Source organism: Streptomyces venezuelae (assembly GCF_008642315.1).
Classification (GTDB): Bacteria; Actinomycetota; Actinomycetes; order Streptomycetales; family Streptomycetaceae; genus Streptomyces; species Streptomyces venezuelae_D.
Genome location: NZ_CP029192.1, coordinates 6,483,102 through 6,539,432, shown reverse-complemented (window position 1 = coordinate 6,539,432; position 56,331 = coordinate 6,483,102). Strand labels below are relative to the sequence as shown.

Annotated in this window: 52 protein-coding genes and 1 riboswitch (2 of these 53 running past the window's edge); of the genes, 19 read left to right on the top strand and 33 right to left on the bottom strand. The window is 70.9% G+C overall.

The features are described 5' to 3' along the window. Positions 1-773: the 5' portion of a class II 3-deoxy-7-phosphoheptulonate synthase gene (locus DEJ48_RS28710; protein ID WP_150219108.1), read on the bottom strand. Its footprint begins 580 nt before the window's first position; 773 of the gene's 1,353 nt are visible here — the first part of the coding sequence; it begins with the start codon at positions 771-773; its stop codon lies beyond the left edge, outside the window. A gap of 272 nt (positions 774-1,045) precedes the next feature. On the opposite strand from DEJ48_RS28710, the gene DEJ48_RS28705 reads away from it, so the two are divergent. Continuing rightward, complete coding sequence (locus DEJ48_RS28705; protein WP_150219107.1) at positions 1,046-2,935, top strand: anthranilate synthase family protein; 1,890 nt, start codon at positions 1,046-1,048, stop codon at positions 2,933-2,935. Here DEJ48_RS28705 and DEJ48_RS28700 read toward each other — a convergent pair. The 5 genes from DEJ48_RS28700 to DEJ48_RS28680 all read right to left on the bottom strand — a co-directional run bounded on the left by DEJ48_RS28700 (position 2,878) and on the right by DEJ48_RS28680 (position 7,871). Further along, entirely contained in the window at positions 2,878-3,882 is a 1,005-nt protein-coding gene (locus tag DEJ48_RS28700; RefSeq protein WP_150219106.1) for a 2-hydroxyacid dehydrogenase, read from the bottom strand. The two genes, DEJ48_RS28705 and DEJ48_RS28700, sit on opposite strands and share 58 nt — an antisense overlap. 72 nt (positions 3,883-3,954) lie before the next feature. Then, positions 3,955-4,992 carry a 6-phosphofructokinase gene (locus tag DEJ48_RS28695; RefSeq protein WP_150219105.1) on the bottom strand — a complete coding sequence of 346 codons (1,038 nt, stop codon included), beginning with the start codon at positions 4,990-4,992 and terminating at the stop codon, positions 3,955-3,957. Between the two features lie 134 nt (positions 4,993-5,126). Continuing rightward, the gene (locus tag DEJ48_RS28690) at positions 5,127-5,771 is read right to left on the bottom strand and encodes a response regulator (protein WP_150221461.1); all 645 of its coding nucleotides are present in this window, start codon (positions 5,769-5,771) and stop codon (positions 5,127-5,129) included. An 83-nt stretch (positions 5,772-5,854) separates the two neighbouring features. Beyond that, complete coding sequence (gene macS, locus DEJ48_RS28685) at positions 5,855-7,096, bottom strand: MacS family sensor histidine kinase (RefSeq protein ID WP_150219104.1); 1,242 nt, start codon at positions 7,094-7,096, stop codon at positions 5,855-5,857. Positions 7,097-7,139: 43 nt separating this feature from the next. Next, positions 7,140-7,871, bottom strand: a complete 732-nt coding sequence (locus DEJ48_RS28680; protein WP_150221460.1) for a lysophospholipid acyltransferase family protein — start codon at positions 7,869-7,871, stop codon at positions 7,140-7,142. A 132-nt stretch (positions 7,872-8,003) separates the two neighbouring features. Here DEJ48_RS28680 and DEJ48_RS28675 point away from each other — a divergent pair, with 132 nt between their 5' ends. From DEJ48_RS28675 to DEJ48_RS28660, 4 genes are all read left to right on the top strand, one after another. Then, complete coding sequence (locus DEJ48_RS28675) at positions 8,004-8,783, top strand: alpha/beta hydrolase (RefSeq protein ID WP_150219103.1); 780 nt, start codon at positions 8,004-8,006, stop codon at positions 8,781-8,783. After that, positions 8,776-9,447, top strand: a complete 672-nt coding sequence (locus DEJ48_RS28670; RefSeq protein WP_150219102.1) for a hypothetical protein — start codon at positions 8,776-8,778, stop codon at positions 9,445-9,447. Before DEJ48_RS28675 ends, DEJ48_RS28670 begins: the two co-directional genes overlap by 8 nt. A gap of 191 nt (positions 9,448-9,638) precedes the next feature. Beyond that, on the top strand, positions 9,639-10,265 hold the full coding sequence (locus tag DEJ48_RS28665; protein ID WP_150219101.1) for an RNA polymerase sigma factor: 627 nt from the start codon (positions 9,639-9,641) through the stop codon (positions 10,263-10,265). Further along, a complete protein-coding gene (locus DEJ48_RS28660; protein WP_150219100.1) occupies positions 10,258-11,256 on the top strand; it encodes a CU044_5270 family protein in 999 nt (332 codons plus the stop codon). Before DEJ48_RS28665 ends, DEJ48_RS28660 begins: the two co-directional genes overlap by 8 nt. A 7-nt stretch (positions 11,257-11,263) precedes the next feature. Here the strand turns inward: DEJ48_RS28660 and DEJ48_RS28655 are convergent, their stop codons facing one another. The 6 genes from DEJ48_RS28655 to DEJ48_RS28630 form a co-directional block, all read right to left on the bottom strand. Continuing rightward, positions 11,264-12,031: an endonuclease/exonuclease/phosphatase family protein gene (locus tag DEJ48_RS28655; protein WP_150219099.1), complete on the bottom strand. Its 768-nt coding sequence runs from the start codon at positions 12,029-12,031 to the stop codon at positions 11,264-11,266. Between the two features lie 102 nt (positions 12,032-12,133). Further along, entirely contained in the window at positions 12,134-13,087 is a 954-nt protein-coding gene (locus DEJ48_RS28650; RefSeq protein ID WP_150219098.1) for an ROK family glucokinase, read from the bottom strand. A gap of 52 nt (positions 13,088-13,139) precedes the next feature. Next, positions 13,140-13,634: a DUF5304 domain-containing protein gene (locus DEJ48_RS28645; RefSeq protein WP_150219097.1), complete on the bottom strand. Its 495-nt coding sequence runs from the start codon at positions 13,632-13,634 to the stop codon at positions 13,140-13,142. Positions 13,635-13,668: 34 nt separating this feature from the next. Next, on the bottom strand, positions 13,669-14,853 hold the full coding sequence (locus tag DEJ48_RS28640) for an ArsA family ATPase (RefSeq protein ID WP_150219096.1): 1,185 nt from the start codon (positions 14,851-14,853) through the stop codon (positions 13,669-13,671). 199 nt (positions 14,854-15,052) lie between these two features. Next, positions 15,053-15,493 carry an SRPBCC family protein gene (locus DEJ48_RS28635; protein ID WP_150219095.1) on the bottom strand — a complete coding sequence of 147 codons (441 nt, stop codon included), beginning with the start codon at positions 15,491-15,493 and terminating at the stop codon, positions 15,053-15,055. 76 nt (positions 15,494-15,569) lie between these two features. Then, positions 15,570-16,346: a metallophosphoesterase gene (locus DEJ48_RS28630; protein ID WP_150219094.1), complete on the bottom strand. Its 777-nt coding sequence runs from the start codon at positions 16,344-16,346 to the stop codon at positions 15,570-15,572. A gap of 298 nt (positions 16,347-16,644) precedes the next feature. Here DEJ48_RS28630 and DEJ48_RS28625 point away from each other — a divergent pair, with 298 nt between their 5' ends. After that, on the top strand, positions 16,645-18,441 hold the full coding sequence (locus DEJ48_RS28625) for an AMP-dependent synthetase/ligase (RefSeq protein ID WP_150219093.1): 1,797 nt from the start codon (positions 16,645-16,647) through the stop codon (positions 18,439-18,441). Between the two features lie 420 nt (positions 18,442-18,861). Here DEJ48_RS28625 and DEJ48_RS28620 read toward each other — a convergent pair whose 3' ends face one another. Beyond that, positions 18,862-20,004: a glycosyltransferase family 4 protein gene (locus DEJ48_RS28620; protein WP_150219092.1), complete on the bottom strand. Its 1,143-nt coding sequence runs from the start codon at positions 20,002-20,004 to the stop codon at positions 18,862-18,864. A 132-nt stretch (positions 20,005-20,136) separates the two neighbouring features. On the opposite strand from DEJ48_RS28620, the gene DEJ48_RS28615 reads away from it, so the two are divergent. Then, positions 20,137-21,375, top strand: a complete 1,239-nt coding sequence (locus DEJ48_RS28615) for a glycosyltransferase 87 family protein (protein WP_223832239.1) — start codon at positions 20,137-20,139, stop codon at positions 21,373-21,375. Here DEJ48_RS28615 and DEJ48_RS28610 read toward each other — a convergent pair. The 5 genes from DEJ48_RS28610 to DEJ48_RS28590 form a co-directional block, all read right to left on the bottom strand. Then, positions 21,332-22,537, bottom strand: a complete 1,206-nt coding sequence (locus tag DEJ48_RS28610; RefSeq protein ID WP_190537650.1) for a hypothetical protein — start codon at positions 22,535-22,537, stop codon at positions 21,332-21,334. The two genes, DEJ48_RS28615 and DEJ48_RS28610, sit on opposite strands and share 44 nt — an antisense overlap. Positions 22,538-22,575: 38 nt before the next feature. Continuing rightward, positions 22,576-23,604, bottom strand: coding sequence for an NlpC/P60 family protein (locus tag DEJ48_RS28605; protein ID WP_150219090.1), 1,029 nt, complete (start codon positions 23,602-23,604; stop codon positions 22,576-22,578). A 247-nt stretch (positions 23,605-23,851) separates the two neighbouring features. Beyond that, a complete protein-coding gene (locus DEJ48_RS28600; protein ID WP_150219089.1) occupies positions 23,852-24,883 on the bottom strand; it encodes a C40 family peptidase in 1,032 nt (343 codons plus the stop codon). 289 nt (positions 24,884-25,172) lie between these two features. Then, a complete protein-coding gene (locus tag DEJ48_RS28595; RefSeq protein WP_150219088.1) occupies positions 25,173-26,522 on the bottom strand; it encodes an NYN domain-containing protein in 1,350 nt (449 codons plus the stop codon). 34 nt (positions 26,523-26,556) lie between these two features. Next, the gene (locus DEJ48_RS28590) at positions 26,557-26,796 is read right to left on the bottom strand and encodes a hypothetical protein (RefSeq protein ID WP_150166909.1); all 240 of its coding nucleotides are present in this window, start codon (positions 26,794-26,796) and stop codon (positions 26,557-26,559) included. Positions 26,797-26,929: 133 nt separating this feature from the next. Here DEJ48_RS28590 and DEJ48_RS28585 point away from each other — a divergent pair, with 133 nt between their 5' ends. The 7 genes from DEJ48_RS28585 (at position 26,930) to DEJ48_RS28555 (ending at position 33,181) form a co-directional block, all read left to right on the top strand. Next, positions 26,930-27,667, top strand: coding sequence for a rhomboid family intramembrane serine protease (locus DEJ48_RS28585; RefSeq protein ID WP_150219087.1), 738 nt, complete (start codon positions 26,930-26,932; stop codon positions 27,665-27,667). Further along, the gene (locus DEJ48_RS28580; protein ID WP_055566223.1) at positions 27,664-27,945 is read left to right on the top strand and encodes an Lrp/AsnC family transcriptional regulator; all 282 of its coding nucleotides are present in this window, start codon (positions 27,664-27,666) and stop codon (positions 27,943-27,945) included. Before DEJ48_RS28585 ends, DEJ48_RS28580 begins: the two co-directional genes overlap by 4 nt. Before the next feature lie 90 nt (positions 27,946-28,035). After that, entirely contained in the window at positions 28,036-28,350 is a 315-nt protein-coding gene (locus DEJ48_RS28575; RefSeq protein ID WP_190537648.1) for a small secreted hydrophilic protein, read from the top strand. Further along, entirely contained in the window at positions 28,259-29,791 is a 1,533-nt protein-coding gene (locus DEJ48_RS28570) for a sensor histidine kinase (protein ID WP_150219086.1), read from the top strand. The genes DEJ48_RS28575 and DEJ48_RS28570 overlap by 92 nt, the downstream gene beginning before the upstream one ends. Further along, complete coding sequence (locus DEJ48_RS28565) at positions 29,788-30,450, top strand: response regulator transcription factor (protein ID WP_150219085.1); 663 nt, start codon at positions 29,788-29,790, stop codon at positions 30,448-30,450. Before DEJ48_RS28570 ends, DEJ48_RS28565 begins: the two co-directional genes overlap by 4 nt. Before the next feature lie 74 nt (positions 30,451-30,524). Continuing rightward, positions 30,525-31,937 (top strand): SLC13 family permease, encoded by a 1,413-nt coding sequence (locus DEJ48_RS28560; protein WP_190537646.1) that lies wholly within the window; start codon positions 30,525-30,527, stop codon positions 31,935-31,937. Positions 31,938-31,981: 44 nt separating this feature from the next. Beyond that, positions 31,982-33,181, top strand: a complete 1,200-nt coding sequence (locus DEJ48_RS28555) for a glycerate kinase (RefSeq protein ID WP_150219084.1) — start codon at positions 31,982-31,984, stop codon at positions 33,179-33,181. Here the strand turns inward: DEJ48_RS28555 and DEJ48_RS28550 are convergent. From DEJ48_RS28550 to DEJ48_RS28525, 6 genes are all read right to left on the bottom strand, one after another. After that, a complete protein-coding gene (locus DEJ48_RS28550; RefSeq protein ID WP_150219083.1) occupies positions 33,130-34,542 on the bottom strand; it encodes an aminotransferase class V-fold PLP-dependent enzyme in 1,413 nt (470 codons plus the stop codon). The two genes, DEJ48_RS28555 and DEJ48_RS28550, sit on opposite strands and share 52 nt — an antisense overlap. A 179-nt stretch (positions 34,543-34,721) precedes the next feature. Beyond that, positions 34,722-34,839: riboswitch (SAM riboswitch) on the bottom strand. Between the two features lie 96 nt (positions 34,840-34,935). Next, complete coding sequence (gene trpD, locus DEJ48_RS28545) at positions 34,936-36,000, bottom strand: anthranilate phosphoribosyltransferase (protein WP_150219082.1); 1,065 nt, start codon at positions 35,998-36,000, stop codon at positions 34,936-34,938. Between the two features lie 166 nt (positions 36,001-36,166). Then, on the bottom strand, positions 36,167-37,807 hold the full coding sequence (locus DEJ48_RS28540) for a cytochrome b (RefSeq protein ID WP_150219081.1): 1,641 nt from the start codon (positions 37,805-37,807) through the stop codon (positions 36,167-36,169). Continuing rightward, positions 37,804-38,859 (bottom strand): ubiquinol-cytochrome c reductase iron-sulfur subunit, encoded by a 1,056-nt coding sequence (locus DEJ48_RS28535; RefSeq protein WP_150219080.1) that lies wholly within the window; start codon positions 38,857-38,859, stop codon positions 37,804-37,806. Before DEJ48_RS28535 ends, DEJ48_RS28540 begins: the two co-directional genes overlap by 4 nt. After that, positions 38,856-39,665 (bottom strand): c-type cytochrome, encoded by an 810-nt coding sequence (locus DEJ48_RS28530; RefSeq protein WP_055566233.1) that lies wholly within the window; start codon positions 39,663-39,665, stop codon positions 38,856-38,858. The genes DEJ48_RS28535 and DEJ48_RS28530 overlap by 4 nt, the downstream gene beginning before the upstream one ends. A gap of 76 nt (positions 39,666-39,741) precedes the next feature. Further along, positions 39,742-40,362, bottom strand: coding sequence for a heme-copper oxidase subunit III (locus tag DEJ48_RS28525; protein ID WP_055566234.1), 621 nt, complete (start codon positions 40,360-40,362; stop codon positions 39,742-39,744). A gap of 198 nt (positions 40,363-40,560) precedes the next feature. On the opposite strand from DEJ48_RS28525, the gene DEJ48_RS28520 reads away from it, so the two are divergent. Continuing rightward, positions 40,561-40,959: a response regulator transcription factor gene (locus DEJ48_RS28520; protein WP_150219079.1), complete on the top strand. Its 399-nt coding sequence runs from the start codon at positions 40,561-40,563 to the stop codon at positions 40,957-40,959. A 108-nt stretch (positions 40,960-41,067) separates the two neighbouring features. On the opposite strand, the gene DEJ48_RS28515 is transcribed toward DEJ48_RS28520, so the two are convergent. The 4 genes from DEJ48_RS28515 to coxB form a co-directional block, all read right to left on the bottom strand. Next, complete coding sequence (locus tag DEJ48_RS28515) at positions 41,068-42,312, bottom strand: Ig-like domain-containing protein (protein WP_150219078.1); 1,245 nt, start codon at positions 42,310-42,312, stop codon at positions 41,068-41,070. A 134-nt stretch (positions 42,313-42,446) separates the two neighbouring features. Then, on the bottom strand, positions 42,447-42,845 hold the full coding sequence (locus DEJ48_RS28510) for a cytochrome c oxidase subunit 4 (protein WP_055566237.1): 399 nt from the start codon (positions 42,843-42,845) through the stop codon (positions 42,447-42,449). Then, positions 42,842-44,578, bottom strand: a complete 1,737-nt coding sequence (ctaD, locus tag DEJ48_RS28505) for a cytochrome c oxidase subunit I (RefSeq protein ID WP_150219077.1) — start codon at positions 44,576-44,578, stop codon at positions 42,842-42,844. The genes DEJ48_RS28510 and ctaD overlap by 4 nt, the downstream gene beginning before the upstream one ends. After that, positions 44,575-45,537, bottom strand: a complete 963-nt coding sequence (gene coxB / locus DEJ48_RS28500) for a cytochrome c oxidase subunit II (RefSeq protein ID WP_150219076.1) — start codon at positions 45,535-45,537, stop codon at positions 44,575-44,577. Before coxB ends, ctaD begins: the two co-directional genes overlap by 4 nt. 359 nt (positions 45,538-45,896) lie before the next feature. Between coxB and DEJ48_RS28495 the strand changes: the two genes are divergently transcribed. Next, positions 45,897-47,273: a cysteine desulfurase/sulfurtransferase TusA family protein gene (locus tag DEJ48_RS28495; protein ID WP_150219075.1), complete on the top strand. Its 1,377-nt coding sequence runs from the start codon at positions 45,897-45,899 to the stop codon at positions 47,271-47,273. Positions 47,274-47,277: 4 nt separating this feature from the next. Here the strand turns inward: DEJ48_RS28495 and DEJ48_RS28490 are convergent, their stop codons facing one another. Then, positions 47,278-48,252 (bottom strand): carbohydrate kinase family protein, encoded by a 975-nt coding sequence (locus DEJ48_RS28490; protein ID WP_150219074.1) that lies wholly within the window; start codon positions 48,250-48,252, stop codon positions 47,278-47,280. 134 nt (positions 48,253-48,386) lie between these two features. On the opposite strand from DEJ48_RS28490, the gene DEJ48_RS28485 reads away from it, so the two are divergent. Together DEJ48_RS28485 and DEJ48_RS28480 are read left to right on the top strand one after the other, a co-directional pair. After that, positions 48,387-48,614: a hypothetical protein gene (locus DEJ48_RS28485; protein ID WP_223832238.1), complete on the top strand. Its 228-nt coding sequence runs from the start codon at positions 48,387-48,389 to the stop codon at positions 48,612-48,614. A gap of 165 nt (positions 48,615-48,779) precedes the next feature. Next, entirely contained in the window at positions 48,780-50,312 is a 1,533-nt protein-coding gene (locus tag DEJ48_RS28480) for a hypothetical protein (RefSeq protein WP_150219073.1), read from the top strand. An 86-nt stretch (positions 50,313-50,398) separates the two neighbouring features. On the opposite strand, the gene DEJ48_RS28475 is transcribed toward DEJ48_RS28480, so the two are convergent. Continuing rightward, a complete protein-coding gene (locus DEJ48_RS28475; RefSeq protein WP_030933606.1) occupies positions 50,399-50,755 on the bottom strand; it encodes a HesB/IscA family protein in 357 nt (118 codons plus the stop codon). 247 nt (positions 50,756-51,002) lie between these two features. Between DEJ48_RS28475 and nadA the strand changes: the two genes are divergently transcribed. Continuing rightward, the gene (gene nadA, locus DEJ48_RS28465) at positions 51,003-52,208 is read left to right on the top strand and encodes a quinolinate synthase NadA (RefSeq protein WP_411757492.1); all 1,206 of its coding nucleotides are present in this window, start codon (positions 51,003-51,005) and stop codon (positions 52,206-52,208) included. A gap of 74 nt (positions 52,209-52,282) precedes the next feature. Here nadA and DEJ48_RS28460 read toward each other — a convergent pair whose 3' ends face one another. From DEJ48_RS28460 to DEJ48_RS28450, 3 genes are all read right to left on the bottom strand, one after another. Continuing rightward, complete coding sequence (locus DEJ48_RS28460; protein WP_150219071.1) at positions 52,283-55,375, bottom strand: efflux RND transporter permease subunit; 3,093 nt, start codon at positions 55,373-55,375, stop codon at positions 52,283-52,285. A 241-nt stretch (positions 55,376-55,616) separates the two neighbouring features. Continuing rightward, a complete protein-coding gene (locus DEJ48_RS28455) occupies positions 55,617-56,297 on the bottom strand; it encodes a response regulator (protein WP_150219070.1) in 681 nt (226 codons plus the stop codon). Next, positions 56,294-56,331: the 3' end of a sensor histidine kinase gene (locus tag DEJ48_RS28450; protein ID WP_150219069.1), read on the bottom strand. The gene runs 1,186 nt beyond the window's last position; 38 of the gene's 1,224 nt are visible here — the last part of the coding sequence; the start codon falls outside the window, past its right edge — the gene reads right to left on this strand; its stop codon occupies positions 56,294-56,296. Before DEJ48_RS28450 ends, DEJ48_RS28455 begins: the two co-directional genes overlap by 4 nt.

The window sequence follows — 56,331 nt, the reverse complement described above, 5'->3', positions numbered from 1 at the left end:
AGCCGCCCGGTGCGCGAGTCGGTGCGGGTCAGCGCCGATTCGTAGTCGAGGAGCAGCGCCTCGTGGGAGGCGTAGAACTCGACGGTCTTGAACTCCTCCGGGTCGGTACCGCAGGCCTTCATGAAGTTGAGCGCGTTGTCGATCTCGCGGGCCAGCTGCTCGTACCGCTGGCCGGAGGGGGACGACTTCACGAAGTCCTGGTTCCAGGCGTGCACCTGGTGCAGGTCGGCGTACCCACCGGTGGTGAAGGCGCGCACCAGGTTGAGCGTGGAGGCGGACGCGTTGTACATCCGCTTCAGGCGCTCGGGGTCCGGGATCCGGGCCTCTTCGGTGAAGTCGAAGCCGTTGACGGAGTCGCCCCGGTAGGTCGGGAGCGTCACGCCGTCGCGGGTCTCGGTCGGCTTGGAGCGCGGCTTCGAGTACTGCCCCGCGATGCGGCCCACCTTCACGACGGGCACGGACGCCGCGTACGTGAGGACGGCGCCCATCTGGAGCAGCGTCTTCAGCTTGTTCCGGATGTGATCGGCGGACACGGCGTCGAAGGCCTCGGCGCAGTCGCCGCCCTGGAGGAGGAACGCCTCTCCCTTGGCGACAGACGCCAGTCGGGCGCGCAGCTGGTCGCACTCGCCCGCGAAGACGAGCGGCGGATACGACTCGAGGTCCGCGATCACATCGCGCAGAGCCTCGGCATCGGGGTACTCGGGCTGCTGCGCCGCGGGCAGGTTTCGCCAGGTGTTGCCACCGGTAGCGGTGGTCTTAGCGTTCACGGTCACCTCGTCAACACTACGTGGTGATGGACTCCGTCCATTCCCCCGCTCACAAAGTGAGACGGACGAGACACCACGGAGTGACCGATGCGCTAGGGTGCCGGTCATGCGTACGCAGACGACGACCCAGAACTGGTGGTGGCCCGCTCATCCGGCGGCCCACTGACTCTGCGCGCACACAGACTCGCGAAGGCCGCCCGAGGGGCGGCCTTCAGTGTTTTCCGGACTTCTCCCGGGCCCGGGCCGTTCCTCTCCGAGTGAGAAGGAACCAGAATCCGATGCGACTGGCAGAGCTCCTGTCCGACGACCGCCCCTTCGCCCTGCTGCGCCGCCGCACGCCGGGCCACGACCACGACACGGTCGAGGTCCTGACCGGCCCGACGGGCACGTACGAACGCCTCGCCGACATTCCCGAAGGTCTCGCCCTCGTGCCGTTCCGGCAGATCAGGGAGCGCGGCTTCGACGTACGCGACGACGGCACGCCGCTGACCGTCCTGACGCCCGAGGAGCGGTACGAGGTGCCGCTCGCCGACGCCCTCGCGGCGCTGCCCGCGCACGACGTGCGGGTCGAGGACGGGTCCTTCGACGTGGACGACGCGGCGTACGCGGACATCGTGGGGCGGGTGCTGCGCGAGGAGATCGGGCGGGGCGAGGGCGCCAACTTCGTCATCCGGCGGACGTACGAGGGTGAGATCCCGGGCTTCGGCCGTGCGGACGCCCTCGCGCTGTTCCGGCGGCTGCTCGTCGGCGAGCGGGGCGCGTACTGGACGTACGTCGTGCACACCGGGGAGCGGACGCTCGTCGGGGCCAGCCCCGAGGTGCACGTGCGGATGTCCGGCGGAACCGTCGTCATGAACCCGATCAGCGGCACCTACCGCTACCCCGCCGAGGGCCCCACCGCCGACGACCTGCTGGCCTTCCTCTCCGACGGCAAGGAGATCGAGGAGCTCTCGATGGTCGTCGACGAGGAGCTCAAGATGATGTGCACGGTCGGCGACATGGGCGGTGTGGTGGTCGGCCCGCGGCTGAAGGAGATGGCCCACCTCGCGCACACCGAGTACGAGCTGCGGGGCAAGTCGTCGCTGGACGTGCGGGAGGTCCTGAAGGAGACGATGTTCGCGGCGACCGTCACCGGGTCGCCGGTGCAGAACGCCTGCCGTGTCATCGAGCGCCACGAGGCCGGGGGCCGCGGCTACTACGCGGGCGCCCTCGCCCTGATCGGCCGGGACGCGGGCGGCGCGCAGACGCTGGACTCCCCCATCCTCATCCGCACCGCCGACATCTCGGCGGCCGGGCGGCTGCGGGTGCCGGTGGGCGCCACGCTGGTGCGCGGCTCGGACCCGATGGGCGAGGTCGCCGAGACGCACGCGAAGGCCGCGGGCGTGCTGGCCGCGCTCGGCGTACGCCCCGGGCGTCCCCGTGCGGAGGGCGCGCGGCCCGCCCTCGCCGACGATCCCCGGGTGCGGGCGGCGCTCGACGGGCGGCGCGCGGCGCTGGCGCCGTTCTGGCTGCGGATGCAGGAGCGCGCGGACGACCTGGCCGGGCACGCGCTCGTCGTGGACGGCGAGGACACGTTCACGGCGATGCTCGCGCACGTGCTGCGCTCGTGCGGGCTCGGGGTGTCGGTGCGGCGGTACGACGAGGAGGGGCTGCGGGAGGCCGTGCTCGCGCACGAGGGGCCCGTGGTGCTGGGTCCCGGGCCGGGCGACCCGTCCGACCTGACCGACCCGAAGATGCGGTTCCTGCGCTCCCTGGCGGCGGACGTACTCCGCTCCCACGGGCACGGCGTGCTCGGCGTCTGCCTCGGGCACGAGCTCATCACGGCCGAGCTCGGGCTGGAGATCGTACGGAAGGAGGTGCCGTACCAGGGCGCGCAGACGGACATCGACCTGTTCGGGCGCGGCGAGACCGTCGGGTTCTACAACAGCTTCGTGGCGCGCTGCGACGACGAGGCCGCGGTGGAGCTCGACGCGCACGGCATCGAGGTCAGCAGGGACGCGGCGACCGGTGAGGTGCACGCGGTGCGCGGGGAGTCGTTCGCGGGTGTGCAGTTCCACCCGGAGTCGGTGCTCACGCTGCGCGGGGCCGGGATCGTGCGGGAACTGCTCGGTCAGCTCCTGTCCGGGCCCGGGACCAGGACGTTGTCCGAGCGCCGGCCCGCCAGGTAGTCCAGGACGTTGCGCACCGTGGTGTCGATGATCTGGCCGACGGCGTCCACGGTGTAGTACGCCTGGTGGGACGTGACGACGACGTTGGGGAAGGTGACGAGGCGGGCCAGCGTGTCGTCGGCGACGACCTCCAGGGACTTGTCGAGGAAGAAGAGGCCCGCCTCCGCCTCGTACACGTCAAGGCCCACCCCCGTGAAGCGGCCCGCGCGCAACTCGCCGACCAGGGCCTCGGTGTCGATCAGGCCGCCGCGGCTGGAGTTCACCAGGATCGCGTCGTCCTTCATCGTCCGCAGCGCTTCGGCCCCGATGAGGTGCTGGGTGGACGGGAGCAGCGGCACGTGCAGGCTGACGAGGTCGGCCTCGGCGAGGAGCTCGGCCTTGTCCACGTACTTCATGCCGAGTTCGACGCAGGCGGGGTTCTCGGCGACGTCCCAGCCGAGCAGCCGCATGCCGAAGCCGTGCGCGATGCGGGTGAACGCCTCGCCGATCTTGCCGGTGCCGACCACGCCGACCGTGCGGCCCCGCAGGTCGCGGCCCATCAGGCCGTCGAGGCGGAAGTCGAAGTCGCGGGTGCGGTTGGAGGCGCGGACGATGCGGCGGTTGACGGCCATCGCGAGGGTCCAGGCGAATTCGGCCACCGAGTACGGCGAGTAGTACGAGACGCGGGCGACGGTCAGGCCGAGGCGCTCGGCGACCAGCAGGTCGATGTTGTTGAACCCGGTGGAGCGCTGGGCGATCATCTGGGTTCCGCCGGCGGCGAGGGTCTGCAGGACGCGGTTGTTCAGCGTGGCGTTGACGCTGGAGGAGACGATCTCGTAGCCCGCGGCGATGGGGGCGGTGTCCTCGTTGAGGAAGACGTCGAGACAGCGGACGTCGTGCTGCCCTTGGAAGGCCTTCTCGATCAGCGGCTTCTCGTCGGACTGCACGCCGAACGCGAGGATCTCCATGGCCGCCAGTCTAGGGAGCACCTCCCGGGACGGCACCCGGAGCGGGCGCCGTCCCGGGAGCGGCGTACGGACTCAGCCGAAGAACACCCCGACCTCTTCGTACAGCGCCGGGTCCACCGTCTTCAGGCGGGCCGTGGCCTCGGCGATCGGCACCCGCACCACGTCCGTGCCGCGCAGCGCGACCATTTTCCCGAAGTCGCCGTCGCGCACGGCCTCGATCGCGTGCAGCCCGAACCGCGTGGCGAGCCAGCGGTCGAAGGCGCTCGGGGTGCCGCCGCGCTGCACGTGCCCGAGGACGGTGGTGCGCGCCTCCTTGCCGGTGCGCCCCTCGATCTCCTTGGCCAGCCACTCGCCGACGCCGGAGAGCCGCACGTGCCCGAAGGAGTCCTGCGAGCCGTCCTTGAGGACCATCTCGCCGTCCTTGGGCATGGCGCCCTCGGCGACGACGACGATGGGGGCGTACGACGCCTTGAATCGCGAGGTCACCCAGGCGCAGACCTGGTCGACGTCGAAGCGCTGTTCCGGGATGAGGATGACGTTGGCGCCGCCCGCGAGGCCCGAGTGCAGGGCGATCCAGCCCGCGTGGCGGCCCATGACCTCGACGACCAGGACGCGCATGTGCGACTCGGCGGTGGTGTGCAGGCGGTCGATCGCCTCGGTGGCGATGCCGACGGCGGTGTCGAAGCCGAAGGTGTAGTCGGTGGCGGAGAGGTCGTTGTCGATGGTCTTCGGAACGCCGACGACCGGGACGCCGTACTCGTCGGTGAGCCGTGCGGCGACGCCGAGAGTGTCCTCGCCGCCGATCGCGATGAGGGAGTCCACCTCGTACTTGGCGAGGTTCTCCTTGATGCGGCGCACCCCGTTCTCCGCCTTGAACGGGTTGGTGCGCGACGAGCCGAGGATGGTGCCGCCGCGCGGCAGGATGCCGCGGACCGCGGGGATGTCGAGCGGGACGGTGTCGCCCTCCAGCGGACCGCGCCAGCCGTCCCTGAAGCCGACGAAGTCGTAGTCGTACTCCTGCACGCCCTTGCGGACGACACCGCGGATCACCGCGTTGAGCCCGGGGCAGTCGCCGCCTCCGGTCAGTACGCCGATTTTCTTGGCCCCCATAGGAGCAGTCCCTTCGCCTCAGTGACCTGATGCGAGTCACGCTAATGGTGATCCAGGTCACTGCGGCACGGTACGAACGGTCAATTCCCTTGCCACGCAGGGGAGTTGATCTTGCACGTTCACCCGTACGAGGGTCAGGCTCCGTCGATGCCTCGCTCTATCGCGTACCGCACGAGCTCCACCCTGTTGTGCAGCTGGAGCTTGCCCAGGGTGTTCTGGACGTGGTTCTGCACCGTGCGGTGCGAGATGACCAGGCGTTCGGCGATCTGCTTGTAGCTCAGGCCCTTGGCGACCAGGCGCAGGACCTCCGTCTCGCGGTCGGTGAGCTGAGGCGCCTTCGGGTCCTCCGGGGTGCCGGCCGCGGGCTCGGTGGCCAGGCGGCGGTACTCGCCGAGGACCAGGCCCGCGAGGCCGGGCGTGAAGACCGCGTCGCCGACAGCCGTACGGCGCACCGCGTCGATCAGCTCCTCGGTGGACGCCGACTTCAGCAGGTAGCCGGTCGCGCCGGACTTCACCGCCTCCAGGACGTCGGCGTGCTCACCGCTGGCCGACAGGACCAGGACGCGCAGCGCCGGGTTGGCGCCGACCAGCTCCTTGCAGACCTGCACGCCCGGCTTCAGCGGCAGGTTCAGGTCGAGGACCAGGACGTCGGGGGCCGCGGCCTGCGCGCGGCGCACCGCCTGCTCGCCGTCGCCCGCCGTGGCGACCACGTCGAGACCGGCCTCGGCCAGGTCACGGGCGACGGCGTCGCGCCACATCGGGTGGTCGTCGACGACCATGACCTTGATCGGGTCCGCCGCCCGTCCGTCCCCGTCCGGCGCCGTGGCCCCGGTGGCCGGTTCCTGTCGCTGCTGCTGCTCGCTCATCTCGCCTTTCCCGCCTTCCCCCGTGTGTCCCGCGCCCGTTCGCGCGGCACTTTCAGTTCCACTTCCGTGCCCTGGCCCGGCACCGAGATCAGCTCGGCCGTGCCCCCGATGTCCCGCAGCCGCCCCCGGATCGACAAGGCCACACCGAGGCGGCCCTCCCCCTCCGCCTCCACGAGCCGCCCCGCCGGGATGCCCGGACCGTCGTCCCTGACCGTCACGATCACCTCGTCGGGCTCGTCCTCGACCAGGATCCACGCGCGGGCCTCCGCGCCCGCGTGCCTGCGGACATTGTCCAGCGCGGCACCGACGGCGGCCGCCAGCTCCCGCGCGGTCCCCGGCGCGAGGAGCACCGGCGCCCCGGGCTCGGAGAGCGTGACCTTGGACCCTGCGTGCGCGGCGAGCAGCGGGCGCAGGTCGCGCGGTGCCGCGTCGTCCGGCTCCTCGTCGGGCACCTCGACGGCGCGGACGACGGCGCCCTGCGCGATGTCCTCGGACACCCGCGAGGCGGGCAGCATGCCCCCGGCGACCAGGGCACGCAGCGCCACCTCCTGCTCGCCCGCGAGCCGGCCGAGCTCCGCGGCCTCGCCGCCGATGGCGGTGCCGCGCCGCTGCACCATCGCGAGAACCTGGAGGACGCTGTCGTGGATGTCGCGGGCGAGGCGTTCGCGCTCGCGGGTCGCGGCCTCTATCTCCAGGGCGCGGGCCAGGGTGCGCTCGGAGGCGCGGGCCAGCTCCACGACGTAGCCGATGGCGATGGAGGCGATGCAGACCAGCAGGACGTTGTGCAGGGTGTCGCGGCTGAACGCGCCGCGCTGCACCACGTTGGCGACGCCGACGAGCAGGGACGCCGACGCCGCCCAGCGCCAGCCGCCCTTGATGGCGAACGCGAGCACGGAGCCCGCGGTCCATATGGAGGGCAACGTCGGCGAGCCGTCGGTGATGCGCTGCTGGGAGTCGGCGAGCGGCGTCAGCAGGATGCCGACGAGCGCGACGGTCAGGTCGGCGAAGAGGAACCGCCGGGTGCAGCTCGCCGCGTTCGCGACACGCGGCAGGGTGGCCAGGGTCCAGGGGGCGAGCACCGCGTAGTAGGCGACGGCGAGCCAGGGGCGGTCGAGCTTCTCGTGCGCCGCCACGAAGAGCCCGATCGCGTACAGCATCGTCAGGACGCGGTAGGCGGTGAGCGCGCGCCACAGGGGCTGCTCGACCGACATCCTCATGACTTTCTCGCGCTTGGCCATGTCCCCCACCGCCGCCCGTGTGCCCACCCCTGAACGGACGCGGCTAGGAGCCGGGCCGTTCCTTGTCGCTCTTCTCGGCCTTGGCCGCCTTGGCCGCCTCGGTGATCTGACGCTTCGCGGCCGTCGCGTACATGTCGACGTACTCCTGGCCGGAGAGCTTCATGATCTCGTACATGACCTCGTCGGTCAGCGCGCGCAGCACGAAGCGGTCCTGCTCCATGCCCTGGTAGCGCGTGAAGTCCAGCGGCTTGCCGATGCGGATGCCGGGACGCATCAGCTTGGGCATGACCTTGCCGGGCGGCTGGATCTTCTCGGTGTCGATCATCGCGACGGGAAGCACGGGCGCGCCGGTGGCGAGCGCCACGCGCGCCAGGCCGCCCGGCTTGCCCCGGTAGAGCCGCCCGTCGGGCGAGCGCGTGCCCTCGGGGTAGATGCCGAAGAGCTCGCCGCGCTCCAGGACCTCGATGCCGCTCTTGATGGCCGCCTCGCCGGCGCCGCGCCCGCCGGAGCGGTCCACGGGCAGCTGGCCCACGCCCTTGAAGAAGGCCGCGGTGAGCTTGCCCTTCACACCGGGCGAGGTGAAGTACTCCGCCTTGGCGATGAAGGTGACCTTGCGGTCGAGGACCGCGGGAAGGAAGAAGGAGTCCGAGAACGAGAGGTGGTTGCTCGCCAGAATCGCGGGGCCCTCGGCGGGGACGTTCTCAAGGCCCTCCACCCAGGGCCTGAAGCCGAGCTTCAGCGGCCCTCCGATGGCAACCTTCATTGCGCCGTAGATCAAACCGAGTGCCTCCTGTGTCTGTGGATCAGACCTTAACCCGGGGTACGGCCAATGGGCCCGACGACCCTGGTCGGTGTCAGTCCGGTCGCGTACGGTGAAGTACTCCCACCTCTCACGAAGGAGACCGAAGTGCCGGTCCTCCCCGGAGCCGAGCCGTACCGCCACGAAGGCGGCGAGGTCGGCGTCCTCCTCTGCCACGGCTTCACCGGATCCCCGCAGTCCCTGCGCCCCTGGGCGGAGTACCTGGCGGAGCGCGGCCTCACCGTCTCGCTGCCGCTCCTGCCCGGCCACGGCACACGCTGGGAGGACATGCAGGTCACGGGCTGGCAGGACTGGTACGCGGAGGTGGAGCGCGAGCTGCGCTCGCTCCTGGAGCGGTGCGAGCGGGTCTTCGTCTTCGGGCTCTCCATGGGCGGGGCGCTCGCGCTGCGCCTGGCGGCGAAGCACGGGGACGCGGTCGCCGGCCTCGTCCTCGTCAACCCGGGGAACAAGGTGCACGGCCTCGCGGCGCACGCGCTGCCCGTCGCCCGGCACCTCGTGCCCAGCACGAAGGGCATCGTCAGCGACATCGCGAAGCCCGGCTCCGAAGAGATCGGGTACCACCGGATCCCGCTGCACGCCGCGCACTCCCTGCGCCGCTTCTTCCGCGTGGTCGACGCCGAACTGCCCCAGGTGACCCAGCCGCTCGTGGTGCTGCACAGCCCGCGCGACCACGTGGTGCCGCCCGCCGACTCGGCCCGCATCCTCAGCCGTGTCTCCTCCACGGACGTCACGGAGATCCTGCTGGAACAGAGCTACCACGTCGCGACGTTGGACCACGATGCGGACCGGATCTTCGAGGAGAGTCACGCGTTCATCGGCCGGCTCGCCCCCAGCGTCGGTAAGGAAGGGACGGCCACCGGTGGCTGAGCACGAAGCGGACCGCGAGGACAGCCGCGAGCCCGAGAAGAGCAAGGTGCCCGCGGACGGGGCCCCTGCCGACGGGACTCCCGCGGACGGCGTGCCCCTGGACGAGGACGCCGCCTGGCGGGCGATCGTCGCGGGGTACGGCGAGGAGCCCGCGGACCCGCCGGGCGCCAAGCCCTTCAAGTCCATCGAGGACCTCGCGCTCCTGGAGACGGAGACGAACGGCCCGGCGGGCGGTCCTGACGGGACGACGGAAGGCAAGTCCGGCGTCGACAAGTCCGGTCCCGGCAGGACGGGACCGGACAAGCCGCTCGGCAGCTCCGTCTCCTTCGCGCCCGGCGTCGGCTCCGGCGTCGGCGGCCCGCGTGACTACACCACGCCGGAGCCCTCGGAGAAGGACTTCGACGCGGACGACGAGGGGCACTTCGTGCCGCCCGAGCCGCCGCCGCTGCCCGAGGCCGACGTGACGGCCAAGTTCGCCTGGCTCGCCGTGCTCGGCGGCCCGCTGCTCATCCTGCTGGCCGTGCTGTTCGGCTGGCAGATGACGTGGTGGCTGACCACGCTCGGCATCGGCGGCTTCCTGGGCGGTTTCGCGACGCTGGTGGTGCGGATGAACAGCGGGGACGACGAGGAGGACGACGACCCGGGACGCGGCGCCGTCGTCTGAGCCTTCGCGTCACCCACGCCTCTGGGGCCCGTCCGGAACCTCTCCGGGCGGGCCCTCACGCATGTCGCGCACCCCGATGGAACCGGCCGACGGAACCGGATGGAACCCGATCGGCCCGAGCGGCGAAGGAGAGGTGAAACACCGAACGAGCCCAAGCCTTCGAGGCGTTCACACGAACGAAAGGAGCCCCGATGACCGTCGATCCCGGCGTCCCCCTTCGCACGGGGCAGCGCACCTGCGAGAAGAGCGACGCCTGGTCCATCGAGCGGTCCCGGGACGAGCCCGAGCAGTTCGCCGCCCTCTTCGACCGGCATGCCGACGCCGTGTACCGGTACGCGGCCCGCCGGCTCGGCCCCGAGGCGGCCGAGGACCTGATGTCCGACACCTTCACCACCGCCTTCAAGGAGCGCCACCGCTACGACCTGGCGCGGGCCGACGCCCGCCCCTGGCTGTTCGGTATCGCGACCAACCTCGTCAGCCGGCACCGCAGGGCCGAGGCCCGCCGCTTCAAGGCGCTGGCCAAGGTGCCCGCGCCGGTGCCGCACGACGAGCCGGTCGCCGACCTCGCGGTCGCCCGCGCGGGAGCCGAGGGGCTCCGCGGCGACCTGGCCGCGGCCCTGGCCGGACTCTCGGCCCGCCACCGCGACGTGGTGCTCCTCGTGGCGTGGGCCGACCTCGACTACGAAGAGGCGGCAGAGGCGTTGGGGGTGCCCGTCGGCACCGTCAGATCGAGACTGCACCGGGCCCGCAGCACATTGCGCGAAGCACTGGGCGGATCCGATCCGACAGCTTTCCAGGAGGCACACGCCCATGAATGAGCTCGATGAACTGCGCGACTGGGACGCGGGGGCTCCCCCGCTGGACGACGACACCCGCCACCGCGCGCGCGTGCGCCTGTTCGCCGCGATGAACGACGAGCCGACGGCTCGGGTACGTCCCCTGTGGCGCCGCCCGGTGCTGCGCATCGCCGTCGCCGGGACCGCCGCGGCCGCCGTGGCGGGCACCATCCTGGTGGCGGTGAACACCGGAGGCGACGAGGAGGCCCGCGCCAAGCCGCCCGCCGACAGCGCGCCGTCGATGCGCAACGTCAGCGCGCGGGCCGTGCTCAACGGCGCGGCCGCCTACGAACGCAAGCACGAGAGGACCGTCGCCCCGCGCGACGACCAGTACATCTACACGAAGGAGATCATCAAGGAGACCGAGCAGCGCACGGGCGCGGTCGAGCGGCACGTCGACGAGAACTGGCGTTCCGTGGACGGCTCGAAGCGCTCCTGGGTCATGGAGGTCGGCAAGGGGTGGTGGTCGGAGCCGCTCGCGGAGAACGAGGGGATGTGGCCCCCGCAGGACTGGGGAACCCTGAAGAAGCTCCCGACCGACCCGGAGAAGCTGATCCTCTCGCTGCTCCACAAGACGGGACCGAACGACAAGAACGACTCCCTGGACGAGATCACCGACCAGGAGTGGTCGGACATCCACTTCAGCCTCGCCGGTCTCCTGAAGCTGGTCCCGGTGATGCCGCAGGGGCTGCGCCCGGCCGCGTACGAGGCGCTCGGCATGGTCCCCGGCGTGAAGGCGGTCCCCGGCCAGAAGGACGCCAAGGGCCGCACGGGGGTGGCCATCACCTACGACGACCCGACGCAGCAGGGCACGCCGTTCGGCGGCCACTTCATCTTCGACCCGACGACGTACGCGTTCCTGGGCTTCCGCGACACGCGCACGTCGGGTGACGGCAAGAAGACGAAGACGTACACCCAGCTCTCGTACCTCGACAGCTGGGCGATCACCGACAAGGTGAAGCAGCGCCCCTAGCGCGCCCCTAGGCCCGCACCGCGGGGACTCTGAGGGCGGCCAGGACCGGCAGGTGGTCCGTGGCCGCCCTCAGGTCGTCCGGGCCCACCCCCGGCAGGTCCAACGGCACGCCGCAGCCGAGGACTTCGATGCCGGACGTCGCGAAGAGCGCGTCGATGCGCTGGTGCGGGTCGGCCGGTGTGGAGGTGTTCTCGCCGCCCCAGGGCTTGGCCGTCCAGCAGTCCTTGAGTCCCTCCGCGAGCCTGCGGAACGTCCGGCCGCCGGGCCGCTCGTTGAGGTCGCCGCCCGCGACCGCGTGCTCCACGCCCATCCCCGCGAGCCGGTCGAGCAGCATCCCGCCCTGGTCGTACCGCTCGTCGGTCTGCAGGCTCAGGTGGCAGCTCAGGACGCCGAGCCGCGCGCCGCCGAAGCGGACGACGGCGGTCGCGAAGCCACGCCGGTGCAGGCCGGGGGTGAGCGGGAGCAGCACGTCCTCGGTGCGCTCGACGGTGGCGCGCAGCGAGCAGAGCAGCGCGGGTCCCGCGGCGGTGCCGCCGCCGGAGAGGATCACGAGGTCGGCGGCGCGCGCGAGGCGGGCCAGCTTCTTGCGCCAGCGGAAGAACCGCGGGGCCTCCTGGATCAGGACGAGGTCGGGGGCGCAGGCGGAGATGACCCGGGCGAGCGCGGCGGTGTCGTCGCGCATCGAACGGATGTTGTAGCTGAGCACCCGGATGACGGCCGAACCATCGGGTTCGGTGCGGGAGTTGGGGAGCGCAGGGGTCGGGCTCGTCGGCATGGCGATCAAGATACGCGAACGCCGGACAGGCGGAGGGTATCCGGCCTGTCCGGCGTTTGAGGACGGGCGCGCAGCGCGATACGCGGCGCCCCCGTCGCGGGGTCACATGACGGGATCCGGCTCCCGCGCCAGGTCCGCCGCTCCGACCATGCCCGCCTTGTTGCCCAACTGGGCGGCGATGACCTGGGCCTCGGGCCGCCACGCCGCGCCGACGAGCCAGCGCTTGAACGACTTGCGGATCGGGTCGAGGACCAGCTCGCCCTCGTCCGAGAGGCCGCCGCCGACGATGAACGCGGACGGGTCGAAGAGCGACGCCAGGTCGGCGAGGCCGGCGCCCGCCCAGCGGGCCAGCTCGCGGTAGGAGTCGATGGCGACGGCGTCACCCTGCCGCGCGGCCATCGAGATGTGCTTGCCCTCGACGCCCTCGGGGGTGCCGTCGCCCAGCGAGAGCAGGTACTCGGCGTTCTCCGGGGTGGCGTTGGCGCGCTGCTTCGCGTACCGCACGAGGGCGCGGCCGGACGCGTACTGCTCCCAGCAGCCCTGGCTGCCGCAGCCGCAGAGGAGGCCGTCCGGCACCATCCGGATGTGGCCGAACTCGGCGGCGACGCCGAAGTGGCCGCGGCGCAGCTTGTTGCCGATGATGATGCCGCCGCCGAGGCCGGTGCCGAGCGTGATGCAGATGACGTTGCGGTGGCCCTTGCCGCCGCCGAAGCGGTACTCGCCCCAGGCCGCCGCGTTCGCGTCGTTCTCCACGACCACGGGCAGGCCGACGCGCTTCTCGACCTCTTCCTTGAGCGGTTCCTGGCGCCAGTCGATGTTCGGCGCGAAGTAGACCGTGGAGCGCTGCCGGTTGACGTATCCGGCGGCGCCGATGCCGACGCCGACGATGTCGTGCCCGGCCCGTGCGCCCGCCACGGCGGAGGCGATCGCGTCGACGATGGCCTCGGAAGTACCAGGGGTCGGCACCTTGAAGGTCGAGAGGATGTTGCCGTCCTCGTCGACCACTCCGGCCGCGATCTTGGTGCCGCCGATGTCGACGCCGATGGTGAGTCCCATGAATCCCTCAGTTCGATCGAGCCCCGCTACGGCCCACCGTACCCGAGGGGCATCAGTCCAGATCGATGTGTTCACCCGCGGAGGAGCCGCCGTCACGGGGGTCCCGGCCGGGCGCGGCGTCCTTCGTGGCGTCGTCCGCGCCGTCGCCGCGGGTCCACCGGCTCTCCTGGCCCTCGACCGCCGAGCGGTAGGCGGCGAGCAGCTCGGAGCCCGCCGCCGCGAGGTGGTCGAAGACGTCGGGGTTGCGCTCGATGACCGGCTCGACGACCGCCTTCGCCTCCTTGGCGACCTGCCGGAGCGTCTGCTCGACGGCACCCTGCGCGACCGCGCCGAGCAGCGGCGCCTGGAGTCCGGAGAGCTTGTCCGACACCACGTCGAAGAGCTTGCGCAGCTCCTCGGCCGCGGAGCCGGGCGGCGGCCCGTACTGGGCGCGGCGGCGGGCCTTCTCCGCCGCGAGGTCCTCGGCGCACGCCCGCTCCCAGGCGTCGGCGTGACTTTCCTGGGGGTCCTGGGCTTCCGGGGCTTCGCGCTCGGTGGCATCGCTCATGCCACTCGACGTTACCCGAATGGAGGTACGGCGTTCACCGCTCGCGCGGCCACAGATCCGGGTCGGGCGCGAACCGCACCCTGAGCTCGCCCTCGCGCAGCCCTGCTCCCGCGACGGTGCAGCGGCGCAGCGCGGACGGCAGGGTGACGATGCGGCGGTAGGGGCCCGCGGTGACGACGAGCTCGTCGCCGCGCCGGATGAGGCCGAGCTCCTCGCGGGTGACGGAGGGCAGCGGAATGTGCCATACGTACGTGTGGCCGCCGTCGCCCTCGGGGGCCTCGGTGACGGGCCAGGCGGCGGGAGCGGGGGCTGCCGCGGGCGCGGTCAGGCCGAGGGCTTCGAGGTCGTCGGCGCCGCGGGGGTCGCGGCCGAGGTGCGGGGCCCTGACGACGTCGTCGTACGTCGACTCCCACGCGTCGAGCGTCTTGTGCTGCTGGGCGCCGAGCCCGGCGAGCCAGGTGTCGGGGCTCGCGTCCGGCAGGATCCGGTTGGCGACGAGGAGGTCGGTGCGCAGGCCGTGCAGGGCGAGGCCGGTGGCGGCGGCACGGACGGCGTCGGCGCCCGCGGGGCCGGGTTCGGCGACCAGGCGGACGGTGGTGCCGGGGGCCTCTATCACGCGCTGGACGGCGGCGAGTTCGTCCTCCCCCCGGGCCGCGGCCTCGTACAGCCACGCCGCCGGCATGGGGACGCCCGCGAGCCGGCCGAGCATGGGGCGCAGGGCACGGGCCGCCTGGCGCTCGGGCGGGAGCAGCCGGCGCAGATAGCGGCGGAGCTGCTCGGGCAGGGCGAGGGCGGCGAGGGCCTGCGGGGTGGGCGGCAGGTCGACGACCACGGTGTCGTACGTGCCGTCGCGGTCCGCGTCGCGCAGGGCGCGCAGCAGGGCCAGCTCCTCCGCTCCGGGCAGCGGGGTCAGCTCCTCGCCGTCGAGCCGCTCGGCGCCGAGCAGGTCCAGGGCGGAGGCGGCACGTTCCTGCAGGGCGAGCAGGTCGTCGCGGAAGCGGTCGGCCGGGGCGAGGCGGAGGGTGGTGAGCGCCGGATGCGCGTCCGGGGCGGCGGGTGCGGTGTCGGGCGCCTCGCCGAGTGCCGCGCCGAGAGTGTCGGCGCGGTCGGCGGAGATCACCAGGGTCCGGTGGCCGGCCCGCGCGGCGGCGAGCGCGGTGGCGGCGGCGACGGTGGTGCGGCCGGCTCCGCCGGGGCCGGTGATGAGGAGGGTGCGCATGGTTGTGAACGGTAGCTGGCGGGGCGCCCGGGTGGGTGGGGTGCCCACTCGCCGTGGGGGGCGGTCTGCCTGCGGCTGCCGGTTCGTCGTGGCTGGTCGCGCAGTTCCCCGCGCCCCTGAAAGCAGGGGCTTCGCCCCGCTTTCCCATCGGCCCCCGTGCGCTGAAAGCCAGGGCTGCGCCCGGCTTCCCCGCGTGCCCCTAGGCCTCCTTCGACTCGACTCGCTTCTTCAGGCCTGCCAGGGCTCGGTCGATGATGACCTTTTCCGCCTTGCGCTTGATCATGCCGAGCATGGGGATCTTGACGTCGACGGTGAGGCGGTAGGTGACCTCGGTGCCGGAGGCGGTGGGGCGCAGGAGGTAGGAGCCGTCCAGGGAGCGGAGCATCTGGGACTTGACCAGGGTCCAGCTGACTTCGTCGTCCCCGGTCCAGGTGTAGCCCAGCGTCTGGTCGTCCTTGATCGCGCCCGCGTCCATGACGAGGCGGACCTGCTCGGCGCGGCCCCGCTCGTCGGTGGCGAGCACCTGCGCCTCCTTCACCTCACCCGTCCAGTCCGGGTAGCGAGCGAAGTCGGCGATCACTCCCATGACCTCGGCCGGTGCCGCCTCGATCGTGATGCTCGAGCTGGTGTGTTCCGCCATCGCTGTGGCTCCTCCAGATGCGGTCGTCCGGGATGGGGTGGTGTGTACCGCGTGAAGGCTACCGCGCGCGGCGAGGTCACCACTCCAGGGCCCAAGGCCTGGATGTCCCGGCGAAGTGCCCGACGTTCACGCACTCCGTCGCACCGACGCGCATGCGCCGGACCAGCGGCTGGTGGACGTGGCCGAAGAGGGCGTACCTGGGGCGGGTCCGGCGGATCGCGTCGAGCAGTGCGCGGCTGCCCCTCTCGAAGCGGCGCGCCACGGTGTCGTAGAGGAGCTCGGGTACGTCCGGCGGGATGTGGGTGCACAGGACGTCGACCTCGCCGACGGCCTCGATCTTGGCGGCGTACTCCTCGTCGGAGATCTCGTAAGGCGTACGCATCGGGGTGCGCAGGCCGCCGCCGACGAAGCCGAAGACGCGGCCGCCGATCTCGACGCGCTCGCCGTCGAGGACGGTGGTGCCCGGTCCCGCGTACTCGGGCCACAGGGAGGGGATGTCGACGTTGCCGTAGGTGGCGTAGGTCGGCGTGGGGAGGACCGCGAACATTTCGGCGTACTGCTTGCGGACGGCGCGCTCGATCACCGCGGCCCGGTCACTGTCGACGCTCCCCCACAGTTTTCGGCCGAATTCCCTGGCCTCGTCGAAACGGCGTGCGGTGCGCAGCTCCACCAGCCTCGTCGCGTTCTCGGCGCCGAACAGGTCGGGGAAGATGCCGCGCGAGTGGTCGGCGTAGTCGAGGAAGAGCACGAGGTCACCGAGGCAGACGAGCGCGTCCGCGCCGTCCCCGGCACGTGCGAGCGCTTCGGTGTTGCCGTGCACGTCACTGACCACGTTGACCCGGAAAGCTGGCATGCCGATCACCCTAGGACGGTCGTCCCGGGGGCGGTAGAGGCCCGGTCCAGCGGCCGGACCTGCGGTTACTTCCGAGTCGGGAAGACGGTGGCGTACTGTGCGATTCAGACCACGACGACGTGTGACGCACCGAACATCTGGGCCCGCCCCCCTATCGAACCAGCCATACCGATGGGTAACGTCCGGGCAGTCCAGTAGTGCTCAGCCCCCCACTCGACTGAGCACCTGCCCGATCTTGGACCGCACCGTCGCAGCACACAACGTCGTGGCGCCGGCGCCCTATGTAGGAGCAGCAGTCTTGCGCGAGTTCAGCCTTCCGGCCCTGTACGAGGTCCCTGCGGACGGCAATCTGACCGACATCGTCCGTAGAAATGCCGCGCAGCACCCGGACGTCGCCGTCATCGGCCGCAAGGTCGAGGGCCGCTGGCAGGACGTCACGGCCAAGGCCTTCCTCGCCGACGTGCGCGCCACCGCCAAAGGGCTGATCGCCGCCGGAGTGCGTCCCGGCGACCGCGTCGGCCTGATGTCCCGCACCCGGTACGAGTGGACGCTGCTCGACTTCGCCATCTGGAGCGCGGGCGCGGTCACCGTTCCCGTGTACGAGACGAGCTCCGCCGAGCAGATCCAGTGGATCCTCGGCGACTCCGGCGCCGTGGCCTGCGTCGTGGAGCTCGACGCGCACGCCGCGGCCGTCGCCTCGGTGCGTGACACGCTGCCCGCCCTGAAGAACGTCTGGCAGATCGACGCGGGCGGCGTCGAGGAGCTGCACGGCGCCGGCGCCGAGGTCCCGGACGCGACCGTCGACGAGCGCAGCGGCGCCGCCAAGGCCGACGACCCGGCCACGATCGTCTACACCTCGGGCACGACGGGCCGTCCCAAGGGCTGTGTCCTCACCCACCGCAGCTTCTTCGCGGAGTGCGGCAACGTGGTGGAGCGCCTGAAGCCCCTGTTCCGCACGGGCGAGTGTTCGGTCCTCCTCTTCCTCCCCGTCGCCCACGTCTTCGGGCGTCTCGTCGAGGTCGCCGCGCTGATGGCGCCGATCAAGCTGGGGCACGCGCCCGACGTCAAGAACCTCACGGACGAGCTGGCCTCGTTCCGGCCGACGATGGTCCTCGGCGTGCCGCGCGTCTTCGAGAAGGTCTACAACTCGGCGCGCGCGAAGGCGCAGGCCGACGGCAAGGGCAAGATCTTCGACAAGGCGGCGGACACGGCGATCGCGTACAGCCGCGCGCTGGACACGCCGTCGGGGCCGTCGCTGGGCCTGCGCCTCAAGCACACGCTCTTCGACAAGCTGGTCTTCAGCAAGCTGCGCGCGGTCCTCGGCGGTCGCGGCGAGTACGCGATCTCCGGCGGCGCCCCGCTCGGCGAGCGCCTGGGCCACTTCTTCCGCGGCATCGGCTTCACGGTCCTGGAGGGCTACGGCCTGACGGAATCGTGCGCGGCGACAGCCTTCAACCCCTGGGACCGCCAGAAGATCGGCACGGTCGGCCAGCCGCTGCCCGGCTCGGTCGTGCGGATAGCGGACGACGGCGAGGTCCTGCTCCACGGCGAGCACCTGTTCTCGCACTACTGGAACAACGAGGGCGCGACGGAAGAGGCCCTGGCGGACGGGTGGTTCCACACGGGGGACATCGGCACGCTCGACGAGGACGGCTACCTGCGGATCACGGGCCGCAAGAAGGAAATCATCGTCACCGCCGGCGGCAAGAACGTCGCTCCGGCCGTCATCGAGGACCGCATCCGCGCGCACGCGCTGGTCGCCGAGTGCATGGTCGTCGGCGACGGGCGTCCGTTCGTGGGCGCGCTGGTGACCGTCGACGACGAGTTCCTCGGTCGGTGGGCGGCGGAGCACGGCAAGCCCGCCGACTCCTCGGCGTCCTCCCTCCGCGACGACGCGGATCTCCTCGCGGCGATCCAGAGCGCGGTGGACGACGGCAACGCGGCGGTCTCCAAGGCGGAGTCCGTCCGCAAGTTCCGGATCATCGGCTCCCAGTTCACGGAGGAGTCGGGGCACTTGACTCCGTCGCTGAAGCTGAAGCGGAATGTGGTGGCGAAGGACTACGCGGACGAGATCGAGGCGATTTACCGCGGGTAGCGTCACCGGTCCCGCCCACTCGCCGTGGGGGGGCTGCATCGCGGGCGACTCCCGCCACGCCGTGGCCACTCGCGCAGTTCCCCGCACCCCTGGGCAGTGGGGGCCGCCGCCCGCCCTCGACTTCCCGCCACACGTGGTTGCCCGCGCAGTTCCCCGCGCCCCTGAAGCCCGGGCTGCGCCCGGCTTCCTCAGCCTCGCCCCTGGAGGCGGCGGAGCCGCCTTTCAGGGGCGCGGGGAACTGCGCGGGTAGGGACCACCCGCGGTCAGCCGCACAACAAGCCCGCGCGGCAGAACCGAGGGCGGCCTCAGGAGCACCGGACCGCAGCCGCGACGCGAGCTCCCCCGGCAGGACCAAGGGCGAGCCTTCAGGGGCGCGGGGAACTGCGCGAGCAAGCCCCGCCGGGCCGCACAGGGGGCGCGCTACAGGAGGGACTTCAGGGTCTCTGCCAGGAGGTCCCAGCGCCACTTCTCCTCGACCCAGGCACGCCCCCGCTCCCCCATCCGGGAGCGAAGCTCCGCGTCGGCGAGGAGGGCGACGATCCGGTCCGCCGCATCCTGCGGCTCGCCGCCACGGACGACCCACCCCGTCTCCCCGTCCAGGACCGCGTCCGGCGCCCCGCCGGAGTCCCCCGCGACGACGGGAAGGCCCGTCGCGGACGCCTCCAGGTAGACGATGCCGAGGCCCTCGACGTCCAGGCCCCCGCGCCGGGTCCGGCAGGGCATGGCGAAGACGTCCCCCGCGCCGTAGTGCGCGGGGAGTTCCGACCAGGGCACGGCCCCCGTGAAGCGGACGGAGTCCGCGACCCCCGTCTCCGCCGCGAGCCGCCGCAGGTCCTTCTCGTACGGGCCGCCCCCGACGATCAGCAGCACCGCGTCCGGCTCCGCGGAGAGAATCCTCGGCATGGCGAGGATCAACGTGTCCTGGCCCTTGCGCGGCACGAGCCGCGAGACACACACCACCACGGGCCGGTCCGTGAGGCCGAGCCGCGCCCGTACCGCGTCGCCGCCCGATCCCGGGTGGAACGTCTTCTCGTCCACCCCGGGCGGGAGTTGGACCATCCGCGCCGCCGCCTCGGGGCTCAGCGCCCCGGCGATCCGTGAGCGCGTGTACTCGCCCAGATAGGTGATCGTGTCCGTCGCATCGCCGATCCGGCGGAGGAGTTGGCGGGAGGCGGGCAGCTGGGCCCAGCCCGCCTCGTGGCCGTGGGTCGTCGCGACCAGCCGCGTCGCGCCCGCCTCGCGCAGCGCGGGCGCCATGAGCCCGAGCGGCGCGGCCGCCCCGAACCACACCGACGTACAGCCGTGTTCGCGCAGGAGCGACACCGCGCGACGGGTGACGCGCGGGGTCGGCAGCAGCATCGTCGTGGAGTCGCGTACGACCTGGAAGGGCTGCTCGGCGTCGAAGGCCGCGGTCGCCTCCGCGCCCTCGCGGCCCCGCTTCCACGTGGAGGCGTAGACGACGAGCTGCTCGGGGTCCAGGCGCAGCGCCATGTTGTGCAGGAACGCCTGGATGCCACCGGGCCTGGGCGGGAAGTCGTTCGTGACGATCAGGGTCTTGTGCATCGCGCACGACAGTACCGAAGGCCGGCGGCGGTACCGAAAGCCACGGCCCAGCCTCTTCGCCCCGGCCCCTCCCCACCCGGCATCATGACGTCTCGAATCGCATTTAAGTGGATGAAAAGGGGCGAGGCACTCATGGCGCGCATCCTGACCGTCTGGGGGCTGACCAGGGCCCTGCTCATGCTCTTCGTCCTGCACGTGTTCACAGTCCCCGGACCCGACGTGACCAGCGACGTCTCGGTCATCTACCAGGGCTGGTACGAGATCCTGCGCACCGGCACCTTCCCGCTCGACGACGTCACGTGGCAGTACCCGCCCGCCGCCGCCCTCGCGGTCCTCTCCCCCGCCCTGTTGCCCTTCCTCGGGTACGCGACGGCCTTCTTCGTGCTGTGTCTGGTGTGCGACGCGGCGGTGTGCGCGCTGCTGCTCCACGCGGGGCGGCGGCCCGGGAAGTCGTTGCGGGGCGCCTGGGTGTGGGTGGTCGGCGTGGCCCTGCTCGGGCCCACCGGGTACGCGCGGTACGACGTGATGGTCGCCGCCGTCGCCGTCGCCGGGCTGCTCGCCGGGGCGCGGCACCCACGCACGATGGGGGCGCTCGCGGGGTTCGGGGCGCTGCTCAAGGGGTGGCCCGTGCTGCTCCTCGTGGGCACCCCGCGCGGGCGGGCGACGCGCCGGTCGTGGGCCGCGGCGGCGGCCACGGCTCTCGCCCTCGCGCTGGTGTTCCTGGTGACGATGCCGGGCGCCCTGGCGTTCCTCACCTTCCAGCGCGACCGCGGTACCGAGGTGGAGTCGCTCGGCGCCCTCGTCTTCCACATCGCGCGCCACTTCGGCTGGCAGGGCGAAGTGCGGCTCAACTACGGCTCGGTGGAATTCCTGGGCCCGTACGTGTCGCTCGTGAGCACCGTCGCCCAGGGGCTGTCGGTGGCCGCCTTCTGCTGGCTGCTGGTGTGGCGGCTGCGGGCCCGGGTCCGCGCGGCGAGCACACCCGCGGACGCGGCGTTCGTCGCCGTGCTGCTCTTCACCACGACGAGCCGGGTGATCAGCCCGCAGTACATGCTGTGGCTGGTCGGGACGGCCGCCGTGTGCCTGGCGTTCCGTGCGAGCCCGATGGTGGTGCCGGCCCGGCTGGTGCTCGTGGCGACGTTCGTGACGTTCCTGGAGTTCCCGGTGTGGTTCTCGCATGTGGTGGCAGGCGACCCGCTGGGCCTGTCCCTGCTTCTCGTACGCAACGGTCTGCTGGTCGCGGCGACCGTGCTGGCCTGCCGGAACCTGTGGCGCCGTACGGTGTCCGCGCCGCGCGGGGCGGGGCCGCGCCCGGTGCCGGAGCAGATCACCCAAGCTCCGCGCGCAGATACGTACGCCAGCGCGCCGTGAAGTCCTCGGGCGTGGTGTCCAGGACGCCGCGCAGCGCGCCCTCGACCGCGCCGGCGCGCCCGTCGTGGGCGCCCACCGCCTCGTAGAAGTCCGTGAGCTTCCGCTCGCCCCACTGCTCGGCGATCATCCGGCAGGCCAGCCACGCGCCCTCGTACGCCCCCGCGAGTTTCGTGGCGTCCCCGCCGAAGCCGAAGTCCTCGTCCTCGGGAAGCGCGGCGGGGGGTTGGCCGCGCTGCACGGCGCGGCGCAGCTCGGGCGCGGCCTGTGCGGCGGTGCGTCCGGTGTCGCGGTAGCCCACCCAGTCGGCGAAGCCCTCGGAGAGCCAGAGCGGGGTGGCCGCGGAGGTCTGCGCGCGGGTCGCGACGTGGGTCGCCTCATGGGTGAGGACGACCCGCTTGCCGAAGTCGCCGAGGACTCCGTACGCCTCGGGGTTGACGATGATCCGGTCGGCGGGGGCCCGCCCCGAACCGCCCGTCTCGCCGGTGGTGACCGCGGCGATCCCGCGGTAGCCGGACGCGGGCGCCCCGAGGAGCCCCGCCATGCCGTCGAGCGACTGCGGCACGAGGACGACGATCCGCCCCGGCCACTTCCCCGGCCAGGCGTCCCGCACTGCGGGCACCGCCCGGTCGGCGAGCTCGCTGTGGGCGCGCAGGTCGGCGGCGCTCTGTCCGACGCCGAGGACGAGGCTGTGCTCGCCGCGCTCGGCGGTCACGCGCCCCTGGTCCCAGAGCTGTTCGCCGGTCTTCCGCGCGGGCCGCTCGTCGGTGACGTACCACTGCCCGCCGGTGCGCCGCAGCGAGAGCGTGCGCTCGGCGGTGACCGGCGCGCGGTCGTAGCCCTTGATGCGGTAGTGGAGTTCGGCCTTCGCCGTGGCGTTCGCGCCGTGGCGGTCGAGGTCGGTCAGCCGGTAGTCCCAGGAGTCCAGCGGGACGGCGCGCAGGCGCCCGAAGAGGTCCTCGGCGCCCTGCGCGGGGCGCTCGGTCCTGTCGTACGCCTTCTCGTCCCCGTCGAGGACGGCCCGCGCCCGCCGGTCAAGGACCTTGCGGACCTCGCCCGCGGCCGCGTCCGGGACGGGGTCGCGGCCGCCGCATCCGGCGAGCACGACGAGACAGAGGGCGCAGCACAGCGCCACCAGCCATGACCCACGTCCGTGACCTGCCACCTTCCTGATCGTACGGGGCGTGCGCGGCGGACGTCCGGTCAGATCCGCGTCACGGACGACACCGGCATCATGCCGACGGGGTCGTAGCGGACCGGGGCTCCGGGGTAGGGGGCGTGCACCACCTGGCCGTTGCCCATGTACATCCCGATGTGGCTGGCGTCGTCGCGGTAGGCGACCAGGTCACCGGGTTGTGCCTCGGACAGGGACACCTGGCGTCCCGCGTACCGCTGGGCCTGCGAGGTGCGCGGCAGGCCGACCCCGGCTTGGGCGTACGACCACTGCATGAGGCCGGAGCAGTCGAATCCGGAGGGTCCGTTGGCGCCCCACACGTAGGGCTTGCCGATCGCGGACCGTGCGGCGGCGATCGCGGCGGCCGCCCGCGAGGAGGCCGGGGCGCCCCCGAGCTCCGGCAGGCCGTCGCGCCCGCCGGACCGCGAGGACCTGTCGTACGCGTCGCGCTCCTCGTCGGGCAGCGAGTTGAGGAGCTTCCTCGCCTTGGCGAGTTTGTGCTCGACGGTGCGCTTGTGGCGGGCGACGGTGGTGCGGCTCTTCTCCAGCTCGGCGAGTTTGCGGCCCGCCTCGGCGCGCTGCTGCGCGAGAGTGCGCTGCGCCCGCTGCAGATCGGCCAGTTCGCCCGCCTGGCGGGCGCTGACGCGGTCGAGGACCGAGGCCCGCTCCAGATAGCCGTCCGGGTCGGAGGAGAGCATCAGGGCCAGCGAGGGGTCGATGCCGCCCGCGCGGTACTGCGCCCCTGCGAGGGAGCCGAGGGCGCCGCGCATCCGGTTGATGCGCTCCTGGCCGCGCGCGACGCTGTCCTTGGCCCGGGTGACCTGCGCGCGCAGCTTGTCGGCGCGCTCGTCGGCCTTGTTGTACGACTCGGTCGCCTGCTCGGCCTGCTCGTAGAGCCGGTCCACCTTGGCGCGTGTGTCGGACGGCTTGTCCTGCGGCGCGGCACCTGCGGGCGCGGCAGCGAGGGCCGCCGCCGCGGTGGCCGCTGCCGCTGAAAGGACGGTCACGCGCGTGCTCCGGTCGAGACCGGACTGTGCGGGACGGCGATGGAACCCCACGGGACGCCGCTCTCCCTTCCGCTGACGAACCCCGGGCCGTCCCGGGGAATGCGCGCCGACAGTAGCCGTGCGCGAACGGACGGCCAAAGACCCGACCGGGTGCGGAAAAGGTGCGGACAGCCCGACGCCCCGCTTCAGACGCAGGTCATCAACGGGGCGTGGGGTCAGCGGGAGTTGCCGGAATTCGCCCGTTTGGGCGGTGTCGGCAATTCGTTGACGGCGGACGTCAGTCAGCGACCGTCACACGTCAGACACGGACTCCGAACTGGAAGGTGCCGAGGTACGCCATCGACTCGTAGCGCACCGAGGCGCCGGGGTGCGGGGCGTGCAGCACCTGGCCGTTGCCCGCGTAGAAGCCGACGTGCGCGAGGTTGTTGAAGAACACCAGGTCGCCGGGCTTGAGCTCGCCGCGGCCGATGCGCGTGCCGTCGTTCTGCTGCGTGTACGTGGTCCGGGAGATGTGGACGCCGGCCTGCGCGAATCCCCACTGGGTGAGACCGGAGCAGTCGTAGGAGTTGGGGCCCGTGCCGCCGGAGACGTAGGGCTTGCCGATCTGGGTGGCGGCGGCGGCCATGGCGGCTGCGCCGCGGCCGGAGGCGGGCTTCTCGTCGCCGAGGTCCACGCGCTCGTCGGCGGCGCGGCTCGCGCGCTTCTGCTCCTTGGCGTCCAGCGCCGCCTTCTCCTTGGCGGTCAGCGTGTTGAGGAGCTTCTGCGCCTCGCCGAGCTTGCCCTGGACTTCCTTCTTCTTCTTGCCGAGCTCCGTACGGGTGTCGGCGAGGTCGTCCAGCTTGCCCGCGGCCTCCTTGCGCTGCTGCGCGAGGTCCCGCTGCTTCTTCTGGATCTTCTTGAGCCCGTCGACCTGCTGGCTGCTCAGCTGGTCGAGGGTGGACGCCTTGTCGAGGTAGTCGTCCGGGTCGGAGGAGAGGAAGAGCTGCAGGGAGGGGTCGATGCCGCCGGAGCGGTACTGGGCGCTGGCCATCGAACCGAGGCCGTCGCGCAGGTCGTTGAGCTCCTCCTGGCCGCGAGCGACCTTGTCCTGGAGATCGCCGATCTGCTTCTCGAGCTTCTCCTGCTTCTCCTTGGCCCCGTTGTACTTGTCGGTGGCCCGCTCCGCGTCTTCGTAGAGCTTGTCGACCTTGGACTTGACCTCGTCCTTGCTCGGCTTCGGCGCGGCCTGGGCGGCGCCCTGCGAGGTGAGGGCCACGGCAGCGGCGGCGGTTGCGGTGAGCACGGTCACGCGGGTGCGGCTCGGCTGCTTGGGTCGACGGTGGGACGCCACGAAGGCGGCTCCTTCTTCCTCCAGCCGCCTACCGAGACCCGGTCGGCGGGTACCGCCGCCGTCACCCCGGATGGGTGATCAACCGAGCGGAGGTTCGAGGCGACATTAGTGACCTTCTTGTGATCAGTTCAAATCACACAGACAAAAAATCGTCCCGGAAGAGCATTCTTTACCCATGACGCACAGTCAGTGATGATCTTCTGACGCTACGTCGCGTGAGGGGCGCCTCAATTCGGGCATAGGGCACAGGAGTTGCCGAGTGCCTCGTAGCCCACCGAAAGCCTCGCCCTCAGCCGCGCGAAAGCCTCTTCAGGAGCACCGCCGAAGCCACCGGCCGCGCCCCCGCCTTCGCGATCCCGTCGGCCACCTCGCGGTCGGTCGAGACGACCACCACGGGCCGCCCGGGCGGCTCCGCGCGCACCAGCTGACGGATCAACTCGTCGGCGGTGACGCCCGGCTTGGAGAACAGCACGCGCACCCCGCGCGGCGGCGCGAGCAGCACCGGCGCGGCCAGCTCCGCGCCGTCGAAGACGCAGGTGACCTCGGCGCCCGACTGCAGGGCGAGCTGCGAGAGCGAGCCGAGCAGCCGCAGCCGCTGCTTCTCCAACGGCATGGTCGGGTAGCCGGTCTTGGTGACGTTGTAGCCGTCCACGACCAGGTGGGCCTGGGGCAGCGCGAGGAGCTGGTCGAGGATCGCCGGGTCGTTCTCGGAGAGCGCGCGGGCGGCGATGTCCTTGGGCGACATCCGCCCCGGCTCGACGGCGTCCACGGTCTCGGCGGGCCGCACGGAGACGGGCGGCAGGGCGAGCTCGCGCCGCAGCCCCTGCGCCGCGTCGAGGACCGTGTCGAGCAGCAGGCGCACCCGCATGTCCTCGACGCTGCGCCCCTCGCGCGCGGCCCGGCGGCTGGCCTCCAGGGCGGCCTCGGTCTCACCGAGCCGCGCCTTGAGCCGCCGCGTCTCGCTCTCGGCGGCGGACACCTGCGCCTGCCCCTCGGCGCGCACGGCCTCGGTCTCGGCTGCGGCCTTGCGCAGGGCGGCCTCGCCCCGCTTGACGTCGCTGAGCGCGCCGCGCAGCTTGCGGTGCATCGATTCGGCTTCCCTGCGCGCCGATTCGAGCTCGACGCGCAGCCGCTCGGTCTCCGCCTTGGTCTGGCCGCGGGCCACGACGAGCTCTTCGCGCAGCCGCTCCAGCTCCGCCCTGGTCTCGTCGTCGACGCGTTCGGCGTCGGCCCGCTGGGCCTCCTCGCCCGCGGCGGTGACCAGTTTCACCCAGCCGGCGGGCCGCAACACATAGGCCGCGGCGGCCACGTCGAGGGGGTCGGCGGCGGGGGGCGGCGAACCCGCGTCCAGGGCGCCGGCGAGCTCGGGCTGCACCTCTCTGAGGCGTTCGCCGATGCGCTGCCGGAAGAGGGTGTCGTTCTCCACCGCGGCCGCCATGGCGTTGGCCGCGAACTTCGCGCGCCGGGTCGGCGTGAACCGCGCGTACTGCCGCAGCTGCGCGGGCAATTCGGCCAGGGTGAGGCCGCCGAAGCCGTCCGAGACGATCTGGACGACCCGCCGCCGCACCCCGTCGGGCAGCGGACGGTCGAGCACCTCAGCGGTGCCGTCGTCCGGCTCCCCGCCTGAGCTCTCCACCATCCGTCACCCCACTAGCTGTGCGGGCCCCGCTCCCTCAGGAGTCGGTGCCCGGCCTGTCCACGAGTTCCACCTGATCCACCGCGTTGCACCAGCGGCAACGCACCGACTCGATGGTCTCACTGACCACCTCGCGTTCCTCGACGTTCGACTCTCCGGCCAGGTCGAGATGGACATACTCGACGACCTTCGAGCTGCGGGTCACGTCGAAACGCGTGAGATTGCCGCACAGCGTGCAGCGCCACCGGGTGGTGTCCGTCGGCAGGGGGACCGTCATCGTGGCTGCTTTCCCTCGGTGTCCTTGGTGCGTATTGCCCGTAACCCTAAGGCCTGTAAGGGGCACCACGCGGCGGCCTCCGCAGCGGCATGGCGGTCTGTGCAGGTAGCGCCCGTTACGTCATGCTCTGTTCATGATCGCCACATGGAGCGCGAAGGCGGGCCGACTGCTCAGGGGACAGTCCGCCCCGGTGACGTACGGACTGATCGCCGTCTGCTGCGTGATCTTCGTGATCTCGCCGGTGTCCGGGTTCAACCCCTCGTACGGCAGGGGCAATGAACTGCTCGCCGCGCAGCAGGCCTACTTCGAGCGGTGGGGCGTCGTCCCCGTCGAGCTCTTCAAGGGCGTCCCGAGCGCCGCCCTCGGACCGTTCACCGCTCTGTTCGTGCACGGCAGCTGGCTGCATCTGCTCGGGAACATGCTGTTCCTGTACGTGTTCGGGGCCATGGTCGAGGAACGCATGGGGCACCTCCTGTACGCGTTCTTCTACGTCAGCTGCGGCTACTTGGCCCTGCTCGCCTACGCGGCCGCGCACGCGGGCTCCGACCAGACGCTCGTGGGGGCGTCCGGGGCGATCTCCGCCGTCCTCGGCGCCTTCCTCTATCTCTTCCCTAAGGCGCGCGTCACCAGCCTCTTCCCGTTCCTCTTCTTCCTGCCGCTGCGCTTTCCCGCATGGGTGGTGCTGCCGTTCTGGGTGGCGCTGCAGTGGCTGGCGGCGGGGCAAGGGGGCAAGGGCACGGGTGTGGCCTATCTGGCGCACCTCGTGGGCTTCTCGCTCGGGTTCCTCTTCGCGTGGGGGTGGAGTCTGCGGAGGACTAGAGTGCGTGTGAAAGGCAGCGCACCGGCCACCGAGGGAGACAGCCAGCCGTGATCACCGCGATCGTGCTCATCAAGACCAGCGTGGACCGGATTCCGGAGATCGCCGAGTCGATCGCCGCGCTCGACTCGGTCAGTGAGGTCTTCTCCGTGACCGGTACGTACGACCTGATCGCGATGGTGCGCGTGCCGCGCCACGACGACTTGGCGGACGTCATCCCCGGCCGGATCAGCAAGATCCCCGGCGTCGAGGGCACGGACACGCACGTCGCCTTCCGCACGTACTCGCAGCACGACCTCGAAGCCGCCTTCGCGATCGGCCTCGACTCCTGACCGTCCGGAGCTCCGGCACGCTCCCCGCATGAGGGTTTCTTCATCCGCGCCTCATCCTGACGGCGCGGTCCGTCGCGCACCCTCACAGTCATGGTCTTCTCCCACCGCATGGCCGCCCTGGCCGCCGTCGTCGCGATCCCGCTCGGCATCGCCGCGACCAGCTACGTCCTGACGGACAGCCCCGAGCAGCCCAAGGCGCCGCCCAAGGTGGAGCTGGAAAGCGGTTCGCCGTCCTCGAAGCCGGCCCCTCCGCGGCCCGCCCCGAGCGACGAGAAAGTGTCCCCGCCGCCGGTGAGCGAGAATCCCTCGAACGATGACAGCGGAAACAGCGACGACGACGCCGACGACGACCACGGCGGCGGCCGGGGCGACCGGGACGACGACGGGCCCGGCGACGACGGCTGAGCCCCGGCGCCGCTGGATAACGGCCCGGGTCCGCATCCTGCTGTGGCTGCTCGTCGTGATGACGGTCGCGCTCACGGCGGTCGCGGCCACCACCCGCTCGGTCCTGCTCCGCGACGTCGACCACCGCATCGACGGGCTCCTCGCCCAGGAGACCGCGGAGTTCACCAACCTCGCGCGCGAGGGCGTCGATCCGCACACGGGCGAGCGGTTCACCGACCCCGACCCGCTCCTGCGGCTCTTCCTGTCCCGGCAGTACGCCGATCCCGACGAGGAACTCCTCGGTCTGGTCGGCCGCACCGGCGAGGTGCCCGCCAAGAAGGAGCAGTCGCGCGAGGCGCGGATCGACCACCCGCTGGCGGAGGACCCCGCGGCCCTGCGCGCCGTCTTCGCCTCGCCCGACGCGACCGGCACGGTGCACCGCGACCGGGGCGAGATCCGCTGGGCGAAGGTGGAGATCGGGGCGAGCGCGGTTCATCCGGCCGCCGCGTTCGTCGTGGCCTTCCACCCCGCGGGCGAACGGGCCAAGGCCGGCGACGTGTTCACCATGCTGCTCGCCATCTCCGGCGTCGCGCTCCTGATGACGACGGGCATCGGCTGGGCGGTCGCGGGCCGCATCCTCAGACCGGTGCGGCTGGTGCGCACGACCGCGGCGCAGCTCACCGAGCAGGACCTGACCCGGCGCATCCCGGTCCAGGGCAGGGACGACGTCGCGGCGCTCGCCGAGACGTTCAACGGCATGCTGGACCGTCTGGAGCGGGCGTTCGCCGCGCAGCGCGAGTTCGTCGACGACGCGGGCCACGAACTGCGCACGCCCATCACCATCGTCCGCGGCCATCTGGAGCTGATGGGCGACGGTCCCGGCGAGCGCGAGGAGACCGTCCGCATCGTGACGGAGGAGCTGGACCGGATGAGCCGCATCGTCGAGGACCTGCTGCTCCTCGCCAAGGCCGAGCGGCCCGACTTCGTCGCCCCCGAGCCCGTGCAGCTCGCCGAGCTGACCGCGGACGTCTTCGTGAAGGCTCGGGCGCTCGGCGACCGCGCCTGGCGGCTCGCCGAGGTCGCCGACGCCGAGGCGGGCCTCGACCCGCAGCGCATCACCCAGGCGATGGTGCAGCTGGCCCAGAACGCCGTCCAGCACACCTCCCCCGGGCAGCGGGTCGGCATCGGCTCCCGGCTGCGCGCGGGGCGCATCGAGCTGTACGTCGCCGACAGCGGGCCCGGTGTGCAGCCGCAGGACACCGGGGTCATCTTCGAGCGGTTCCGCCGCGGCACCGCGCGGCGCGGCTCCCGCGCCACCGGGGCGGGCCTCGGTCTCGCCATCGTCAAGGCCATCGCGGAGAGCCACGGGGGCGGCGTCGAGCTGCGGCCCACGGACGGCGGCGGCGCCACCTTCGTACTCGTACTTCCTCAGGGGCAGCCGGAAGGGGCGGAGCGGCAGTGAACCGGATACTGATCGTCGAGGACGAGGAGCGCATCGCGTCCTTCGTCGAGAAGGGGCTGCGCGCCAACGGCTTCACGACCACGGTGGTCGCCGACGGCGAGAGCGCCTACGACTACGCCCTGACCGGCGGCTTCGACCTGATCGTCCTGGACATCGGCCTGCCGGGCAAGGACGGCTTCACGGTCCTGCGGCAGCTGCGCGAGGCCCGGGTGACCACGCCCGTCATCGTGTTGACCGCGCGGGACTCGGTGCGGGACACCGTGGCGGGTCTGGAGGGCGGCGCGGACGACTGGATGACCAAGCCGTTCCGCTTCGAGGAGCTGCTTGCCCGGGTGCGGCTGCGGCTGCGCACGGCGGCCGGGGCGCCCGAGGTGACGGTGTTGCGCAGCGGCGAGGTCACGCTGGACCTGCGGACGCGCAGGGCGCGTTCGGCGGGGCGCACGGTGGATCTGACGGCGCGTGAATTCGTACTCCTGGAACTGTTCCTGCGCCATCCCGGTCAGGTGCTCTCGCGGGAGCAGATCCTGTCGCACGTGTGGGGGTACGACTTCGACCCGGGCTCCAACATCGTGGACGTGTACGTGCGGGCGCTGCGCAAGAAGCTGGGGTCGGAGCGGGTCGAGACGGTGCGCGGGATGGGGTACCGGCTGCCGGAGTGAACCACCGGTCCGGGTGAAGTTTCCTTCATCTGGGCCTCATTGAGGGCTCACGGCCCCGCACCACGCTGAACCGCGTGACCTTGAACCTGCGCCAGGCCGTGCCCCTCTGCGCGGCGCTCAGTCTGTGCGCGCTGCTCGCGGTGCCCGGCAACTTCCCGGGCCTCGGCGGCGACGCCCGTCTCACCCTCGCCGTCTTCGCGCTGGCGACCTGCGCCTGGATCGCCACGCCGGTCGACGACACGTACATCGCGCTCGGCGCCGGGCTCGCCCTCACCGCGACCGGTGTGATCAGCAGCGACACCCTGTTCGGCACCCTCGGCGACGAGACGGTGTGGCTGCTGATCTGTGCCTTCGTCCTCGCGGCGGCCGTGGCGCGCAGCGGGCTCGCGGGGCGTGCGGCGGCGTTCCTGGTCAGCGGGGCGGGCGCCGTACGGCAGTTGACGCATCTGACGACCGCGGCGCTGGTCGTGACCGCCTTCGCGGTGCCGGCGACGTCGGGGCGCGCCGCGCTCGCGCTGCCCGTCTTCCTCGCGCTCGCCAAGGTCCTCGCCGACCGGAAGCGACTGGTCGTGATGCTCGCACTGCTCTTTCCGACCGTGATCCTTCTGTCCGCGGTCGCGACCCTGATCGGTGCGGGGGCACATCTGATCACGGTGTCGGTCCTGTGGGAGGCGACCGGTGAGCGGATCGGCTTCACGCAGTGGCTGCTGCTCGGGCTGCCGCTCGCCATGGTGTCCTCCCATCTGGCGGCGGAAGCCGTCCTGTTGACGACGACGCGGCGCGCCGACCGCGAGGGTCCGGTCCGCATCACCCTCGACCAGCTCCAGGAACACAGCGAACAGCCCGTCACCGGCCCCTGGGAACCCGCCGAGACGCGCTGCGCCCTGCTCCTCGCGACCGTCGTCGCCCTGTGGTGCAGCGAACCGCTCCACCAGGTGCCGCCCGCCGTCGTCGCGCTGATCGGAGCCGTGGTGGCCGCCTCCCCCGCCCTCGGCACCGTCGGCCTCAAGGACGCCCTCAAGACGGTTCCCTGGGCGCTGCTCCTGTTCATGGCGGCGACGATGGCGATGGGCGTCGCGCTCGCCGACTCGGGAGCGGCGAAGTGGCTGGTGTCCGGGCTGCCCCTGGACCTTCCCGCATGGCTGTTCCTCGCCGTGGTCGTCGCGGTCAGCACAGCCGCGCACCTCGTCCTGCAGTCCCGCTCGGCCCGGTCCTCGGTCCTGGTGCCGCTGGTCGTGGCGGCGGCGATCGGCGCGGGCGTCAACCCGGTCGCCGCGGCGCTCGCCTCCACGGCCGCGGCCGGGTTCTGCCACACCCTGCCCGCCTCCGCGAAGCCGGTCACCCTCTTCGCCGACATCCCGGGCACGCCCACCTACACCCCGCGGGACCTGCTGCGGCTCTCCGCGGTCCTGGCGCCGCTGACCGCCGCGCTCGTCCTGCTCTTCGCCGTGACGCTCTGGCCGCTGCTCGGCGTCCCCGTCCGCTGAACCCCCTTGGTCCGCTGATCCCTCGCGTCCACCTGGAGACCACCGTGCTGACCCGTTTCGCCATCGCCCCCAGCGGCTTCAAGGAGTCGCTGTCCGCGAGCTCCGCGGCCGAGGCCATCGCCGCGGGGGTACGCCGTGCCGTCCCGCACGCCGAGACCGATCTGATCCCGCTCGTGGACGGCGGCGAGGGCACGGCCCGCGCGCTGGCCTCGGCGAGCGGCGGCCGCCTCGTCGCACTGCCCGCGACCGGCCCCGTCGGCCAGCCCATCGGCACCCACTTCGCCCTGCTGCCCGACGGCACGGCGGTCGTCGAGATGGCGGCCGTGGCCGGACTCTCGCTGGTCCCCCGCGATCTGCGCGACCCGGGGGCCACCACGACGTACGGCGTCGGGGAGCTGATCCGCGCGGCGCTCGACACGGGCGCCCGCCGCATCCTCGTCGGCTGCGGCGACTCGGGCACGTCCGACGGCGGCGCGGGCGCCCTGCAGGCCCTCGGCGCCCGGCTCCTGGATCTCGACGGCTGGGAACTGCCGCGCGGCGGGCGGGAGTTGACGCGTCTGAGCCGCATCGACGCGAGCGGCATCGACCCACGCCTCGCGGACACCGAGATCCGCGTCGCCTGCAACCCCTTCAACGTCCTGTGCGGCGGACGCGGTGTCGCCCGGGTCTTCGGCCCGCAGAAGGGCGCGACGCCCACCCAGGTCGAACAGCTCGCGGCCGCCCTCGAACACTGGGCGCACCTCCTCACCAGGGACCTCCGGGTGCGCGCCGACCTCTTCGAGGGACCCGGCACGGGCGCGTCGGGCGGTCTCGGCGCCGGTCTCGCCGCCCTCGGCGCCGCCCTGCTCCCCCGCTTCGACGTCCTGCTCGACCGGCTCGACCTCGACGCGCGGCTCGCCCGCGCCGACCTCGTCATCACCGCGGAGGGCGCCCTCGACCACCAGACGCCGCGCGGCAAGGTCCCCGCCGAGGTGGCCCGCCGCGCCAAGCTCTCCGGGCGCCCCGTCCTGGTGCTGGCGGGCACGATCGGGGCCGGCGCGCACGCCGTGAGCTCCGTCGGCGTCGACGCCTACAGTTCGATCCTGCCCGCCCCGATGTCGATGACCGAGGCGCTCGGCAGGGGCGGCGAGTTCCTCACCGACGCGACGGAGCGGGCCCTGCGGATGATCCTGCTCGGCTCACGCCTGCCAGGTCAGGCGGCGGCGTCGGTGTCCGGCACGCACCGGCCGTCCTCGGTGCGGTAGCTCCACCGGGCGCCGTCCGCGACCAGTTCCTTGACGGCGCGCACGAAGCGCTCGACGTGCTCGTCGGGGGTGCCCGCGCCGAAACTGACGCGGATCGCGTTCAGCGACTTCTCGCCGGGCGCGGCCTCGGGGGCGCCGCACTCGCCGGGCTCGTCGGGCTCGCTGCCGAGGAGGGTGCGCACGAGCGGGTGGGCGCAGAACAGGCCGTCGCGTACGCCGATGCCGTACTCGGCGGAGAGCGCGGCGGCGAAGTGCGAGCTGTTCCAGCCGTCCACGACGAAGGAGATGACGCCGACGCGCGGCGCGTCGTCGCCGAAGAGGGAGAGGATCCGCACCTGCGGCACCTCGGCGAGGCCCTCGCGGACCGTCCGGATGAGGTGCTGCTCGCGGGCGACGAGCTCGTCGAAGCCCGCGTCGGTGAGCGCCTTGCAGGCGGAGGCGATGGAGTAGACGCCGATGACGTTCGGGGAGCCTGCCTCGTGGCGGGCGGCGGTGTCGTGCCACTCCACGTCCACGCCGCCGTCCGCACGGCGCGCCACCTTCCGCGACGCGCCGCCGCCCGCGAGGTACGGCTCGGCGTCGCGCAGCCAGTCGGAGCGGCCCGCGAGGACACCGGAGCCGAAGGGCGCGTACAGCTTGTGCCCGGAGAAAGCGACCCAGTCGACGTCCAGCTCGGCGATCGAGACGGGGTGGTGGGGCGCGAGCTGGGCGGCGTCGAGCACGATGCGGGCACCGTGCGCGTGAGCGGCCGCCGCCAGCTCGCGCACCGGCCAGAGTTCACCGGTGACGTTGGAGGCGCCGGTGACGCAGACGAGGGCGGGGCCATTGGGGCCTCCCCTGCTCGAACGAAGCTGAGAGCTCGGGGAAGGGTCGCGGTCGGCGAGGGCGCGCTCCAGGGTGTGGACGGCCTCGTCGGGGGTGCGCGGCGCGTTGAGGTAGGTGACGCGGGCGTCCCGCCACGGCAGCAGCGAGGCGTGGTGCTCGGTCTCGAAGACGAAGACCTGGCAGTCCGCGGGCAGGGCGGCGGCGAGCAGGTTCAGCGAGTCGGTGGTGGAGCGGGTGAAGACGACCTGGTCGCCCTCGCGGCAGCCGAGGAACTCCGCGACGGTCGTGCGGGAGTTCTCGAAGAGGTCGGTCGACAACTGCGAGAGGTACCCGGCGCCGCGGTGCACGCTGCCGTAGTACGGGGCGTACGCGGCCACGTCGTCCCAGACGCGCTGCAGCGCCGGCGCGCTCGCCGCGTAGTCGAGCGCCGCGTAGCTCACCTCCCCGCCGGTGACCAGCGGGACGGTGACGTCACGGCCGAGGACGGCGAGCGGGGCACAGACGGACGAGTCGGTGGCAACGGCGGAAACAGACATGGCGAACTCCCGTGAGAGGCAGGCGAATTCACCGCGCCGGAGTGGTGTCGACGGCGCGGGACAAAGGTGAAAAAGGGTGTGCGGAGGCGGGGCGTCGAAGCCCTGTCACATTCGCTTGCTCACGAGACTGCTCCCTTGAGGACCAGGACCCCAGGGGCGGACATTCACCGATGTCCAGGGGTCCGCGCTTGCCATACGCCTTGCTGCGTACGACCTGGTCTTCACCCGGGGCACCCCGCCACGGACGGAGGGTTGCCGGACAGCGGGCCGGGGCCGTAGTCGCTGTCACTCATGACCTGTTCAGCATCCTGCCATAAGATCATCGACACGCAAGACGCAGTCCAGAATCCGGACTGCGCCTTGCGTCACATTCGAGGACCCGCACGGAGGGGTTCAGCGGTTGCTGGCCGCCACCCACCGCTCCAGGGCCCGCTTCGCGGCTCCCGAGTCGATCGCCTGCGCCGCCTTCGCCATGCCGGCGCCGATCTGCTCCACGAGGGGCTGATCGGTGGGTGCGAGGGCGACCAGCGCCGCCGCCGAGTTCAGCAGCACCGCGTCCCGCACAGGCCCGGTCTCGCCGTCGAGCAGCCGCAGCGCGACTTCCGCGTTGTACGAGGCGTCGGCGCCCCGCAGCGCCTCGACGGGCACCAGGTCGATCCCGACGTCCCGCGGGTCGAACGCCTCCTCGCGCACGGCGCCGTCCCGCACCGCCCAGATCCGGGAGGTCGCGGTCGTCGTCAGCTCGTCGAGCCCGTCGTCGCCGCGGAAGACGAGGGACGAGTGGCCGCGCTCGGCGAAGACCCCGGCCACGATGGGCGCCATCCGCGGGTCGGCGACACCGACCGCCTGGGCGCGCACCTTCGCCGGGTTGGTGAGCGGGCCGAGGAGGTTGAAGACGGTGCGGATGCCGAGCTGGCTGCGGGCGCCGCCCGCGTGGCGCAGCGCGGGGTGGAACTTCACGGCGAAGCAGAAGGTGATGCCCGCCTCCTCGGCGACCTCGACCACCCGCTGGGGGGTGAGGTCCAGATTGACGCCGAGCTTCTCCAGTACGTCGGAGGCGCCGGACGCGCTGGAGGCGGCGCGGTTGCCGTGCTTGACGACCTTCGCGCCGGTGCCCGCGACGACGATCGCGGACATGGTCGAGATGTTGACGGTCTTGGCGCCGTCGCCGCCGGTGCCGACGATGTCGACGCTCGGGCCCGGCACGTCGATCACGTTGGCGTGCGCGTACATGGCGCGTACCAGACCGGAGATCTCCTCGACGGTCTCGCCCTTGGCGCGCAGGGCGACCACGAACCCAGCGATCTGGGCGTCGGTGGCCTCGCCGCGCATGATGCGGTCCATGGCCCACGCCGTGTCGTCGGCGCTCTGGTCGCGCCCGTCGAGCAGGCCGTTCAGTACGTCGGGCCAGGAACGGTCCGCCGCGGTGTCGCCTCCTGCGGGGGTCACAGCGCTCATGGCCGCTCCTGGTTTCGTCTGTGTCTGCGAGAACACCCCAACCTTTTGGGGTGGGACCACCCTATCCAGCCCGCGGGACGGCAAAGAGCCCCGTCCATGCAATGGACGGGGCTCCTGCCGTGGCGACCGTGTGGTCAGAACTTCAGAGCTTCAGAGCTTCGGTTGATCAGTGGTGGCCGTGGCCGCTCGTGATCTCCTTGTACTCGTCGGCGGTGGGCTTGGGGATCTGACCCTCGTCCCCGTAGTAGCCCTTGGAGAGCTTCGCCCGGAGCTTCTGCGGACCGGACAGCTTGCGCTCGACACCGTTCTCGTCGACCGTCGGGCCGAGCTCGACCGGCTTGTACTGCTCGTGCGCGGTGAGCGTGTGCAGCTGCTCCTTGCTGAGCGGCTCGTGGACCTCGATGAACTCACCGTGCGGCAGCCGCTTGATGAGACCCGACTCGCGGCCGTGCAGCACCTTGTCCTTGTCGCGCCGCTGCAGACCCAGGCAGATCCGCTTGGTCACGATGAAGGCGATGACCGGTCCGGCGAAGAAGGCGACCCGGACGAACCAGGTGATCGCGTTCAGCGACAGGTGGAAGTGCGTGGCCCACAGGTCGTTGCCACCACCGACCAGCATGACCATGTACGCGGTGATCCAGGCGACACCGAAGGCCGTACGGGTCGGGGCGTTGCGCGGGCGGTCCAGGATGTGGTGCTCACGCTTGTCGCCGGTGACCCAGGACTCGATGAACGGGTAGACCGCGATGGCCACGAGGACCAGCGGGAAGACCACGACCAGCGGGATGAACACGCCCAGGGCGAGCGTGTGGCCCCAGAGGTTGATCTCCCAGCCCGGCATCACACGGATCAGACCCTCGGCGAAGCCCATGTACCAGTCGGGCTGGGCGCCCGTGGACACCTGGTCCGGCCGGTACGGGCCGATGGCCCAGATCGGGTTGATCGAGGCGATCGCCGCGATGACCGCGATGACACCGAAGACCAGGAAGAAGAAGCCTCCGGCCTTGGCCATGTAGACCGGCAGCAGCGGCATGCCGACGACGTTCTTGTTGCTCTTGCCGGGGCCCGCGAACTGCGTGTGCTTGTGGTAGAAGACCAGGATCAGGTGCGCCACCACGAGGCCGAGCATGATGCCCGGCAGCAGCAGGATGTGGACCGAGTAGAACCGGGCCACGAAGTCGCCGCCGGGGAACTCGCCGCCGAACAGGAACATCGACATGTACGTGCCGACGATCGGCATCGACAGGATGGCGCCCTGCATGAAGCGGACACCGGTGCCTGAGAGCAGGTCGTCCGGGAGCGAGTAACCGGTGAAGCCGGTGAACATGCCGAGGACGAACAACAGGAAGCCGAAGACCCAGTTGACCTCACGGGGCTTGCGGAACGCACCCGTGAAGAACACGCGCATCATGTGCACGAACATGCCGGCGAGGAAGATCAGCGCCGCCCAGTGGTGGATCTGCCGGATCAGCAGACCACCGCGCACATCGAAGGAGATGTGCATGGTCGAGTTGAACGCCTCCGACATCAACTGTCCCTGCATGGGGACGTAGCTGCCGTGGTACTCCACCTCGTTCATCGACGGGTGGAAGAACAGCGTCAGGTACACACCCGTGAGGATGATGATGATGAAGCTGTACAGGCAGATCTCACCGAGCATGAAGGACCAGTGGTCCGGGAAGATCTTGCGCATGTTGGCCTTGGCGAGGGAGTAGATCCCCAGCCGGCCGTCGGCCCAGTCCGCTACCCGCTCACCGGCGGGCGCCTTCTGGCGGTTGTCGTTCGATGCTGTCGTGGTGGTGCTCATCCGCGCTCCCAGAAGGCAGGACCGACGGGCTCATCGAAGTCGCCGAGCGCCTCGAGGTAGCCCTTTTCGTTCACGCCGATGCGCAGCTGCGGCAGGGCGTGGCCGGCCGGGCCGAAGATCACTCGGGCACCGTCGGAGAGATCGAAGGTGGACTGGTGGCACGGGCAGAGGACGTGGTGCGTCTGCTGCTCGTACAGGGAGATCGGGCAGCCCACGTGGGTGCAGATCTTGGAGTACGCCACGATGCCCTCGTGCGACCACTCCAGCTCGCGCTTGTCCTTGATGTTCTCCGGCTGGATCCGGACGATCATCAGGGCGGCCTTGGCGATCTGGGTCTGGAAGTCGTGGTCGTGCTCGGACATGCCCTCGGGCATGGCGAAGGTCAGCGAACCGACCGCCACGTCCGCGGGCCGCAGCGGCTCGTGGGTGTTCATGTTCACGAGCATCTTGCCCTTGGCCCACTTGGTGTGCCGGAGCTTGTCCTCGGGCAGCGGCCCGAGGTCGCGCAGCAGGACGACGCCGGAGAGCGGGACCAGGGCCAGCGCGCCGAACATCGTGTTCCGGATCAGCTTGCGCCGACCGAAGCCCGACTCCTCGGCACCCTGCTTGAAGTCCGCCATGACCTTGGCGCGGACCTCGGGCTCGGCCGCGATCGGGTGCCGCTCGTCGGTCATCTCCACGTCGGACATCAGGGTGCGGGCCCAGTGGACCGCGCCCGCGCCGATGCAGAACAGCGCCACGCCGAGGGTGGTGCCCAGGGCGAAGTTGAGGCCGCTGATGTGACCGATCGGCCAGATGAACACGCTCTTGTCGGCGGGGATCGCCACGTACGAGGCGATGAAGCCGACCGTCGCGATCATCGACAGCGTGAACAGGAACGCCACGGCACGCTCGGACCGCCTGGCGGCCCGCTCGTCGATGTCCTGGACGCGGTGCTCGTGGGGCGGCAGCCCCGGGTCGGCGAACGGGTTCTCTTCCGTGGTCGCCACCGAGCCGTGCTCGGTCTCCTGCTTGCTGGGCAGGTTCTCTTCTGGAATCTCTTGGCTACTCATGACTTCTTGGCCTTTGCGGTCCGAGCGGCGACCCACACGGCGACCGCGATCAGCGAGCCGAGACCGAAGATCCAGCCGAAGAGGCCTTCACTGACCGGACCCAGACCACCCAGCTTGAGACCGCCAGGGCTCTCGGTCTTCTCACCGTTGACCGCGTCGAGGTACGCGATGATGTCCTTCTTGTTCTTCTCCGGCATCGTCGTGTCGGGGAAGGACGGCATGTTCTGCGGGCCGGTCTGCATGGCCTCGTAGATGTGCTTCGGGGAGACACCTTCGAGCGACGGCGCGAACTTGCCGTGCGTCAGCGCGCCACCTTCACCGGTGAAGTTGTGGCACTGGGCGCAGTTGGTGCGGAACAGCTCGCCACCCTTGGCGATGTCCGCCCCGTCCGGGCTGTACTGCTTCTCGGTCGGGACCGAGGGACCGGCACCCAGCGACGAGATGTACGCCGCCAGCTGGTCGATCTGGGCCTGGTTGTAGATGACCTTCTTCTTGGGCGCCTGGGCACCCGGCTGCTGGAGCGGCATACGGCCGGTGCCGACCTGGAAGTCGACAGCGGCGGCGCCCACGCCCACCAGGCTCGGACCGTCGGAGGAGCCCTGACCGCCGGTTCCGTGGCAGCTGGAGCAGCCCACGGCGTAGAGCTTCTTGCCCTCGTCGATGGCGAGGGACTGGGCGGTGTCATCGGCCTGCGCCTTGTCCGCCGGCGCGAACGCGGCGTACAGCCCCCCGGTGGCCGCCAGCGCGAGGAGTAGGACGACGACCGCCGCCAGCGGATGGCGTCGTCGTGCGGAGAGCTTTTTCACGGATTACCCCGGTGTCAGGATCTTCTGCGTCGATGCTTCTGGAATGTTTCGGATGTGTCGCGTGAGCGACCTCCGCTTACTTGATCATGTAGATCGTGGCGAAGAGGCCGATCCAGACCACATCGACGAAGTGCCAGTAGTAGGACACGACGATGGCTGCGGTCGCCTGTTCGTGGGTGAACCTCCTGGCCGCATAGGTGCGGCCCAGGACCAGCAGGAAGGCGATGAGGCCGCCTGTCACGTGCAGTCCGTGGAAGCCGGTGGTCAGGTAGAAGACCGAGCCGTAGGGGTCGGACGAGAGCGAGAGGCCCTCGTGCTTGACCAGCTCGGTGTATTCGTACACCTGACCGCCGATGAAGATCGCACCCATGATGAAGGTGACGATGAACCACATCCGGAGCTTCTTCACATCCCCGCGTTCAGCTGCGAACACGCCCAGCTGACACGTGAGGGAGGAGAGCACCAGGATCGTGGTGTTCGTCGCCGAGAACGGGAAGTTAAGGGCCGAGGCCATTTCCTTCCAGTGATCAGGACCTGTCACCGATCGCAGGGTGAAGTACATCGCGAAGAGGGCCGCGAAGAACATCAGCTCGGAACTCAACCAGATGATGGTTCCGACGCTGGTGAGGTTCGGTCGATTGACCGGCGGGTGCGCGTGCCCGGTATCTACTGTCGTTGCTGTCGCCACGACCGACATTATGTCGGTCGCTTATCCCGCCCTCACCCCGGGGGGTGCCGTTCGGAGTGTCTACGGGGTGTGTCCTGCCCGGATGGCCCATCGGAGGCCTGTCCGAAGCGGTGTTGACGGGGTGTCGGGAGGAGTAGCATCCGCGCATCGGTTCCCGATCCCATGACGGCACAGCTCGACGCAACAGCTCGACGTATCGGAGGAACAATGCAGCCGACCGCCACGGTGCTGGTCTACAGCGACAACGCGAGCACCCGCGAGCAAGTCCGGTTGGCCACGGGCCGCAGGCCGGCCACGGATGTTCCCCAGGTCCAGTTCATCGAGTGCGCGACGCCGCACGCGGTCCTCAAGGAACTGGACCGGGGCGGCATCGACGTCTGCGTCCTCGACGGCGAGTCGGCGCCCGGCGGCATGGGTGTCTGCCGCCAGATCAAGGACGAGGTCTTCCAGGCACCGCCCGTGCTGCTCCTGATGGGGCGCCCGCAGGACGCCTGGCTCGCCACCTGGAGCCGGGCGGAGGCCGCGGTGACCCTGCCGGTCGAGCCGGTGGAGTTCGCGAGCGCTCTGGCCGGGCTGCTGCGCGAGAAGACGGCCGTCGAGGCCTGAGCGAAACTCGAGCCATTCACCAGCGGCACACCGATGTGCGTACGAGAGGGGCCCACGCCACGGCGTGGGCCCCTCTCGTACGCCTCTGACAGGCTCTCTGCCGGGCCGTCAGACCTGCGGCCGCAGCCTGGCCGCCTCGGCCGCCGCGGGGCCCTCCTTGGTCCCGGAGAGCAGCGCGCTGCCCTTGCGCCACTTCTTCCAGCTCAGGTTCCAGTCGCCGAGTCCGTTGCCGAACGCCGGCATGTCCTCGCCGTAGCTGTTGATGACCGTCACGAGGTCGCCCTGCCGGACGGTCTCGTAGAACCAGGCGGCGTCCCCCGTGCTCATGCCGGTGCAGCCGTGGCTGGTGTTCGCGGAGCCCTGGGAGCCCACCGACCAGGGCGCGGCGTGCACGTACTCACCCGAGTCGGTCACCCGCGTCGCGTAATAGACCATCTTGTCGTAGAAGTCCGATGCGCCGATGCTGGCACTGGTCATGCGTACGGAGTACTCCTTGCCCAGCACCACCTTGACGCCGTTGCGCGTCGAGTAGCCGGGCTTACCCGTGGTCACGGGCATGGAGTTGATCTCCTCGCCGTTGCGGTAGACCGTCATGTAGTGCGATCCGGCGTCCGTCACGGCCTCGACGCGGTCGCCGATGGTCAGCTTGAGCGGCTTGGCCTCGCCGCCCCACAGCTTCTCCTTGACCTTCAGGCCCTCCAGGTTGCTGGAGACGTCGACGGTCGCGCCGGCGGGCCAGTAGTCCTTCGGGCGGTAGTGCAGCGTCTCGCTGTCCACCCAGTACCAGGAGCCCTCGGTGGCGGGCACCGAGCGGACCTTCAGCGCGCGCTCGACGACCGATCTGGCCTCCTTGCCCTTCACCGGCTTGCTGAGCTTCGCCGTGACGGGCTGCCCGACGCCGTACTTGCCCGCGTCGGGGCCGAAGGTGACCTTCAGCCGCTTCTTCTTGGCGGGCAGGTCGGTGTCGACGGTCAGGACCTTGCGGCCCGGCGCCCCGTCCTCGTCCTCCGCGCTCACCCGCACGGTGTAGTGGGCGCCTGCCGCCAGCGGCGTGGTGCTGTGCCACCGGGAGCCGTCGGCCGAGAGTTCGCCCGCCACGTACCGCCCCATGGCGTCGGTGGCCAGCACGTCGGTGATGCGCCCGTCCTCGCCCTGGGCCGTGACCTCCAGGGGCTTGTCCGGATCCGCCTTCTTGCTGCCCACGGGACCGTTGAAGGCGATCTGGTCCGCCGCGTCGTACGGCTTGGCCGACAGCGGGTGGTGGGAGCTCCCGCAGGCCGTGGTCCCCGCACCGAGTGCGGCCACCAGCATCGTGCAGCTCAGTACCGTGCGAATTCGCGGAGAGTGGCTCATAAACACACGGTATGAAGGTTCATCACGCCCGGCGCGGCGAGTGACCCGTCCGTGGGGTGTCGCTTACGCCGAAGGGCCCCGGCGCTCCATACGGAGTGCCGGGGCCCTTGGGGTGCGGATCGGGAACTACAGACTCACTGGGTCTGGTTCTCGCCGCGGTAGTACTCGAACACCCAGCCCCACAGGCCGATCAGGATGATCGGGGCCGAGAAGTACAGCAGCCACCAGCCGAAGACGACGCCCATGAAGGCGAGCGCGCCACCGACGGCCAGGGAGAGCGGCTGCCAGCTGTGCGGGCTGAAGAAGCCCACCTCGCCGGCCTCGTCCGCGACGTCGGCCTCCTTGTTGTCCTGTGCGGAGGCGTCGACACGCCGGGCCGTGAAGGCCAGGTAGTAGCCGATCATGATGCACAGGCCGAAGGCCAGGAAGAGCGCCGTGGTACCGGCGGGCTCCTTCGACCACACGCCATAGACGATCGCCATGGCGAGGACGAAGACGCTCAGCCAGATGAACATCTTGCCCTGGATCTTCACTTCGCGGTCTCCTTGTCGCCGCCGAACAGCGCGGTGTCCTTCTGTCCGTCGTTCTCGAGGTGGCCGATCGCCGCGATCTCAGGGTGATGCAGGTCGAACGCGGGCGATTCCGACCGGATGCGCGGCAGCGTGAGGAAGTTGTGCCGCGGGGGCGGGCAGGACGTCGCCCACTCCAGGGAGCGGCCGTAGCCCCACGGGTCGTCGACCTCGATCTTCTTGCCGTACTTGGCGGTCTTCCAGATGTTGTAGAAGAACGGCAGGATCGACAGACCGAGCAGGAACGAACAGATCGTCGAGATCGTGTTCAGGGCCGTGAAGCCGTCGGCGTGCAGGTAGTCCGCGTACCGGCGCGGCATGCCCTCGGCACCCAGCCAGTGCTGGACGAGGAACGTGCCGTGGAAGCCGACGAACAGCGTCCAGAAGGTGATCTTGCCCAGACGCTCGTCGAGCATCTTGCCGGTGAACTTCGGCCACCAGAAGTGGAAGCCGGAGAACATCGCGAACACCACGGTGCCGAACACCACGTAGTGGAAGTGCGCCACCACGAAGTACGAGTCCGAGACGTGGAAGTCCATCGGCGGCGAGGCCAGGATGACACCGGTCAGACCACCGAAGGTGAAGGTGATCAGGAAGCCGACCGCCCAGAGCATCGGGGTCTCGAAACTCAGTGACCCCTTCCACATCGTGCCGATCCAGTTGAAGAACTTCACGCCTGTCGGCACGGCGATCAGGAACGTCATGAAGGAGAAGAACGGCAACAGCACGCCGCCGGTGACGTACATGTGGTGCGCCCACACGGTCACGGAGAGACCCGCGATCGCGATGGTCGCGCCGATCAGGCCCATGTAGCCGAACATCGGCTTGCGGGAGAAGACCGGGATGACCTCGGAAATGATGCCGAAGAACGGCAAGGCGATGATGTACACCTCTGGATGGCCGAAGAACCAGAAGAGGTGTTGCCACAGCAAGGCGCCGCCGTTCGAGGCGTCGAAGATATGGGCGCCGAACTTACGGTCCGCCTCCAGGGCGAACAGCGCGGCGGCCAGGACCGGGAAGGCCAGCAGCACGAGCACCGCGGTCAGCAGCACGTTCCACACGAAGATCGGCATGCGGAACATCGTCATGCCCGGAGCGCGCATGCAGATGATGGTGGTGATGAAGTTGACCGAGCCGAGGATCGTACCGAAGCCGGAGAAGGCCAGACCCATGATCCACATGTCCGCGCCGATGCCCGGCGAGCGGACCGCGTCCGACAGCGGGCTGTACGCGAACCAGCCGAAGTCGGCCGCGCCCTGCGGGGTGAGGAAGCCGCCGACCGCGATCAGCGAGCCGAACAGGTACAGCCAGTAGGCGAACATGTTCAGTCGCGGGAACGCCACATCGGGAGCACCGATCTGCAGCGGCATGATCCAGTTCGCGAAACCGGCGAACAGCGGCGTCGCGAACATCAGCAGCATGATCGTGCCGTGCATCGTGAACGCCTGGTTGAACTGCTCGTTCGACATGATCTGCGTGCCGGGACGGGCCAGTTCGGCGCGCATGAAGAGCGCCATGACGCCGCCGATGCAGAAGAACGCGAACGACGTGACCAGATAGAGCGTGCCGATCGTCTTGTGGTCGGTGGTGGTCAGCCACTTGATCACGACGTTGCCCGGCTGCTTGCGCCTGACCGGCAGCTCGTCCTCGTACGAGTCCGCTGCCGCGGCACCCTGGGGTTCGTTGAGGATGCTCACAGGTTGTTCGTCTCCCGGTTCTTCTCGTGGCCCGTCTGCTCGATGCCGGCCGGGATGTAACCGGTCTGGTTCTTCTTCGCGAGGTCCTCGAGGTGCTGCTTGTAGCGCTCGGGAGAGACGACCTTGACGTTGAAGAGCATCCGGGAGTGGTCGACGCCGCAGAGCTCGGCGCACTTGCCCATGAAGGTGCCCTCCTTGTTCGGAGTCACCTCGAAGGCGTTGGTGTGGCCCGGGATGACGTCCTGCTTCATGAGGAACGGCACCACCCAGAAGGAGTGGATGACGTCACGCGAAGTCAGAACGAAACGGACCTTCTCGCCCTTGGGGAGCCAGAGGGTCGGTCCGGGGTTGCCGTTCTGGGGGTTCCGCTCGCCGGGCGTGCCGACTTCGTAGACACCGCCGGCGTTGGCCGGGAAGTCCTCGCGGAAACGGTCCGGAATGGCTTCCAGGTCCTTGGACGTCTTGGCGTCGCCCTTGTCGGAACCCGGCACGTCCTCGATGTAGTTGAAGCCCCAGCTCCACTGATAGCCGACCACGTTGACCGTGTGGGCCGGCTTGTCTTCGAGCGCGAGGAGCTTCGACTCGTCACGTGCCGTGAAGTAGAAGAGGACCGACACGATGATGAGCGGAACCACCGTGTAGAGCGCCTCGATGGGCATGTTGTAACGCGTCTGCGACGGTACTTCCACCTTGGTGCGGCTGCGCCGGTGGAAGATGACGCTCCACAGGATCAGGCCCCAGACCAGCACGCCCGTGGCGAGCGCTGCCGCCCACGAGCCCTGCCAGAGGGAGAGAATCCGCGGAGCCTCTTCCGTTACCGGGGTGGGCATTCCAAGGCGGGGGAAATCCTTGTATGTGCAACCGGTGGCGGTCGCCAGGATCAGGCCCGCAGTCAGCACCTGCGGCAGCTTCCGCCGCATCGGGCGCCGCGACGAGCGGTCGGAGCCGTTGGGACTCACGTAGCGCCTTCCCGAGAGTCTCGCCCGCGCGGTCGGCTGCGGCCTCCACGCTGGTCGGTCGCCGCCCTGCGGCGGGCAGGGGTTTGGATGTTTATGCGGACCAAACCCTACTGGACGCTATTTGGGGTCGCGCGGGGAGGGTGCCTAACGCGCCGCGGGTCACTCCGAAGGGTGGGACCAGGCTCCCTCGGCCGCTTTCTGACGGAGGGTCGGGGCGCCCACGAGCTCGGCGGAATCCGCTGGTCCGGCGGGTGCAAGTGGTTCGTGGCCGAGCGCGCAGTTCCCCGCGCCCCTGCAGGGCTGCCCCTGCGGGGCGCCCCTTGGGGCGGCCCTGTGGGATGACGTCTTAGTTTTGAGGCGTGTCCTACTTCGATGTCGCTTCCTCCGCCCCGCTCCATCCCGTCGCGCGGCAGGCTCTGCAGGCCTCCCTCGACGAGGGGTGGGCCGATCCCTCGCGGCTCTACCGCGAGGGGCGGCAGGCCCGGCTACTCCTCGACGCCGCGCGCGAGGCGGCCGCCGACGCGGTGGGCTGCAGGACCGACGAGCTCGTCTTCACCTCCTCCGGCACCCGCGCCGTGCACTCCGGGACGGCCGGGGCGCTGGCCGGGCGACGGCGCGTCGGACGCCACCTGATCGTGTCGGCCGTCGAACATTCGTCGGTGCTCCATTCGGCCGAGGCCCATGAGGGCGACGGCGGGGCGGTGACCCGGGTGGGAGTGGACCGTGGCGGGGCGGTGGACCCGGAGGCGTACGCCGAGGCGCTGCGGGAGGACACCGCGCTGGCCTGTCTGCAGTCCGCCAACCACGAGGTCGGCACGGAGCAGCCGGTCGCCCGGGTCGCGGAGGTGTGCCGGGCCGCCGGGGTGCCGCTCCTGGTGGACGCGGCGCAGTCGCTGGCGTGGGGGCGCGTCGACGGGGACTGGTCGCTGCTGACCGGGAGTGCGCATAAATGGGGTGGTCCGGCAGGAGTCGGGCTCCTCGTCGTACGCAAGGGAGTGCGCTTCGCCGTGCGGGGGCCCGTCGACGAGCGGGAGTCCGGGCGCGCCGTCGGCTTCGAGAACATTCCGGCGATCGTGGCGGCGGCCGCCTCGTTGCGGGCGGTGCGGGCCGAGGCGGACGCGGAGGCGGTACGGCTGCGGGAGCTGACGGAGCGGATCCGGGCGCGGGTGCCGGGTCTGGTGCCGGATGTCGAGGTGGTGGGCGATCCGGTGCGGCGCCTGCCGCACCTCGTCACCTTCTCCTGTCTCTATGTCGACGGGGAGACGGTGCTGCACGAGCTGGACCGGGCCGGTTTCTCCGTGTCGTCGGGGTCCTCGTGCACGAGCTCGACGCTGACGCCGAGCCATGTGCTGCGCGCCATGGGGGTGGTCAGCGAGGGGAACGTACGGGTGTCGCTGCCGTTCGGGGCCGATGAGGCGGAGGTCGAGCGGTTCCTGGAGGTGCTGCCCGGCGTCGTGCGGGGCGTGCGGGAGACCCTGGGGGCGCCGGTCGGGGGCGGGGACGGGGCCGCGGAGGCCGTGACCGTCGACGCGCTCGGGATGAGCTGCCCGCTGCCGGTCATCGAGCTGGCCAAGGCGATCGGGCGGGTCCGGGTGGGCGGCACGGTGACCGTCCTCGCCGACGACGAGGTCGCGGCGGTGGACATCCCCGCCTGGTGCTGGACGCAGGGGCAGGAGTACGTGGGCGAGCGGCCGGCGGACCGCGGTGTCGCGTACGTGGTCCGCCGGAGCTCGTGAGCAGCTAGGCCAGGTGGGGCTTGACCTCGGTGGCGGCCTCGTGGCCGTACGCCTTGGTGAAGCGGTCCATGAAGTTGCTGCGGCGCAGCTCGTACTCCTGCGTGCCGACGGTCTCGATGACGAGGGTGGCGAGCATGCAGCCGACCTGCGCCGCGCGCTCGTGGGAGACGCCCCAGGCGAGGCCCGAGAGGAAGCCCGCGCGGAACGCGTCGCCGACACCGGTCGGTTCGACCCGCGCCTCCTCCTCGGGGACGCCGACCTCGATCGGGTCCTTGCCCGCGGACTCGATGCGGACGCCGTTCGCGCCGAGGGTCGTCACGCGGTGGCCGACGCGCGAGAGGATCTCGGCGTCGGTCCAGCCCGTCTTGGACTCGATGAGCCCCTTCTCGTACTCGTTGGAGAAGAGGTAGGTCGCCCCGTCGAGGAGCGTGCGGATCTCCTCGCCCTCCATGCGCGCGATCTGCTGCGAGAAGTCCGCGGCGAACGGGATGTCGCGGGAGCGGCACTCCTCGGTGTGGCGGAGCATCGCCTCGGGGTCGTCGGCGCCGATCGAGACGAGGTCGAGGCCGCCCACGCGGTCCGCGACGGTCTTCAGTTCGATGAGGCGGGCCTCGCTCATCGCGCCCGTGTAGAAGGAGCCGATCTGGTTGTGGTCGGCGTCCGTGGTGCAGACGAAGCGCGCGGTGTGCAGCGTCTCGGAGATGCGGACCGAGGCCGTGTCCACGCCGTGCCGGTCGAGCCAGGCGCGGTACTCGTCGAAGTCGGAGCCCGCGGCCCCGACCAGGATCGGGCGGGTGCCGAGCTGTCCCATGCCGAAGGTGACGTTGGCGGCGACACCGCCCCTGCGCACATCGAGGGCGTCGACGAGGAAGGAGAGGGAGACCGTGTGCAACTGATCGGCGACCAGCTGGTCGGCGAAGCGGCCGGGGAAGGTCATCAGGTGGTCGGTGGCGATGGAGCCGGTGACTGCGATACGCACGGCTGGATGCTCCTGTGGAGGAGAGGCGAGGATTGACAGTTCACGCTACCGGGTCGAGGCACCCCGCCTGAAGTGCCAAAACTACCCGATAGTAGGGCTTTTTTCGTGCGCGTCCTGATGCCTACGGTGCCGTTATGACCGTTATCCCGAAGGATGTCGTCCTGAAGCGTCGAGCCGCGCACAAGTCGGAGCCCAGCGAGAGCTTGGAGTCGCTGCGGGGCGACTGCGCCCGCATGGTGCCGCACTGGGCGGTGCCCGCCGCGGCCGCGGCCGCCCCCGTGCCGCCCTCGCTGATCCACGGCATCACCGTCCCGCCCTCGTCCGCCCGTCTGATCGGCGAAATGTCGGAGTACGGAGACTGAGGGAGACTGATCGCAGGGCCCCGGCGCGCGCCGAAGGGAACCGTGCGCTCCCCTACTGCGTCCCATCGCCGTCCCCCGCAAAGGGGAACTGGGATACGACGAAGCCCACCGGTGGCAGTCACCTGTGGGATGTCCGGGACAGCAGTCAGTCGAAGGAGCGATGCGGTGAGCACCGAGCGATCCGATCAAGAGGCGTCCGAGCCGAAGCGGCGCCGGTCCCGCCTGGCCGTCGCCTCGGTCGCGGCCACCGTGCTGCTGGTCGGCGGCGGCGGGGCGTACTTCGCGGCGTCCGCGTCCGGCGGTGGCGGCAACGGCGGCGGCGACGGAGCACCCGCGGGGGACGGCGCCAACCCGCCGCCCCTCGCCCTGGGCGGCTATCCGGCCGCCGACCGGCAGGGCGACGGCAAGAGCGGCACCGGCGGCACCGGCGACTCCAACGGCATCGCGCCCGGCGAGCCCGACCCGAACGGCGCGCGGTACCGGGCGACCACCGAGCTGCCCGAGGGTCCCGAGTCCGCGGCGGTCTACCACGCACGCGGCGAGGTCACCGCGGCCGAGGTGGGCAAGCTCGCGAAGGCGCTGGGCGTGGACGGCACGCCGACGTCGCAGGACGGCACCTGGAAGGTCGGCCACTCCAACGACGGTTCCGGGCCCTCGCTGCAGGTGAACAAGCAGGCCCCCGGCACCTGGACCTACGCCGGGCACGGCACGGGCGGCACCGACAACTGCTCCCGCGGCAAGCCCTGTTCCAAGTCCTCCGTCGCGCCGGGCGGCGAGACGGGCGACGCGGTCGGCGAGCGGGCGGCCAAGGATGCCGCGGCGCCGGTCCTGAAGGCCCTCGGCCAGGACGACGCGAAGCTCGACGCGAGCCAGCTGATGGGTGCCGTACGGGTGGTGAACGCCGACCCGAAGGTGGACGGCCTGCCCACGTACGGCTGGTCGACCGGCATCCAGGTCGGCGCCGACGGCGAAGTGGTCGGCGGCAGCGGCCAGTTGAAGGCGCCGGAGAAGGGGGCGAAGTACCCCGTCATCGGCGCCCAGGAGACCCTGGACCGGCTGAACGCGTCGGGCGGCGACGGCCGCGTCGGCATCGGCGGCTGCGCGACTCCGGTGCCGCACGCCGACGACGCGACGAAGAACGAGGGCGGCAGCGGCGCGAAGCAGGCCCCCTGCGAGCCGTCGTCCGAGGCGCCGAAGCCGCAGCCGGTCGCCGTCAGCGGCGCCACGTTCGGTCTCGCGACGCACTTCGTGGACGGCAAGCAGACCCTCGTGCCGTCCTGGCTGTTCGACGTGAAGCCGCGGGGCGCGCAGGACACGTTCACGGTGACGCACCCGGCGGTCGCGCCCGAGTACCTGACGTCGCCGAGCACGCCGGGCACCCCGACGCCCACGGAGAAGCCGGGCGGCGAGGGCGACGGCAGCGACCAGGGCCACGGCACGGACAAGACGCGCCTGACGTCCTACACCGCCGACGGGAAGTCGCTGACCGTGCACTTCTGGGGCAGCGCCTGCAGTGAGTACTCGGCGTCCGCGAAGGAGGACGGCGACCGCGTGAAGGTCTCGGTCACCGAGACCGGCAAGAAGGGCGACGTCTGCATCATGGTCGCCAAGGACCTCAAGAAGAAGGTCACTCTGGACAAGCCGCTGGGCGAGCGCAAGGTCGTGGACGCCGCGGGCGACACGGTCCGGCGGAAGTAGCGCAGCGAGGTACGCGGTACGCACGAAGGCGGCGGCCCCCTGGAAACTCAGGGGGCCGCCGCCTTCGACGTGGGTGCCTCGCAGCCTCAGCTGAAGGAGTCGCCGCAGGCGCAGGAGCCCGTGGCGTTGGGGTTGTCGATCGTGAAGCCCTGCTTCTCGATGGTGTCCACGAAGTCGATGGAGGCGCCGCCCAGGTAGGGAGCGCTCATGCGGTCCGTGACGACCTTCACGCCGTCGAAGTCCTTGACGACGTCGCCGTCGAGCGAACGCTCGTCGAAGAACAGCTGGTAGCGCAGGCCCGAGCAGCCGCCGGGCTGAACGGCGACGCGCAGCGCCAGGTCGTCCCGGCCCTCCTGCTCCAGCAGGCCCTTCACCTTGGCCGCGGCGGCGTCCGACAGGAGGATGCCGTCGCTCACGGTGGTGGTCTCGTCCGATACGGACATCTGCTTCTCTCCCGGGTTGTACGGAGACTGCTTGCCGACGGTTGCAACCGGCGGGGCCGCGGATTCATTCCGGGCCGAGCGCTTACGTCTTACCCCTTCATGCTCGCACATGGCGCGGCGGGGAACAGCGGGCCGCCGGACAGCGAATGCGTCACATCGACACTATGGCCATCGTCAAACTGACACGAAGCGGTTATGATAGATAATGTCAATTAGACGAAAAGGATCGTCTGCAGAGTCAGAAAGGGTGCGTGTTGTGACCACCGCCCAGTCCCCCGCGGACAGCGTGACCCTCGATGTACAGCCCTCGCCCCTCGCCCTGCTCCTCCTCGGCCGCGAGGCCGACCCCAGGAGCGAGCGCGGCGTGGAGTGCCCCGGCGATCTGCCGTCCCCCTCCGACCCGGACCTGGTGGAGCGCGCCCGCGCCGCCAAGGAGAGGCTCGGGGACAAGGTCTTCGTGCTGGGCCACCACTACCAGCGCGACGAGGTCATCCAGTTCGCGGACGTCACCGGCGACTCCTTCAAGCTGGCGCGTGACGCGGCCGCGCGGCCGGACGCCGAGTACATCGTCTTCTGCGGTGTGCACTTCATGGCCGAGTCCGCGGACATCCTGACGACGGACGACCAGAAGGTCGTGCTGCCCGACCTGGCCGCGGGCTGCTCGATGGCCGACATGGCCACCGCCGAGCAGGTCGCCGAGTGCTGGGACGTGCTGACCGAGGCCGGGATCGCCGAGCAGGTCGTGCCCGTCTCGTACATGAACTCCTCGGCCGACATCAAGGCGTTCACGGGCAAGCACGGCGGCACGATCTGTACGTCGTCCAACGCCAAGCGCGCGCTGGAGTGGGCGTTCGAGCAGGGCGAGAAGATCCTGTTCCTGCCCGACCAGCACCTGGGCCGCAACACCGCGGTGCGCGACATGGGCCTCTCGCTCGACGACTGCGTCGTCTACAACCCGCACAAGCCGAACGGCGGCCTGACCGCCGAGCAGCTGCGCGACGCGAAGATGATCCTGTGGCGCGGGCACTGCTCGGTGCACGGTCGCTTCTCGCTGGAGAGCGTCGAGGACGTCCGCGCGCGCATCCCCGGCGTGAACGTGCTGGTGCACCCGGAGTGCAAGCACGAGGTCGTCGCCGCGGCGGACTACGTGGGCTCCACGGAGCACATCATCCAGACCCTGGAGGCGGCGCCCGCCGGCTCCAAGTGGGCGATCGGCACCGAGCTGAACCTCGTCCGGCGACTGGCGAACCGTTTCGCCGCTGAGGACAAGGAGATCGTCTTCCTCGACAAGACGGTCTGCTTCTGCTCGACCATGAACCGGATCGACCTGCCGCACCTGGTCTGGACCCTGGAGTCCCTCGCGGACGGCAAGCTCGTCAACCGGATCGAGGTGGACCGGGAGACCGAACAGTTCGCGAAGCTGGCCCTGGAACGGATGCTGGCGCTTCCGTAGCCCTGTCCTAACGTTGTCGTAAGGGGCACCCGCCATTGCGGGTGCCCCTTACGACTGCCCCCTTGGGGCGGGGGTTACGTCGCCTGCGCCTTCGCCTCGCGCTTCGCGCGCCTGCGGTCCTTGCGGAGTTCCACCATCGCGTACAGCGTCGGGACCAGGAGGAGGGTGAGCAGGGTCGAGGTGATCAGGCCGCCGATGACCACCACCGCGAGCGGCTGGGCGATGAAGCCGCCCTCGCCCGTGATGCCCAGGGCCATCGGGAGCAGGGCGAAGATCGTCGCCAGGGCCGTCATCAGGATCGGGCGGAGCCGGTGGCGGCCGCCCTCGATGACCGCCTCGACCGTGCCGTGGCCCTGCGCCCGGTACTGGTTGATGAGGTCGATCAGCACGATCGCGTTCGTGACCACGATGCCGATGAGCATCAGCATGCCGATCATCGCCGGGACGCCCATCGGCGTGTCCGTGGCGACCAGCAGGCCGATCGCGCCGGTCGCGGCGAACGGGATGGAGACCAGCAGGATCAGCGGCTGGACCAGCGAGCGGAACGTCGCGACCAGGAGCATGAAGACGATCGCCACGGCCGCCAGCATCGCGAGGCCGAGCTTGGCGAACGCCTCGTCCTGGTCCTCGGAGACGCCGCCGATCGAGGCCGTCGCGCCGTCGGGGAGCTTCAGCGCGTCGAGCTTCTTGGTGAGGTCTGCGCTGACCGCGCCCGTGTTGTCGCCGGTCGGCTTCGCCGTGATCGTCGCCGCGCGGGCGCCGTCGATGCGGGTCATCGAGACCGGGCCGTCGACCAGTCGGACGTCGGCGATGTCGCCGAGCCGCACCCCGGGGCGCAGCGTCAGCTTCTTCAGCTCGTCGAGGGTCTTCGCCGGCTTCGCCGACTTGATCACGACGTCGCGCTCGGTGTCGTCGAGGATCGCCTTGCCGCTGGTGGTGCCGCGCACCGCCTGGGCGACGGCCTGGCCGAGGGTCGTCTCGTCGAACCCGGCCGCGGCCGCCTTGGCGGTGCCCTTGACCGAGATGCGCGGGACGCTCTGCGCCAGGTCGCTCTGGACGTCGGTGACGTCGTCGAGCTTCGCGACCTCGTCCCGCACGGCGTCGGACGCCTCGCGCAGCACCTTCGCGTCGGCGGCCTTCACCACGACGCTCAGGTCCTGGCTGCCGAAGCCGTCACCCGCGGAGACCTTGGTCCTGCCGATCCCGGAGAGCTTGCCGAGCTCCTTCTCGACGAGGTCCTGCGTCTTGTCGTACGAGGACTTGTCCTTGAGCGTCAGCGTGTACGACGCCTGGTTCGTGTCCGTGCCGCCGCCGAACGCCGCCATGAAGCCGGAGGAGCCGACCGTGACCTGGTAGTCCTTGATCTCGTCGATGCCGGAGAGCATCTTCTCGACCTTCTTCGCCGCGGCGTCCGACGCCGAAAGGCTCGTGCCGGGCTTCAACTCCTGCTTGATGGAGAGGACTTCCTGCTCGCCCTGGTCGAAGAAGTTCGTCTTCAGGAGCGGCGCCATGCCGAACGTGCCGACCAGGATCACCAGCGCGATGCCGAGACTGGTGAGGCGGCGGCGCGTCGCGAAGCGCAGGACGGGGACGTACATCCGCTGGAGCCTGCTGCGGCTCTCCTTCTCCTCGGCCTTGCGGCGGGCCTCCTCCGGGTCGACGCCCTGGACGGCCTTCGGGGCGCGCAGGAACCAGTACGAGAGGACCGGCACGACCGTCAGCGAGACGAGCAGGGAGGCGAGGAGCGCCGCCGTGACCGTCAGCGAGAACGCGCCGAAGAGCTCGCCCACCATGCCGCCGACCAGGCCGATGGGGAGGAACACGGCGACCGTGGTGAGGGTGGAGGACGTGACCGCGCCCGCCACCTCGCGGACGGCCTTGAGGATCGCCTCCTCGCGCTCCTCGCCGTAGCCGAGGTGGCGCTTGATGTTCTCCAGGACCACGATCGAGTCGTCGACGACGCGGCCGATCGCGATGGTCAGCGCGCCGAGCGTGAGCATGTTGAGGGAGAGGTCGCGGGTCCACAGGACGATCAGGGCGAGGACGACCGAGAGCGGGATGGAGACCGCGGTGACCAGCGTCGAGCGGATCGACGCCAGGAAGACCAGGATGACGACGACCGCGAAGACCAGGCCGAGCGCGCCCTCCGTGGTGAGGCCCTCGATGGACTTGGCGACGGCCGGGCCCTGGTCGCTCGCGACCGTCAGGGTCGCGCCGGAGCCGAGGTCCTCGCGCAGGTCGGGCAGCTTGTCCTTGACCGCGTCGGAGATGGCGACGGCACTGCCGTCGTGGTCCATGGTGACGGCGACCGCGAGGCTCGGCTCGCCGTCGGTACGGGTGATGGACGTCGCGGTGGACGGCTTCTGCTCGACCGTGGCGACGTCGCCGAGGCGCACCGGCTTGCCGGCCCGCTCACCGGGCGCGGCCTCGGGCGTGACCCGCAGGTCCTTGATCTGCCGCAGCGATGTGTAGCCGCCGCCGACCTGCACGGTCCGGTTCTTGCCGCCCTCGTCGAAGGAGCCGGCGGGCAGTGTGGCGCCGCCCGCCTGGAGCGCCTTGCCGAGCGCGGCGGGCGTCAGCCCCGCCTTCGCCAGCTTCCGGTCGTCGGGGGTGACGTCGACCTGGAGGTCGCGCACGCCGTCGACGGTGACCTGGCCGACGCCGTCGATGTCCTTGAGGGAGGGCACGACGGTGCGGTCCAGCTGGTCGGCGAGGGCCTGCTGGTCCTTGCCGGAGGTGACGGAGAGGACGACGGTGGGGATGTCGTCGGTGGAGCCCGCGACGACCTGCGGGTCGACGGCGTCGGGGAGTTCGGCGCGGGCGCGGTTCACAGCCTGCTGGACGTCGGCGACGAGCTGCTTGGAGCCGCTGCCGTAGTCGAACGAGGCCATGATCACGGCGTTGCCCTCGCTCGCCGTGGAGGTGATGCCGGTGATGCCGTCGACCGCGTCGATGGTGTTCTCGAGCGGCTCGACGACCTGCTTCTCGACCACGTCGGGAGACGCGCCCTGGTAAGGGGCGAGCACGGACACCATGGGCAGTTCGATGGAGGGCAGCAGCTGCTGCTTGAGCTGCGGTATCGCGATGGCACCGAAGACGATCGCGATGATCGACATCAGCCCTATGAGTGCCCGTTGGGCAAGGCTGAACCTGGACAGCCAGGACATGAGGGTCTCTCTCTGTGGCGTGCGCGGCGGGGGGAGGCGGGCGAGGCCGGACGGGACAGCAGGGCAGCCCGGCAGCCGGACAGGGCCGTGGTGACGGCCACGGCCGGGGCCCGGAAAGTGGGTGCCTGCGGCAAGCTTCGCCCGCCCTCACACTCTCAGCCACGGCCGGTACGTGACGCCCCGCTCAGAGGACCATTTCGTATGCCACGCATACTGCGCTCGCAGTACGCCGCCCCACGCGTCACTCCACCCTTGGACGCACCAGGCCCGATTCGTACGCAATGACGACCAGTTGAGCGCGGTCGCGTGCGCCGAGCTTCGCCATCGCCCGGTTCACGTGCGTCTTCACGGTGAGCGGGCTGACCTCGAGACGCTCGGCGATCTCGTCGTTCGAGTGGCCGCCCGCGACCTGTACGAGGACCTCGCGCTCGCGTCCGGTGAGCGCGCCGAGCCGCTCGCCGCGCGCGGACCCGTCGCCGTCCTGCCCCTCGCCCTGCGCGAGGAACTTGGCGATGAGCCCCTTGGTGGCGACGGGCGACAGCAGCGCCTCGCCGGCCGCCGCGACGCGGATGGCGCCGAGCAGTTCGTCCGGCTCCGCTCCCTTGCCGAGGAATCCGGATGCGCCCGCGCGCAGCGACTGCACCACGTACTCGTCGACCTCGAAGGTCGTCAGCATCACCACGCGGACGTGGGCCAGGGAGGGATCCGCGCTGATCATGCGGGTGGCGGCGAGACCGTCGGTGCCGGGCATCCGGATGTCCATCAGGACCACATCGGCCCGCTCCGACTTGGCGAGTTCGACCGCCTCCGCCCCGTCGGACGCCTCACCGACCACCTCCATGTCGGACTCGGAGTCGACGAGCACCTTGAACGCGCTGCGCAGCAGCGCCTGGTCGTCGGCGAGCAGTACCCGGATCGTCACGCGGTCCCTCCCTTTGCCGTGGTGACGGGCAGGA

Excerpts from the sequence above, each read along its gene's own strand:
- DEJ48_RS28655 (WP_150219099.1), bottom strand. The coding sequence starts at position 12,031 with ATGCCGACGAGCCCGACCCCTGCGCTCCCCAACTCCCGCACCGAACCC.
- DEJ48_RS28645 (WP_150219097.1), bottom strand. The coding sequence starts at position 13,634 with ATGAGCGATGCCACCGAGCGCGAAGCCCCGGAAGCCCAGGACCCCCAG.
- DEJ48_RS28535 (WP_150219080.1), bottom strand. The coding sequence starts at position 38,859 with ATGAGTAGCCAAGAGATTCCAGAAGAGAACCTGCCCAGCAAGCAGGAG.
- DEJ48_RS28460 (WP_150219071.1), bottom strand. The coding sequence starts at position 55,375 with ATGTCCTGGCTGTCCAGGTTCAGCCTTGCCCAACGGGCACTCATAGGG.
- DEJ48_RS28485 (WP_223832238.1), top strand. The coding sequence starts at position 48,387 with ATGACCGTTATCCCGAAGGATGTCGTCCTGAAGCGTCGAGCCGCGCAC.
- DEJ48_RS28695 (WP_150219105.1), bottom strand. The coding sequence starts at position 4,992 with ATGGGGGCCAAGAAAATCGGCGTACTGACCGGAGGCGGCGACTGCCCC.
- trpD (WP_150219082.1), bottom strand. The coding sequence starts at position 36,000 with ATGAGCGCTGTGACCCCCGCAGGAGGCGACACCGCGGCGGACCGTTCC.
- DEJ48_RS28705 (WP_150219107.1), top strand. The coding sequence starts at position 1,046 with ATGCGACTGGCAGAGCTCCTGTCCGACGACCGCCCCTTCGCCCTGCTG.
- DEJ48_RS28615 (WP_223832239.1), top strand. The coding sequence starts at position 20,137 with ATGGCGCGCATCCTGACCGTCTGGGGGCTGACCAGGGCCCTGCTCATG.
- DEJ48_RS28700 (WP_150219106.1), bottom strand. The coding sequence starts at position 3,882 with ATGGAGATCCTCGCGTTCGGCGTGCAGTCCGACGAGAAGCCGCTGATC.
- DEJ48_RS28570 (WP_150219086.1), top strand. The coding sequence starts at position 28,259 with ATGACAGCGGAAACAGCGACGACGACGCCGACGACGACCACGGCGGCG.
- DEJ48_RS28590 (WP_150166909.1), bottom strand. The coding sequence starts at position 26,796 with ATGACGGTCCCCCTGCCGACGGACACCACCCGGTGGCGCTGCACGCTG.
- DEJ48_RS28640 (WP_150219096.1), bottom strand. The coding sequence starts at position 14,853 with ATGCGCACCCTCCTCATCACCGGCCCCGGCGGAGCCGGCCGCACCACC.
- DEJ48_RS28475 (WP_030933606.1), bottom strand. The coding sequence starts at position 50,755 with ATGTCCGTATCGGACGAGACCACCACCGTGAGCGACGGCATCCTCCTG.
- DEJ48_RS28650 (WP_150219098.1), bottom strand. The coding sequence starts at position 13,087 with ATGGGACTCACCATCGGCGTCGACATCGGCGGCACCAAGATCGCGGCC.
- DEJ48_RS28575 (WP_190537648.1), top strand. The coding sequence starts at position 28,036 with ATGGTCTTCTCCCACCGCATGGCCGCCCTGGCCGCCGTCGTCGCGATC.
- DEJ48_RS28665 (WP_150219101.1), top strand. The coding sequence starts at position 9,639 with ATGACCGTCGATCCCGGCGTCCCCCTTCGCACGGGGCAGCGCACCTGC.
- DEJ48_RS28660 (WP_150219100.1), top strand. The coding sequence starts at position 10,258 with ATGAATGAGCTCGATGAACTGCGCGACTGGGACGCGGGGGCTCCCCCG.
- DEJ48_RS28550 (WP_150219083.1), bottom strand. The coding sequence starts at position 34,542 with ATGTCTGTTTCCGCCGTTGCCACCGACTCGTCCGTCTGTGCCCCGCTC.
- DEJ48_RS28540 (WP_150219081.1), bottom strand. The coding sequence starts at position 37,807 with ATGAGCACCACCACGACAGCATCGAACGACAACCGCCAGAAGGCGCCC.
- DEJ48_RS28595 (WP_150219088.1), bottom strand. The coding sequence starts at position 26,522 with ATGGTGGAGAGCTCAGGCGGGGAGCCGGACGACGGCACCGCTGAGGTG.
- DEJ48_RS28620 (WP_150219092.1), bottom strand. The coding sequence starts at position 20,004 with ATGCACAAGACCCTGATCGTCACGAACGACTTCCCGCCCAGGCCCGGT.
- DEJ48_RS28690 (WP_150221461.1), bottom strand. The coding sequence starts at position 5,771 with ATGGTCGTCGACGACCACCCGATGTGGCGCGACGCCGTCGCCCGTGAC.
- DEJ48_RS28585 (WP_150219087.1), top strand. The coding sequence starts at position 26,930 with ATGATCGCCACATGGAGCGCGAAGGCGGGCCGACTGCTCAGGGGACAG.
- macS (WP_150219104.1), bottom strand. The coding sequence starts at position 7,096 with ATGGCCAAGCGCGAGAAAGTCATGAGGATGTCGGTCGAGCAGCCCCTG.
- DEJ48_RS28525 (WP_055566234.1), bottom strand. The coding sequence starts at position 40,362 with ATGTCGGTCGTGGCGACAGCAACGACAGTAGATACCGGGCACGCGCAC.
- DEJ48_RS28520 (WP_150219079.1), top strand. The coding sequence starts at position 40,561 with ATGCAGCCGACCGCCACGGTGCTGGTCTACAGCGACAACGCGAGCACC.
- DEJ48_RS28630 (WP_150219094.1), bottom strand. The coding sequence starts at position 16,346 with ATGCCAGCTTTCCGGGTCAACGTGGTCAGTGACGTGCACGGCAACACC.
- DEJ48_RS28515 (WP_150219078.1), bottom strand. The coding sequence starts at position 42,312 with ATGAGCCACTCTCCGCGAATTCGCACGGTACTGAGCTGCACGATGCTG.
- DEJ48_RS28635 (WP_150219095.1), bottom strand. The coding sequence starts at position 15,493 with ATGGCGGAACACACCAGCTCGAGCATCACGATCGAGGCGGCACCGGCC.